The organism is Rhizobium sullae (assembly GCF_900169785.1).
Classification (GTDB): domain Bacteria; phylum Pseudomonadota; class Alphaproteobacteria; order Rhizobiales; family Rhizobiaceae; genus Rhizobium; species Rhizobium sullae.
The window spans coordinates 111,743-152,164 of record NZ_FWER01000016.1 but is presented as its reverse complement, the minus strand read 5'-3'; the positions used below and the strand labels follow the sequence as shown (position 1 = coordinate 152,164).

Sequence of the window (40,422 nt, the reverse complement as noted above, 5' to 3'; positions counted from 1 at the left end):
GGCGATCAAGAGCCTGGCGAAAAATCTCGACTCAGAGCTTTCACGCGTTCAGTTCACGCCCGACCTGCTGCCTGCGGATATCACTGGTTCCGAGATCTACTTTAGCGAGGGCGGAAAGGGCGAATTCAAGTTCCAGCAGGGACCGATCTTCGCCAACTTGATCCTTGCCGACGAAATCAACCGCGCGCCCGCCAAGGTACAGTCCGCACTCCTTGAAGCCATGGAGGAACGCCAGGTCACGGTCGGTGGCAAGAGCTATCCGCTGCCGCCACTCTTCATGGTGATGGCGACGCAAAATCCCATCGAGCAGGAAGGAACCTACCCTCTTCCGGAGGCCCAGCTCGACCGTTTCCTGATGCATGTCGAGGTCGGTTATCCCGACGAGACCTCGGAGGCAGCCATCATGCGGCTCAACCGCGACGAGGAAAACGAGGCGCATGGCGGCACGAAGTCGCTATCGCAGGAGAAGCTGAATCCTCAGGCAGTCTTCGACGCCCGCAAGGAAATAGGAACCGTCACCGTTTCCGAACCCGTCGAGAAGTACATGGTGGCACTCGTATTCGCCACGCGCTATCCCGCTCGCTACGACAAGGACCTCGCGCGGTTGCTGCAGGTTGGGGTCAGTCCCCGCGGCGTGATCGGGCTCGACAAGGTTTCGCGATCCTACGCCTGGCTGAAGGGCCGCGACTACGTCACGCCGGACGACGTGAAGGCCATCGTCAACGACGTCTTCCGCCACCGGCTGATCCTTTCCTATGAAGCGCACGCGGCGAACACGACGTCGGACCAGGTGATCGACCGGATCACTGAACTCGTCGCCGTATCGTGAAGGAGGATCCATGCCCGCGGGAAACGGCGTCTATGTTTCGACAGAACAGCTCGTTGCTCTCGAGGTAAGAGCCCGAGACCTGAGCTTCGTCCAGAAGGCACGCAGCCACCAGCAGCTTGCCGGCCGCATGACTTCGGCCATGCGGGGCCGTGGGCTGACTTTCGAGGAGCTTCGCAACTATCTGCCGGGCGACGACATCCGGTCCATCGACTGGCGTGTCACGGCGCGAACCACGAAGCCGGTCGTCCGCGTCTATTCCGAAGAGAAGGAACGCCCAGCGCTGGTTATCGTCGACCAACGCATCAACATGTTCTTCGGCAGCAGGCGATCGATGAAATCGGTGACAGCGGCGGAAGCCGCAATACTCTGCGCCTGGCGGATTCTTGGCTCCGGCGACCGCGTCGGCGGCTTCGTATTCGGCGATGGCGAGATCACCGAGGTGAAGCCGCATCGCAGTCGCAACGCCGTGATCGCCTTCGCGGACCGGATCGCCGAAAAGAACAAGGCACTGAGAGCCGATGCGGCCTCGGCGGCGGCGTCCGGACAGCTCGACGCCGTGCTCGAAACCGTCTCAAATATGGCGCATCATGACCATCTCGTGGTGGTGATCTCCGACTTCGACGGGCATACGGCGCGGACCCGAGACCTTCTCCTGCGCCTCTCCTCCCGGAACGACGTCGTCTGCATTCTCGTCTACGATCCCTTCCTGCTGGAGCTGCCGGCCTCCGGCGATATCGTCGTCAGCGGCGGCGGCCCGCAGGCGGAGCTGGCTCTGCGCACGGCAAGCGTCCGAACCTCGATAGACGCCTTCGCGCGGAACCGCGGACGGGAACTTCGTGCATGGCAGAGCGAACTTGGTCTTCCCATGCTTCCGATTTCGGCCGCCGAAGAGAGCGCGCCCCAGCTCCGGCGCCTGCTGGAGCAGTCCGCCTGGCGGCGGAGGAGGCGCTGATGGAACCGACGGCGAAACCCGATCCGACGACGGAGACGGCGCTACGATCCTTGCACGACATCGCGACGCCCGAGCCGGTTTCCTGGATGCCACAGACCTGGGGATGGGGCGTTCTTGCGGGTGCCTTGTTCGTCATGCTGGCTCTCGCCGGCGTTCGGTTGATGTTGCGGTATCGTGCGAACGCCTATCGACGAGAGGCTCTTTCACTTCTCAGGGGAATCGAGGAGCAGCTTCGAAATCCTGCGAGCCGCCGGGATGGCATTCGAAACCTTGGAGAAGTCCTGAAGCGCACGGCGCTGGCAGCATGGCCTCGTGCAGAAGTCGCCTCGCTTTCTGGCGACAACTGGGTCCGCTTCCTCCACGAGCATGAGGGCGCCGCCGCCGGGGACGCGCTCGCGCGACTTCTGGACGACTTCGAATATCATGGGGCGGAAGTCGTCGCCGACCTGCCTTCGAACGTCTGCGGCGATCTGGTGGTCGCCGCGCGAAACTGGATCGAGCGGCATCATGTACCAGCTTGATCTTCCCTGGCTTCTGCTGGCGCTCCCCATTCCGCTGCTGGTCTGGTGGCTGCTTCCGGCGCGCCGGGAGACTTCTGCCTCGATCAGGCTGCCGTTCTTCGCACAAGTCGCACAGGCAGCCGGCGTACGACCGACGGAGGGTTCGGTGATCGCCCGAAGGACATGGCCCCAGCTCCTGAGCGAGACGCTCGCTTGGTGCCTCGTCGTGCTGGCGCTCGCCCGTCCGCAGTTCGTCGAGCCGCCGATCGAGAAGGTCGAACCCCAGCGCGACATCCTGTTGGCGCTCGACCTGTCGCAGTCGATGGACGCGAAGGATTTTCCGAACGCCGACGGAAAGCCGCTCGCCCGTGTCGAAGCCGTCAAGCAGGTCGTGGCAAACTTCGTCAGCAAGAGGCCCGGCGACCGGATCGGCCTCGTCGCCTTCGGAGACGCGCCCTATCCGCTCGCGCCCTTCACCATGGATCACGCGCTGGTCGAGACGATGATCGCGGAGGCCGTGCCGGGTATGGCGGGGCCGCGCACCTCGCTCGGAGACGCGCTCGGGCTTGCCATCAGGATGTTCGAGAAGACGACCGTGCCGGAAAAGGTGCTCATCGTTCTGACCGACGGCAACGATACCGCGAGCCGGATGCCACCTCTTAAAGCCGCCGAGATCGCGAAGACCAAGGGCGTCGTCGTCCACACCGTCGGCATCGGCGACCCGGCGGCGACTGGCGAAGACAAGCTCGACACGGCGACGCTGCAGAAGATCGCGGCGGGCACGGGCGGCCGCTACTTCTTCGGCGGCGACCAGGCGCAGCTCGCATCGATTTACCAAGTGCTCGACCAGATCACGCCGGAGGATCAGAAGACCCTGTCCTGGCGGCCCCGCGTCGAGCTGTTCCAATGGCCGTTGCTGGCCGCCGTGCTGGTGCTCTCCGGATACCACGCGCTCGCTGGCGCGGTCGGGGTCATGCGCCGGAGGGCCGCCGCATGATCGCAGACTTCCATTTCATCCGCCCACGGCTTCTCGTCCTGCTGCTGCTGCCGGTCCTGATCCTCTGGCTGGCCTCCCGCTCGGGCGACGTCCGGTCGCAATGGAAGGGCATGATCGCGCCACACCTGCTCGACAGCCTAGTGGTTGTGGGGTCGCCAGGCTCGAAGCTCAGGCCGTCTTGGCTGCTGGCGGGTATCCTCGTCGCCGGGATTGTTGGCGCGGCGGGGCCGACATGGCAGCGCGAGCCGCCGCCCTTCGTCGAGGACGCCGCGCCTCTGGTCATCGCGGTCGATCTGTCGCAGACGATGGACGCCATTGACGTGACCCCGTCGCGGATCGAGCGCGCCAAGCTGAAGATCAAGGACGTGATCGATACGAGGCAAGGTGCTCGGACTGCGATCGTCGCCTATGCGGGGAGCGCCCATCTGGTACTGCCGCCGACAGAGGACGCCGCCTTGCTCGAAAGCTACTCCGACGCTCTGGCGACGCGGCTCATGCCGAGGCCTGGCAAGGATACGGCGGCCGCCCTGGAACTGGCGGACAACCTGCTCGAAAAGGAAAGGACGACGGGCACGATCCTGCTGCTGACCGACGGGGTCGAGGAAGCGGCCTCGAAGGCGATCGAATCCAATTCGAACGGCATCGTCATCCTTGGCGTCGGCACGTCGGCCGGCGGTCCGGTCAAGACGCCCGATGGCGGATTCGCTTCCGACCCTTCCGGATCACGCGTGTTCTCGAAGCTCGACCTAGCCAAGCTGGAGGAAATCGGAAAGGAGACCGGAGCCGACGTCGCGACTGTGACCGATGACGACACGGACGTGCGGTGGATAGCGCAGCGAGTGCGCTCGAACTTCGCCCAGAAGCAGGCCAAGGAAGGCGACCGCTGGCGCGACCTGGGCTGGTGGCTGGTCGTGCCGTTGTCGATCGCCATGGCCTTCTCCTTCCGCAGCGGGTGGGTGGTTCGAACCAGCGTCCTGCTGCTGGCGGTCCATCTGTACTTGCCAGGCAGCGCGCGCGCCGGGGGGCTTGCGGACATGTGGCTGACCCACGACCAGCAGGGTCGCATCGCGTTCGAACGAGGCGACTTTGACGCTGCGGCCGGCCGTTTCGCCGATCCGATGTGGAGGGGCGTTGCCCTCTATCGAGCCGGCAAGTTTCAGGAGGCGGTCGACGCTTTCGCCTCCGTCGATACCGCCGAGAGCTGGTACGACCAGGGCAACGCCCTTCTTCATCTCGGAAAATTCGACGAGGCCGTCGCCGCCTACGGCAAGGCGCTTGAGAAGCGGAAGGACTGGGCGGAAGCGATTGCGAACCTCGCCATCGCGCAGCAACTCCTCAAGGCCCAGAAGGAGAAGCAGGAAGAGCAGCCGGAGCAACCGAGCGAAAATCCCGACAGCGTGCAATTCGACGACAAGGGCAAAGAGGGCAAGGAGGGAATGATAAACATCGCCGAGCAGACCTCCGAGATGTGGATCAAGAACATCAAGGTCAGCCCGGCCGACCTGATGGCCCGCAAATTCTCGATCGAGGCCGGGAGGAAGTCGCAATGAGATTGCTCGCCGTCTTGATCGGCCTCCTTGCGTGCGGGCCGGGCTTCGCCGCCGAACCGTTCGGGCGTGCGTCGATCGGAAGCGCCGAAGGGATCGTTCCCGGCCAGCAGGTGCACGTCGTCGTCGACGTGTTCGCGCCGGAATTCTTCACGTCGCCGCCGCAGTTTCCGCTCTTCGACGTGCCGGATGCGCTTGTTACGCTGTCCGGCGACCGCGCTCAGAACCTGGTTCAGACGATCGACGGCGTGCAGTATTCCGGGATCCGTAGAAGCTACGCGGTCGTTCCGGAAAAGGCGGGATCCTTCCCGCTTCCAGTGATCGAGATCGATCTCGGCTACTCGTCCAATGGCAGTCCGGTGAAGGCGATGGTGAATGTCGCCCTTCCCTCCTTCGACGTCGGCCCTTCTTCCCACCAGTCCGCCACGCCCTTCGCCGCCCGCGGCCTGACGATGACACAGTCCTTCGACAGGGATCCGGCGAGCCTGAAGGCGGGCGACGCTCTGGTGAGGACGATCGTCGTCTTTGCCGAGGACACGCAGGCGATGCTGATACCGCCGGTCGAGGTTGGAACGACGGCGGGGGTGGCGCGGTACGAAAGGCCGGCGGCACTTGCAGACGGCGTCGAGCAGCGGGGGATCGGCCGCACCGTCGAAACTGGGAGCACGCGCACCGAGACGGTCGTCTACACGGCCTCCAGCGCGGGACGCTTTCCGCTTCCTGCGATTTCGTATCCGTGGTTCGACCTGGACGGGCACGTCCTGTCGGCCGCGACCCTCCCCGCCACGGACGTCGTAGTCGCGCAGGCCGCGGCGACCGAACGCATCCAGCCAGCGCTTCAAGGTGACGTGGATGGGCCTGCGAGCCGCACGTGGAGAGGCTGGCTTTTGGTCCTCTTGCTGTGCGCCATCGACTTGGCGGTCGCCGCTTTCGCCCGGCGGCGACTACCAGCCATCCGCACCTGGGTGACGCGTGTGCGCGCGCGGCGCCGGAATTCTCCGCGGCGCAGGCTGGGCCGGATGCGAACGGTCATTGGAGTAGGTGACGACCTCGCGGTCTACCGAGCGCTTCAGGACTGGAGCCGCAATCTGGGATATCGGACAGCTTCGGAGTGGGTGGAAGCGCAGGCCTGTCCGCGGCTCTCGGCCCAAGTCGCCATCCTCGAGCGGCGGCTCTTCAGGTCGCGCGACATGCAGTTGGACCGGGCGGCGCTGAAGTCGGCGATCGCCTTGCCGACGGCCGATCGTCGGCCACGGAAGCGCGCCTTGCCCGACCTCAATCCGACGGCTGAAGTCTCATTGTTACGCCTATTGTTACGGTAACAAGCTTCCCTCGCGGCACGCGGGAGCTAAGCTCGGCCCACCAGTTCTGGAGGCAGCGATGGCTTTGGCATTCGAGGACACGACCGCAGTCCGGCAGGACGGCTTGATCTGGATTCCCGGCCGCACGTTCGCGATGGGATCCGACAGCCATTATCCCGAAGAGGCTCCTGTCCATCCCGTGACAGTCGACGGCTACTGGATGGCCGAAACGCCGGTCACCAACAGGCAGTTCAAGGAGTTCGTGGAGGCGACCGGGCACGTCACCATTGCGGAGAAGACGCCCGATCCCAAGGACTATCCAGGCGCACAGCCGGAGATGCTGAGGGCCGGCTCTCTCGTCTTCACGCAGCCGAAGTCGGTCGACGGCCCGGACATCTCGCAATGGTGGACGTTCAAGTTCGGCGCGACGTGGCGGCGGCCGCTCGGCGGCCTGAGCGATCTGCGCGGCAAGCTGGACCATCCGGTCGTGCACGTCGCCTACGCCGACGCTCTGGCCTATGCGAAGTGGGCGGGCATGGACCTGCCGACCGAGGCGGAATGGGAGCTGGCCGCCCGAGGCGGCTTGGACGACGCCGAGTTCGCCTGGGGCGACGAGCTTGCGCCCGGAGGCGTCGCGATGGCCAACACGTGGAGCGGCACGTTCCCGACGCACTCGACAAAACCGAAGGGGCAGCAACGAACCTCGGCCGTCCGATCCTTTCCCTCCAACGGCTACGGCCTCTACGACATGATCGGCAATGTCTGGGAGTGGACGAGCGACTACTGGTCGATGCGTCATCCGGAACCGGCGAAGCACTCGTGCTGCATCCCGAGCAATCCGCGCGGCAGCGACGTCGAAGCGAGCTACGACCCCCGCCGGCCCGCGATCCGAATCGCTCGGCGCGTGCTGAAGGGCGGATCGCATCTCTGCGCCCCGAACTACTGCCGGCGCTATCGCCCCGCCGCGCGCCATGCGGAAGCCGAGGACACCTCCACCAGCCATGTCGGCTTCCGATGCGTCCGGCGCTCCAAAGGAGAATGATGATGAGAACAAGAATCCCGCGTCTGCAGGCATCTGAGGCCCTGCTTGCGTCTCTCGTGGTCGCCTTGCTTCTGATCGCCGGTGGTGCGATCTCGGCGACCGGCGCGCAGGAGGTCCTTTCATCTTGGAACGACACCGCCGCGAAGACGCGGATCATGGACTTCGTGAAGGCCACGACGACTGCGGGCGGCGAAGGATACGTCGCACCGGAAGACCGGATCGCCGTCTTCGACAACGACGGCACGCTCTGGTCGGAGCAGCCGATCTACTTCCAGTTCGCCTTCATGCTGGACCGGGTGAAGACGCTCGCTCCCCAGAACCCGGAATGGAAGGAAAAGGAGCCGTTCAAGTCGGTTCTCGCAGGCGATCCCTCGGGCGTCGTCGAAGGCGGTGAGAAGGGCGTCGTCGATCTCGCCATGACGACGCATGCGGGCATGACCACCGATGAGTTCTCGAAGATCGTCACCGACTGGTTTGCGAGCGCCAGGCATCCGAAGACCGGAAAGCCCTACGACGAGATGACTTATCTGCCGATGCGGGAGCTCCTCGACTATCTGCGCGCGAATGGCTTCAAGACCTACATCGTCTCCGGCGGCGGCGTGGAGTTCATGCGGCCGATGGCCGGGAAGATGTATGGCATCCCTCCGGAACAGGTGGTCGGCAGCATGATCACGACGGAATACGCCGTCGTCGGCGACGTTCCCGTCCTCAAGCGGCTCCCTAAGATCGACTTCGTCGACGACGGCCCCGGCAAACCGGCCGGCATCAACAAGTTCATCGGGCGCCGGCCGATCTTCGCCGCCGGCAATTCCGACGGCGATTACGAGATGCTGCGCTGGGTCACCGCCGCTAAGCCGCCCCGCTTCGCGATGATCGTCCATCATACCGACGCCGATCGCGAGGTCGCCTATGATCGGAAAAGCGAGATCGGCAAGCTCGACAAGGCTCTCGACGAGGCGGAGCGCCGCAACTGGCTGGTCGTCGATATGAAGGCGGATTGGAGACAAGTCTTCGCATTCGAAAAATAGGCGGAAGGATATCCGTATGAAGTGGATCGCCGGGCTGGCGATATGGGAGGCGGCCACACGGACCCGGATCGATGGCGTTGTCGCGGTGATCCCAAGGATTCCCGGCGAGGTTCTGGCCGCTGCTGCACGCACCAGGGCGGACGCCTTGTCCAACGGAAAGCTGCCGGTGTTCGTAGTCTTCCTCGGGCTGATGGCGATCGGGCTTTTCGCCGAGCGGATGTTCGCGCAGTCGAGACGACGCGCGGAGGGATTGCAGGAACGCCTGCTGGCGATCGGCGTGTTCACCGCGGCCATGGGCGCCGTCTTCTTCGCATTCGGCTGGCGCGCCCTTCCACGCATCGTCCTCCTCGTGTCGCTGCTGGCACTCGTGGCCTACCGAACGATCGCCGCGCTTCTCGATGCGGCGGTGCTGACGTCCTCCGTGCGCATGCGGGCTGAGGTCTTCGCCGCAGTCGCGGTGATCGCGGTCGCCGCCGCGAGCCTTGGTAGGCCGTTGTCGGTCGATCCGGCGACGACCCAGGCGATCTCGTTCTGCTTTTCGGTCGGCGACGACGACAGGGACGGCGCCGCGGCGGCCGCTGCCGCGATCCGAACGCAACAGGCCAAGGCGGTGGCGGCGGAGGGTTAGCATGACTGGTCTCGCGACCGAGGACGACCGCCTCCGGATCATGCATGGCGGGCCGTTCTATGAGCTGATGGCGCGGCTTGGCATGAGAAAGCGCGGACGGCGGGCTTTCGTTCTTGCATCCATTTGCTGGATGGTTCCAATCTTCATTTTGCTGGCGACGCGTGGCGGACCCGGCGCCGTTCCCTTCTTGCACGACTGGGGGGCATGGGCGAAGTTCCTGATCGCTCCCGCCCTGCTGACGCTCGCGGAAAAGCCCATCAGCTTCGCTATCGACGAATGCCTCGCCATGCTGTTCCGGGTGCCGCTGGTGACATCCCAGTCGACCCCTGATGCCAGACGCGCGCTTCGAGACGCTAAGGCGAGGACGGCGGCTGCCTTTCCGGAGCTTGTCTGCCTGCTCCTCGCCGTGACGGCGTCGGCCATCAACACCGCCAACTTCCTCGGCGGCGGCGCTCCGGCGTGGGCGGCCTACGATGGCGGTCTTTCGCTATCGGGATCATGGTGCCTGGCAGTCGGAAACACGATCTATTGGTTCCTGCTGACGCGCCTGATCTGGAAGCACATCGTCTGGTCGCGATTCCTGTCAAAGGTCGCGAGGTGCCATCTTCGTCTTGTCGTGACGCATCCGGATGGACACGGCGGGCTGGGGTTCATCGGGCTCTACCCGACCGGGTACGGTCTGTTCACCCTCGCCACGAGCTTTGCGGTCGCTGCCGGCGTCGGCCATATTTTGCAGCGCCAGACCGTGACGCCCGGACTATTCATGGCCGTCTGCGCCGTGTGGCTTGTCGTGGTCGCCATCTACTTTGCGCTTCCGCTCGTGCCCGTCGCTTCGCAGGTGTCGCGCCTGAAACGAAAGGCCATCCTGCTTTCATTGAAGAAGGTGACGGATTTCGAACGAGCGGGCGAGCGCAAAACCCTTGGGGAGAACGCGTTCGAAGACCAGGAAGAGATACAGGCCGGAGCAGGCGAATTCCATGATGTGAAGCCCATCTATCTCGCCTCGATGAAGATGTCGCCGCTGCTGCTCAACAAGAAGAACATCCTGCCGGTGCTCGCGCCCGCCCTGCTCCCGCTGCTCGTGGTCGGAGCTTTCTACCTGCCATACTCGGAGCTGGGGCCGATCGTGAAGCGGCTGCTCCTGCTTTGAGGGGCCGGGGCGGTGCATTGTTACTGTTGCTGTTACAGTAACGAACCTTCCTTCCGTTCCTCCTGAATGCAACGGTGCATCGGCATAAACCTGGAGCACGACATGCTGTCAATCTCCGCCGCTAGTCAGGACCCAATCAGTTGATGCAATTCCGTCCAATCCGAGCACTGGCACTTTTGTGGCTGATCTCCGCCACCTCCGCCGTCGCGCAGGGACAGGCGGCGCCGAAGTTCAAGGCCGAGGTGCCGAAGAGCATCCAGACGCCCGACACTGTCGACACCAGGATCGGAACACTGAAATTCTCCGATGGACTTCCCGACCAGCAGACCGTCCAGAAGGTCTACGACAACATCGATTTCTCCAGAGGCGTCGAAGCCTTCCTCTCGGCGATGCCGGCCGCCTCGGTCTACGCCTTGTGCAAAGGCTTGGAGGACGTTGGAGTTTCGAAGAACAAGGGCGTCGGAATAACCGAAGAGCTGATGGACGCGCGCTCGTTGTTCCTGACGGCGAACACGACCACGGTCTACGTCTTCTTCTGCGTCGATCTGACGGACGGTCCGGTGGTCGCGCAGGTGCCTGCGGGAGTCCTCGGCCCTGTCGACGACGCCTATTTCCGATACGTCACCGACGTCGGCTTCATCGGTCCGGACAAGGGCAAGGGCGGCAAATACTTGTTCGTGCCGCCGGGATACTCGGGAGAAGTGCCGTCCGACGGCTATTTCGTCACCAGGTCGCCGACCAACACCAATCTCGTTCTCTACCGTGCGTTCGTGAAGGACGGCAACATCGCTGAGGCGGTGAAAAACGTAAAGGAACACGCACGCGTCCACCCGCTTGCCGCCGACAAGGCGCCGCCGGAAACCACTTTCGTCAATATCTCCGGCAAGAAGTTCAACACCGTCCACGCCAACGACTTTCACTTCTATGAGGAACTGGACAGCGTCGTTCAATCGGAGCCCGGCGACGCCTTCGATCCGGAGATCGTCGGCCTTCTCTCCGCCATCGGGATCAAGAAGGGCAAGCCGTTCGCCCCCGATGCACGTATGAAGTCCATTCTCACCGACGCTGTTGCCGTCGGCAATGCCACGGCCCGCTCGATGGTGTTCGCGCCTCGGGACGAACGGGCCAAGTTCTATCCCGACCGTCAATGGAACAACGGCTTCATTGGAAACAGCTACCAATTCCTCAACGAAGGCGAGCGCATGCTCGACGCCCGAACCATGTTTCACTATGCGGCCACGGGGATCACGCCTGCCATGGCGGATGCCAAGCCCGGCACCGGCTCTGCGTATGCCTTCTCCGCGAGGGATGCCTCCGGGGCCTACCTCGACGGAAGCAAGACGTACAAGATCACGTTGCCGGCGCCTGTTCCCGTCGGACAGTTCTGGTCCTTCACGGTCTACGACAACCAGACCAGGTCCATGCTGGAAACCGATCAGAAGCTTGCGGGAATCGATAGCACGCAGGCGGGCATCAAGAAGAATGAAGATGGCTCCGTGACCGTATGGTTTGCCCCGAAGGCCCCGTCCGGTCACGAGGCGAACTGGGTGCAGACCATTCCAGGCAAGGGCTGGAACTCCCTGCTGCGACTTTACGCGCCTCTTGAACCGTGGTTCGACAAGAGCTGGAAGCCGGGTGACTTCGAGCACATCGATTGAGCTGACGGATGACGCCGCCGATCTCCATACGGATTGCAGGGCGTCGCAGTTGAAGCGAACACGTCGCAATGATTGGAAGGGACTTCCTATGAGCATGAAACGAGCCGCTGCAGCCGCCGTGTTGGGCGTCACCGCGTTCTACGCGCAATCCTATGGCGCCGCGGCTGCCGAGGCCGTCACCGTCGACAATTTCGTCCGCGCGGAAAGCGATCTCTATTTCAGCAACATCGTCAAGGACGGCGGTTTCGGCAAGTTCAACCATCGGCGCGAACCGGCGACAATCGAGAACCAGACCGTCATCCGCCTCAACCGTGACACGCTCTATTCGGCCGCCATCTTCGATCTCGATGCGGGACCGGTCACGGTCACGCTCCCGGACGCGCAGGGACGGTTCATGTCGCTCCTCGCAATCAACGAAGATCATTACGTTCCCGCCGTGTCGTATGGCGGAGCGACGACATTCACGAAGGACCAGGTCGGTACGCGCTATCTGGCCGTCGCCATCCGAACCTTCATCGACCCGGCAGATCCAAAGGACGCCGACCACGTCCACTCTCTCCAGGAGTCGATCAAGATCGATCAGCCGGGAGGGCCAGGCAAATTCGAGGTTCCACGATGGGACCAGGCCGCCCAGAAGAAGGTCCGCGACGCACTGCTGGTTCTCGCCACCACAATGCAGGACTTCAACAAAGCCTTCGGCACGAGAGCCGACGTCGATCCGGTGCGTCACCTGGTAGCGACCGCCGCGGCTTGGGGCGGCAATCCCGACAAGGACGCCACCTACCTCAACATCACGCCTGAAAAGAACGACGGAAACACCTCGTACAAGCTCGTCGTGAAAGATGTGCCGGTTGACGGATTCTGGTCCATCAGCCTGTACAACGCGCAAGGCTACTACGAGAAGAACCCCTATGACGCCTACTCGCTCAACAACGTGACGGCCAAGAAAAGCGCGGACGGATCGGTCGACATCCAGTTCGGTGGATGCGATGGCAAGATCCCTAACTGCCTGCCGACGTCGAAGGGTTGGAACTATACCGTGCGTCTCTATCGTCCACGCGAGGCGGTCCTGGACGGAAGCTGGAAATTCCCAAGTCCAGAGCCATTAAAATAACTAGACCTGACGCAGCGTCGACGCTGCAAAGGACCAAAAGGGCAACGAAGCATCTCCCAGGCGAGATCGCGCGCGTACTGGACTTGTCGACGCCGACGACGAAAGGGAGGCCGTTCTTGGCGAAGGTTCGCTGCTCGACCTGACCACGCCATCGTGAAGAGAGAAGCCCGGCGGTGGCGATATCAGGGAGGATGTGCTGGGAGCGGCGGGCGGCTTCAGGCGTCCGCCGCGACTCGGACGAGTAGCGTCTTATGATCGGTGCCCTACGACCATGATCCTTTCCTCCTTCATGATCGCTCCGATCACCTGGTCGCCTGCGAGGGCTTGCCATTCCGATGGCGTGTGAAGATTGAGGTCGACTGCGCGGCCCAGAACCTTCTGCAGCTTCTCGAGGGTCGGCCCCAGTTCGAAGACGTCAATATCGCCGACGACCATCAGATCGACATCGCTGTCCGGCCGCTCAAACCCGCGCGCGACCGACCCGAAGATAAAGGCCTGCTCGATACTGTCCTTGAAGGGCTGCAACTCCCGCGCGACCACGTCGGTCATGCCGAACGTCTTCATGCAGATCGACCGGAGGTCGGCGTAGCGTACGCTCGATACGCCGCGCAAAGGTCCGTCTTGTAGGATGTCTCCAATGGGGCCGCATCGAAAACCATGCTCGCGGCCGTTTTCAGCCAGTCGTATCGTTGCCAAGGAATTTCGTAGGTTAGCGACCTGACGAAGGATTCGCCGACGACGACCACGCGCGTTAGCGCGCGGTCGGTTCCTGTCGTTGTCAACCACAAACGCGCCGTCCGTAGCCAGAGGATTCAGCCGTGACCTGCCGGCGCCAGCTCTTCATGCTGGCGTCAGCGGCGGGCTTGCCGGCGGAACATGCCGCCAAGATTCGAGCGCGTGCTAAATTCTCCCTTTATGAAGGATTGAACTTTGCGCCTGTCGCATCGCCTGAGGGGCGGGCGATGCACCGGGCATAGGTTTTTCTCTCCGGAAATACGGTTCCGCGCCTCTGGTAGATTATTCCTATAAGTGCACGCTACTCGCAACGCGTGCAATTGTCAAGAAATATATTCACTAGGTGATCTCTGCGCTCACAACATAAGCATTTTTCGTATTCCAAGATTTCGGGCGCGCGCTGCAGCGCACCATTTCGGCCCTACGCCGCATGCTGCATCGCACGTTTCCTACAGCAGACGCCGGCGCAACCACGAGCCAGTTTGTCGATTTCCTTTTTAACGTCGAACGATTTCAAAATACCTTCAAAATCAACTATAGTAAAGGATTCGCACGGCTGCATAATTACATTCGACACAAAGGATTCACTATATTCTCACATCTTTCATTTAATATCCCATTTTTATACTGCAATGCGAAATACATAGAACGATTTTTCTCGATTTATTCTTATAGACTTCCAATCACGCTCATATTATACTTATAGGTGAAAGCAGACGCTGTAGAGAAAGGAGGAAGCGCCAAAACAGTCCGCGGCAAACCTCGGAGAGGAGCAAGCGATGGTCCGAATTATCGATGTCAAGGAAGTCATGCGCCGCACGGGTTTGGGGAGGACCACCATCTGGCGGAACCGGAAGGACAGGGACAGCGATTTCCCCCCGTGTCGAAAGTTGTCGAAGCGGCGCATCGGCTGGCCGGATGCCAGAATCGACCGGTGGATTCTGCGCAACGCCGTCCCCTCATCCACACACAGGCTACGGCGCCGGCGTCTCGTCGGCCGCCGCCGGTGGTGAGGTCGATGCTGATGAGCGCGTTGCCCAGTTTGTTGCCCCGGAAAGGGCGAAGCGGTTGGGCAACGCCCGGAACTGCTTGAAATGATTGGCGACCCCTGCAGGATTCGAACCTGCGACCACCTGCTTAGAAGGCAGGTGCTCTATCCAGCTGAGCTAAGGGGCCATCCGGCGCTACGTCTGGGCAGCGGCAAAGGCGGCATATCTGAGCGCTCAATGCGTCCAGGGCTGTGTGCGCGTATAGCGGAAATTATCAGGATAAGCCACCGTCTGGCGAGCCGGATCCTTCGGCGCGATCACGCGGTATTCGATGCCGTTGCGCTTGGCATAGGCTTCCGCCAGTTCCTGCGTCTCGAAGGTCAGCTTCACCTGCTGGCGCATATCGCCGGAGGACGTGTAGCCCATGATGGGGTCGATCTTGCGCGGCTGCTCCTGATCGAATTCGAGCACCCAAAGATGCGTCTTTGCCTTGCCGGACTGCATGGCGGTCTTTGCGGGACGGTAGATCTTGGCAGACATCAGCTGCAACGCCTCCGGATATGCGGGCCTGACCCGCTGTAACTTAGCCTTCCACCCCGTCTACGGAATGGTCTTCATCGCCTCTATAACGCGAAGAGATGAATTTTGCTTAGCCGCGAATCCCTCCACTTTCAAGAAAAAAGCCGATCGAGGAGAATGCCCGCCAGACAATGCAGTATTGAGAGTGGAAGACGCGAATTAGATATTGCGGGGCCGGGATGAAGCGTGTATTGCCCCCTCTCACGGAGTGTAGCGCAGCCTGGTAGCGCATCTGGTTTGGGACCAGAGGGTCGGGAGTTCGAATCTCTCCACTCCGACCATTTCTTAAAAATATCTGTCTTCGCAGGCGGCCAATGGCCTGCGCAGGAGCCGTAAATGCAAGTCGAAGTACCCTGCCCCAAGTGCGGCAAGACCCGAATGAACTTTCCGCGCCCGCAGCCGCTCGATAGCGACATCATCACCTGCTATCACTGCGACTTCGAACTCGGCACTTACGGCACGATCAAGCGCAAGATGGCGCTGTTCATGGAGCGGCTGATCCAAGCCAAGGCCAAACCGGTGAAAAAACACTAGTTCGCAGAGAACCGGCGGCGGACGCTTCGGCGCACCGCCTACTTTTTCTTCGTCACCGTGGCGCTCACGACCTTGTCGCCGACCGAGATGCCGGATTTCCTGACGACACCGGCATTCAGCTCGACGACGTATTTCACCTCGCCCATCGAATCGATGATCGCCCGAGAATAGGGAACGGCATTTTCCTTGATGTGGCGGATGGTGCCGCCGCTGTCGATGAAGAGCATGTCGAGCGGCAGAATGGTGTTCTCCATCCACATAGTCACCCGCCGTGGCTGGCCGAAGTCGAAGATCATTCCAGCATCCTCGGCCATTTCCTTACGGAACATCAGGCCGTACTGACGCTGATCATCGGTGGCGGCAATCTCCACTGTGAAATTCAGCATCTTGCCGGAGGCCGTCCGGATCACCAGCGGTTCCTTGTCGAAAGGCGGTTGCTGCTGGGCAAAGGCGGAAGCGGCCAGAATGAAAAAAAGCGCCAGGAAGGCGCCTTTGATGGCATGTATGGCCATGCCGCGAGGCATCAGTGCGACCGGCTTGCCGGGCTTGGCATATCCGGATGGATTTCGGCAGCCATCAGCCCCTTGTCGCCATCGCCGTAGCGCACGAGTACGACCTGGCCGGGGCGAAGCTCCGTCAAGCCAAAGCGGCGCAGCGTTTCCATATGCACGAAGATATCTTCCGTCCCCTCGCCGCGCGTCAGGAAGCCGAAGCCTTTCGTCCGGTTGAACCACTTCACCAGCGCGCGCTCAAGACCGCTCGTCGGCGTGACCTGCACGTGCGTGCGCACCGGCGGCAACTGCGACGGATGTACGGCGGTCGACTGGTCCATGGAGAGTATCTTGAAGGCCTGGTAGCCGCGCTCGCGGCGCTGGATCAACGCGACAATCCGCGTGCCCTCGAGGATCGTCTGGTAACCGTCGCGTCGAAGGCAGGTGACGTGCAGCAGGACGTCCTGCATGCCGTTGTCCGGAACGATGAAGCCGAAGCCCTTGGCGACATCGAACCACTTGACGACACCGGTGATTTCAACGAGGTCGACGGCTTCCCCGGACAGGTCGTCAATATCGGTGAATTCCTTCGATGAAATCCTGTCAGCCATGTCGCCAGCCCCTCAATACGCGTCACACTGTTACGGTTAACTGATTCTTGCAATCAAGATTAACATCTTGGTAACGGATAAGCGCAAGTCCTGTTTTCGGTTATTCCCAACTGCTCATTTTAGTCGCATGTCTTGCCCGAAGCTGACCTCCCGCCACATAACGAAGCAGCCCCCATATTTTAGAGAGGAAATAGAATGCGTTATCTCCACACTATGGTCCGCGTGAAGGATCTGGATGCCTCCCTGCATTTCTACGGCACGCTGTTCGGCCTGAAGGAAATCCGCAGATCCGAAAATGAAAGCGGCCGTTTCACGCTGGTTTTCCTCGCCGCAAACGAGGATATCACAAATGCAGAGAAAAATGGCGCCCCCTGCCTCGAACTTACTTACAATTGGGATCCCGAGGAATATACCGGCGGACGCAACTTCGGCCACCTCGCCTACGAGGTCGACGACATCTATGCGACCTGCCGGCATCTGATGGACAACGGAATTACCATCAACCGCCCGCCGCGCGACGGCCGCATGGCCTTCGTGCGCTCGCCGGACGGCATCTCCATCGAAATCCTGCAGAAGAGCGGCAGCCTTCCGGCGGCCGAGCCGTGGCTTTCGATGGGCAATACGGGCGCCTGGTAGACCGAGGCTTTTGCGAGGCTTGCGGCTTTTGCGATTTCGGATCGCAGCGCCCGCTTCGCGCTTGCCGTAAGCCCGCCCCGCAGGCACTCTCCGGCCGACTCGAAGCGGAAGACGACACGGTTGAGCCGTCCTCCGCACCAACGGAGACCGTCGCTTGCTCACTCTCGATAAGCGGATGCCCGCCGCGGGCGCGCTTCTCATCGCTGTTGCCGCCCTTGCGCTCTCGGGCTGCGTCTCGGACCAGAAGGATCTCGATTCCGCAGCCGGCGTGCCTGCCGATCCTGCGGCCGAGCAGCTTGCCGCGAATACGCCGGGCAAATCCGCCAAGGGCGCCTATCGTGATCCGATGGCCACAGATGTCTCGGGCGCGCCGCCGTCGGCGGCAGCGCAGGATCCGAACGCCGCCGCCATGCCCGCCGGCGCTGCTGCCGCCCAGCCCGCCAATATCGGCGGCTTGGCGATGCAGCCGACGCGCATCAATGCGAACACAATGAGCATCTTTTCCGCCCAGCCGGCGACGCCGCAGAACAACAGGACCTCGACGATCATTCAGCCGGCGGACACCAACGCCTATGCACCGGTTCAAGGCGTCAACGCAGCACGTAGCAGCGTTTTCAGCGCGCCGCCGCCCGTAGAGCCGGCGCAGCAGGGCGAGGTGCTTGTGCCACAACAGTCCTCCGAAAACACCGGCACACGGCTCGCACCCGCCTATCAGACGGCATCAATCGCGACCGGCAGCCTGCAAAGCGGATCGATGAACGCGCTCTACGCCGCTCCGAAGCAGAACCTCGTCGGCGGCCTTGCCGGGCTCCTTGAGAAGGCATCTCTGCAGGGCATGACGCGGGTGGCGCCGAATGGCCTGCACATCCAGAACGGCAGCGTCGAAGTCGGCTGCTTCAAGCCCGCTATGCTCAATGTCATCAAGGCGGTCGAAGCCCATTTCGGCAAGCCCGTCGTCGTCACCTCCGGATATCGCGATCCCGGTCATAACCGCATGGTCGGCGGCGCCGAAGAATCGATGCACAAGACCTGCGACGCCGCAGATATCAAGATCGACGGCATCTCCAAATGGGATATCGCCGGCTATATCCGCTCTCTGCCGGACCGCGGCGGTGTCGGCACCTACTGCCACACCGAATCCGTTCATCTCGACACCGGCAAAAGCCGCGACTGGAATTGGGGCTGCGGCGCCGGACGCGCGAGAACGCCGGGCGCAAGAGCCATCTGACGGCAGCGCAATTTCCTGCATCACGCTGCGGCAGCGTTAGGCTATCCCTCTAAAGAAACACCCGACAGCCTATTGATTCAGCTCGGATAATCGGCCTCTTACACAGCCTCGGATTCCCTGTCATTTTTTTGAAAGAAAAAGGCAATTCCCGCTTGCGGGATTCAAAACGCCTGACTATAAGGGCGCCACCACGAAGGAAGCGCCCTTCGTCTATCGGTTAGGACACCAGATTTTCATTCTGGGAAGAGGGGTTCGACTCCCCTAGGGCGTGCCACTTTCTCTTTTCATTTTTCCCGTTTGCCAGTACCCTTGCGAAAGCGGCTGCGCGTTCCCATTTGCAGTCGACGCAGCGCGCCCTTCGTCTATCGGTTAGGACGACAGATTCTCATTCTGTAAAGAGGGGTTCGATTCCCCTAGGGCGTACCACAATTCTCGACAATCGATCTTTGTCTTCAGTATTCGCCGCTTTTGTCGAAGTAGCGGAAATCAATCTTGCCATCCGCGCCTTTCCGGTCCACTACCGTCACTTCCGGCCCAAACAATCGGAGCGCCCTGCCCGCGGCAATACGCCGGGTAGCCGAGCGAACCCGGGGCATGAAGCACCATTGGAGTAACAGCTTATGAGCAAGGATGCCAAAGTCGCCCTGATTACTGGCGTAACAGGGCAAGATGGAGCCTATTTGGCCCAACTGCTTTTGGATAAAGGTTATATTGTTCATGGGATCAAACGCCGGTCTTCCTCCTTCAATACCGGCCGGATTGAGAACATCTATCAAGACCCGCACGAAACGAATGCGCGTTTTTTCCTGCACTACGGCGACATGACGGACGCCACGAACCTTATCCGTATCGTGCAGGAGACAAAGCCCGACGAGATCTATAACCTCGCCGCCCAGAGCCACGTCCAAGTCTCTTTTGAAACGCCGGAATATACCGCAAACGCCGATGGAATAGGCACTTTGCGGCTGCTCGAAGCTATCCGAATCTTGGGTCTGGACAAAACCACACGCTTCTATCAGGCCTCCACTTCCGAACTCTATGGCTTGGTTCAAGAAGTGCCTCAGCGGGAAACGACACCCTTTTATCCCCGGAGCCCTTACGCCGCCGCCAAGCTTTACGCTTATTGGATCGTCGTGAACTATCGTGAAGCTTACGGCATGCATGCATCCAACGGCATTCTGTTCAACCACGAAAGCCCCCTTCGTGGAGAAACCTTCGTGACCCGTAAGATCACCCGCGCTGCGGCTGCTATAAAGCTCGGACGGCAGGAAAGGCTTTATCTTGGCAATCTCGATGCCAAGCGGGACTGGGGGCATGCCCGCGAATACGTACGCGGCATGTGGCTGATGCTCCAGCAAGATCAGCCCGACGACTATGTTCTAGCCACCGGAGAAACGACACCAGTCCGAACCTTTGTCGAATGGGCATTTGCCGACATCGGTATTGATCTCGAATGGAAAGGACGCGGTGTTGAGGAAAAAGGTATCGACGCGGCGACGGGACAAGTTCTCGTTGAGGTCGATCCGCGCTATTTCCGGCCGACCGAGGTCGACTTGCTGATTGGAGATCCAACCAAGGCTCATGAAAAACTCGGTTGGCATCATGAGACCGGCGTGCGTGAACTGGCGCGTGAGATGGTGCAGGAAGACCTTCGCGTGATGCAATCCGATGTCGTTGCGAAGGGCGTGTAATATGACAGGCTATGCTCTTCGCGGGAAACGCATTTGGGTGGCTGGCCATCGGGGGATGGTAGGATCCGCTGTTGCCCGGCGCCTTCAGCAGGAAAGCTGCGAAGTCCTGACCGTTCGTCGTGATGAGGTCGACCTGCGCGATCAGGCCGCAACCATGTCATGGATGATGAGAGAAAGGCCACACGCAGTCATACTGGCGGCTGCCAAAGTCGGCGGCATTCTTGCCAACGACACGAGACCGGCGGAATTTCTTTATGACAACCTGATGATAGAGGCCAACATAGTCGAGGCTTCGCGTCAGGCCGGCGTTGAGAAGCTTCTCTTTCTTGGCTCGTCGTGCATCTATCCCAAGTTCGCCGAGCAGCCGATTGCCGAAGAGGCGCTGCTGACGGGCTCGCTTGAGCCGACCAATGAATGGTATGCGATCGCCAAGATTGCGGGCATCAAGCTGGCGCAGTCCTATCGCAAGCAATATGGCTGCGAGTTCATATCCGCCATGCCAACGAACCTTTACGGCCCCGGCGATAACTTCGATCTGAACTCCAGTCACGTGCTGCCCGCGCTTATTCGAAAAGCGCACGAGGCCAAGTTGCGCGGCGATAAGGACATGGTCCTCTGGGGCACTGGATCGCCGCGCCGGGAGTTTCTGCACGCCGATGATTGTGCCGATGCTCTCATCTTCCTCATGAAGAACTATTCGGGCGACAGTCATGTCAATGTCGGCAGCGGAACCGATCTTTCCATCCTGGAGCTCGCGCGGCTAGTGTGCAGGATTGTGGGCTTCGAGGGCCGGATCACCCACGACCTCTCCAAGCCCGACGGCACTCCTCGCAAACTAATGAGCGCGGAAAAGCTGCGCTCGATGGGATGGGTGCCCCGCATAGATCTGGAAGACGGAATACGGTCAACTTATGAGTGGTTCCTGGTGCACCGCGCAACTGAGGAAGCAAAAGCAAACCGGCAATAATTTCAAAATTGCTTCTTTGCGGCGGAATGCTAGCCGGAGGCGGCAGAACACTGCACTGGGATGGATTGACACGTCACGGAATTCCTAACAGAACCCTGCGACTTGAAGTGATCTCAGTGCCGGAGCTATGCCTATGCAGGGAAGCCAGCTAAAAGTGGTGGTCGTCAATCTGGCACGGTCTGCTGACCGGCGCCAGCAGATGGCTGCTATCCTGTCGCCGCTGGGCATTCGTTTTGAATTCTTCCAAGCAATAGATGGCAGGGCGGGGAAGCACGCGCTGTTTGACCGGGTAGATCAGCGTCTTGCTGAGGTCCGGCGAGGTTTTACCTTGAATGGAGGTGAGATGGGCTGTTTTGCCAGCCATTACCTTCTGTGGGAGCGTTGCGTTCGAGAAAATACGCCGCTTCTCATTTTCGAAGACGATGTTGCGATTGATGATAGCTTTATGAAAGCATACTCGGTCACGGGCGAGAGGATAAGCCGACTTGGCCTTATACGTTTTTCTGGCCACAAGGAGAGAGCTTTTACCGAGTACGAAAAAATCGATGATGGAGTGAAGATCGTCCGCTTCCTTAAGGGTCCAAATGGTACGTCCTGCTACGCCGTGTCGCCAAAGGCGGCAAAGAGACTGTTGGCTAAAGCCTCAACATGGTTCGAGCCGGTGGACCTGCATTTGGATCGGTTTTGGACCCATGGCGTAGATAGCCTGGGCCTCTTCCCTTACCCCGTTAGTCACATCGCAAACACCGCAGAACAATCTGAAATCTGGCAAGGAGCTCAACGAGCGCCAAAGTCCCGGAGATTCCGAAAGCTCCGGGCAATATATCGCGCCCGCGATGACGTCCTTCGCTTCCTCGCAAATTTGCCCTACCTGCTGGGCACGTCTAAATACCTCCCCGCCGAGGTCAGCCAACCAATTCCAGAGCGTCTCGAAGAAAACTCATAGCACCATGGTTGTCATAACGCATATCGTCGGCGGATTGGGTAACCAAATGTTCCAATATGCTGTCGGACGTTCGCTGTCTGTCAGTACCGGCCAGACATTGAAGCTGGACCTCGCGTCCATGAAGAAATACACCCGCCGGGAATTTTCACTGCAGCAGTTTAATATCCACGCAGACTTGGCTCGCCCCCACGAGACCCCTGTGACGCGTTCACGAGGCTTTCTCCGGCGAGCATTCCAGCTCATTCAAAGACAGAGCCCGTGCCAGCATATCATCGAGAAGGCACACACATTTGACCCAACCGTTATGAGCCTTGGCGGCTCATTGTACTTCGACGGTTACTGGCAGAGCGAAAAATACTTCGCATCGATCGCCAACACGATTCGGAGCGACTTCAGTCTCGCCGCACCCTTGAGTTCCGGAAGGGAAGCCATCTTGTCGCACATAAGAACAACAAATGCTGTTTCAGTACATGTTCGACGCGGCGACTACGTTACAAATCCCTCTGCAAACGCAACCCACGGAACCATAGAGCCTGGCTGGTATGAAGCTGCGATGCAGCGGATGGCGGAGCGGACGGATGATCCAAGCTTCTTCGTATTCTCGGATGACCCCGCTTGGGCGCAGCAGAATCTGAAATCGTCCTGGAAAATGACCTTCGTTGAGCCACAGCAGGACGGTCGAGATGGCGAGGACATGCACTTGATGGCCGCATGCCGCAACCATATTACGGCAAACAGCACTTTCAGTTGGTGGGGAGCTTGGCTAAACGCTAATCCAGCGAAACATGTGATAGCGCCTTTACACTGGTTCCGGTCGCCGTTGCACGACGACAAGGATCTCATCCCGGCGGCTTGGGAGCGGGTTTGACTTGCAAAGAGTGCCTGCCGCGCGCTAAGCGCTTTTCACACGACGGATAGGTGATGGCAAACAGCAGTACAACATTCAAGGTAATCAAGCGCGTCTTTGCGGAAAATGGACGCGAGTATGCATTGCAGTATTCGATTGCGATTGCATGCCTCGTTATCATCTCCCTGTCGACAGCGTTCACCGCTTGGGTCATGAAGTCCGTTATCAACGAGGCATTTGTTGAGCGCCGCGCCGATCTCGTCTGGGGCATCTGTGTGGCAATTTTTATCGCCTTCGTCTTGCGCGGGTTTGCGAGCTACGGTCAGGCGGTCATTCTCTCCAAGATCGGCAACAACATAGCAGCTCGATACCAAGTTCGCGCGTATTCCCATCTCCTCAAGCTTTCGGTCGGATTTTTTAATCAACTGCGATCTGGGCGGGTCGTCGCTCAATTGGGACAGAATATCAACGGCGTTCGTCAGGTGATGAACCTTACCATCACTTCGGCGGCACGAGATCTGCTTACGTTTGTGTCGCTGGTTGGCGTCATGTTTGTGCAAGAGCCTTGGCTGAGCCTTTTCGTCTTTCTTACGGCGCCGCCGCTGGGCTATGGACTGCGCAAACTGTCTAGGCGCCTTCGCGCTGTCACGCGAGAAACCGCTCATGCCGGTAGTCACGTGTTTGGTGCCATTCAGGAAACGATTCAGGGCGTTGCTATCATCAAAGCGTTCACGCTAGAGACAGAACTCGAGCGGAAGATGGACGGGCTGATTGGGTTCGCCGAACAGCGCGCGAATAAAGTTGTCCGTGTCTCCGAGCGGTCCGGACCACTGATCGAGATATTTGCAGGTTTCGCTGTTTCGACCATCATGGCCTACGCGGCCTACCGTTCGATCTATCAGGATGTTCCCCCAGGCGGATTTCTGTCATTTCTGACGGCCCTTTTGCTGGCCTATGATCCGGCCAGGCGCCTCGCACGCCTGCCAGTTCAACTGGCAGCCGCAGTTACCAACGCTGAAATGGTCTATGAGATTCTCGATACAAAGCCGCATCAGCGTGACCTGCCCGATGCGAAGCCGCTGGTCATCACCGATGCCCGCATTGAATTCCGCAACGTCTCCTTCGCCTACGGTCAGGACGAGATCCTTCGTGATATCAGTTTTGTCGCTGAAGGCGGAAAAACGACTGCACTTGTCGGTCCTTCTGGCGCCGGCAAGTCGACCATCATCACGCTTGTTCCGCGGTTCTATGATCCAAGGAAGGGACAAATTCTGATCGACGGTCAGGACATCGCCCATGTGACGAAGCAGTCGCTGCGCGAGCAACTGGCCTATGTCTCGCAGCAGCCCTATCTGTTTGAAGGCAATATCCGCGACAATATCCGCTACGGTCGTCCAGAGGCGACCGATGAGGAGGTCGAGCGCGCCGCGAGCCTCGCCTACGCCCATGAATTCATTCTGGCCCAACCCCGGGGCTATGACACGCCCGTCGGCGAAAACGGCGTGACGCTTTCGGGTGGCCAGCGCCAACGCCTTTCTATCGCGCGCGCGCTTGTCCGCAACGCACCGATCCTCCTCCTCGATGAGGCGACGTCGGCGCTCGATACCGAATCGGAAGCTGCGGTGCAGAAGGCGCTCGATGAAGCGATGGTTGGAAGGACCGTTGTTGTCATTGCCCATCGTCTCTCCACTGTCGTCCGTGCAAATAAGATCGTGGTCATGCAACAGGGCCGGGTCATGGAAGAAGGCAATCACGATAGCCTCACCCGGAAGGATAGCCTCTACGCACGGCTTGGGCGTCTTGATCATACATACAGGGTCGCAAGATGATCATTGCCGGCTTCGTTTCGACCTCGCCGACGTGGGACTGGAGTCGGCAGTTCCCAGATGGGATAGCCGAATGGGAGGGCGTTAAATTCCTCATTGGAAAGAACGTGCAAGCTTGCGATATCTTGTTCGTATACGATGGCTTTTCGGAGCCGCTCCTCGAAATTAACACTCGCTATCGAGCCTTTATCGCATCGGAGCCTGCGAGCGTTAAGACATACAATCCAAAGTTCCTCGAGCAATTCGACGCGGTCTTCACGACCGACAGGCGCACCGCCCATCCAAATGTAGTTTTCACGCAGGTTGGACTACCTTGGCACGTTGGTGCATGGGATGTTGATGGCAAGTTGCGTGCGAGAGCGCTGCCATTCGAGGAATTGGAAAACCTCCGCCCTCAAAAGACCAAGCAGGTTTCCATCGTGTCCTCTAACAAGGCGTTTACGGAAGGTCATCGCGAAAGGCTGGAATTTGTAGCGCGCGTCAAATCCTATTTCGGAGAGGAAGTCGATGTATACGGGAGAGGCATCAATAGTTTTGCCGATAAAGTCGAGGTGTTGTCCGACTACCGCTATCACATTGCGATCGAGAACTCGGTTTTCAAAGACTACTGGACCGAGAAGCTAGCCGATCCTTTGCTGACACTCACCTATCCGATTTATCATGGATGCCCAAATATCCTTGAGTACTTTCCTGAAGGCTCACTGACGCCGATCGATATTTCCGAGCCAGATGAGGCGATACGGACCATAGCAAAAATTGTAGGTTCAGACGCAGCTGAAAATGCAGCGTCACTACTTGGCGAGGCTCGGCGCCGCGTTCTCCACGAGCATAATCTTTTTGTTTTGCTGGCCGGAATTGCCAAAGCCTCATTGAATGAGACGTTGCCCTATACAAAATGCGTACTCCGCTCCGAGCACTCGAGCGAGTCGCGAACAAATAGGCTAAGAAAGTCTGTAGAGAGGCGTATTAACAAGCTGAGCAGGTTTTTTACGGGGCCGCAGCATCGGTAGCCCTACTCTCCATCCAATGAAATACCTGGCTAGGTGGGAGCAATGCAGCTGAAACTGAGGCGCCGAAAATAGGAACAAAAGGACCGCGCATGTCACAGCTCGAGTTTTTCATCAGCAAAGCAGTCCGATTCCCGCCAAAACTGGTGAAGCAAACTTTCCGCCGGATTAAACGCTTTTACAAGACACGTATTGTCCGAGACGAATTCACAGTAGAAATCCGCCGCTGGTTTAAGGACAACGGCGACGCAACCTTGCGTCTTGAGTACGATCTCTCAGAGGAATCAGTTGTTTTCGACCTCGGCGGTTACGTCGGTGACTTCGCAGAGGCGATGTCACAAAGATACAATTGCTATGTCTACGTTTTCGAGCCCAGCCGCGAGTTTCACGATAAGTGCCTAGAGCGATTCCGCGACAACCCGAAGGTTAGGTGCTTTAACTTCGGCCTGGGTGACGCCGATGGTCACTTCGTTCTCTCACAGGACCTAGACGGATCGTCAACGAAGCGCCACGAACAACCTGAAGGTGGAGAACTGGTAGAAATCAAAAATTTCTCGACTGTCTTCGCCAGTCTCGGGCTTGAAAGCATCGACCTAATGAAGATCAATATAGAAGGTGGAGAGTATGATATATTACCGCACCTGATTCAGACCGGCCTTGTTGAAAAGATCAATCATATTCAAGTTCAATTCCATAATTTCGTGCAGAACGCGAGGAAACTCCGCGAAAACATTATATCTGGATTAAAGAGAACACATGAAAGAGACTGGTGCTATACTTTCGTCTGGGAAAGCTGGTCACGTAGGAGATGATCCAAATCACCACCAACAAAAAGCGTCCTCAAGCCCGTGAGCGAAGTGCATTCCCAAAAGCGGCCAGAACCTAAGAACCAATTGATGAAAGTACCACGGAACATTTTTGAAAGCCTCGTCTCAAACGCGGGATTGCCAATGATCTTTGTTCACACTCCCAAGTGTGGAGGAAGCTTTGTCGGCCAGGCATTTGCTCAGCGGCTAACGCGTTGCCCGACCTTACGATGGCCAGAAGCAAAGGGGCATAAAACTTACCTGGAATATCGGGAAATCTTCGGCAAAAGAGGCGTGCATCTCTCGGACTTTGTCATTTTCACGGTGATCCGCAACCCATGGGACTGGCACCTATCCTGGTACAACTACGTATCAAAGGACACGAATGGAACGAAGTCGGGGATGCGACTGGAGCACGAGCAGATCAGGAACCTTACATTTTCAGAATATACCAAGTGGTTAGAAGACCAGCAGCAGCCAAGATCTCCGAACGACTACGCACGGCGGCAAGTCAGCGATTGGATCATTGACGAAAACGGAGATGTTGCGGTCAATGAAATTCTCCGTCAGGAGGCGTTGCAGGATGAATTGTCGGCACTTAAACGGAAGTACGGCTTATACATAAACATTCCAACGGGGAAGCGCGTCAACGCCTCGCGCCAGACCGATGATTATCGAAAAGCCTACACTACGGAAGATGCCGAACGAATAGCGCGCCGCCATTCACGCGATCTTACCCTCTTCGGCTATCGTTTTGAGTAGTTGCCCCCTGATACCGTCATTGGCGTAAGACACCCGTAGCGTCTTTTCTGTTTTTGCTCTATGTCGCCGCAGGCGACGGAACCCGCAAATCAAGACGTCACTAACCCCCTGTTTGCTTTGGCCCCTGCTCGACTGGAGCCGGCCAAGACTGAGGAACATAATGGGCATTCGATCAGGTATCGTAAACGCTCTTTTGAAGAGCGATCGAGTTGTAACAGATTGTTCTTCTCAGGAAGAGATCGCAGCCACATTGCGGCTGCTCCGCCCTGCCCTCACCGGATTGGATTTCGTTCGGATCGGAGGTTTTGGCGATGGGGGATATCTCGTGCCAAACGATCTTGCGGGCATAAAATATTGTTTTTCGCCCGGCGTATCGGAAGTAGCCGATTTCGAAGAACAGCTGGCCTCAGATTTTGGGATTTACTCGTTTCTCGCGGATGCGAGCGTGGACGCTCCGCCGGCCGACAACTCTTTCTTTGACTTTGAAAAGAAATTTCTAGGCTGCAGAGACCAAGCTGAGTTTATGAAGCTGTCCACTTGGATGGAAAAGAAGATCCCGGCTGGAGATGCCGGCGATCTGATTCTTCAAATGGATATCGAAGGCTCGGAGTACGATGTGTTTATCGATTCATCGATTGAAACACTGCGAAGGTTCCGGATTATGGTCGTGGAGTTTCATGGAATGGACATGATGTTTCAGGCCAAATCTCTCAAATTTCTCAAGGCAATATTTGAAAAACTGGCCGGCGAGTTCGTCGTTGCCCATATTCATCCCAACAACTGCAAGACGGCTGTGCAACGCTTCGGAATTAGCGTTCCTCCCGTCATGGAAGTCACGTTCTTGCGAAAAGATAGGGTGAAGCCCGTCCGCGATGGCGACGTCCTTCTATTCCCGCATGAACTCGACAGGAAGAACGTACCGTCCAAGGAGGACGTCATTCTCCCGGACATTTGGTGGAAGCAAGTGCCCTAAATTGATCTCATCCGTTTAGGAACCCCTAACATCACTAGGCCGTCTTTATGAAGGTATAGATGCCGCAGCCTTTGATGCGCTTTGCAACGGTAGACTTGATATCGGCGTTGACGACCAGGCCGCCGTCGGCATCATCGACATAATCGAAGCGCTGCAGCGTCATGTGAGACTTGATTGGTTCGAAGTTCACAACGCTTTCGGGGTGGAAAGCGCGTTCGCTATTGAAACGAACCTCATCCCGATCCGAAATCGGAACACCGAGATAAAATACGCCACCGGGCTTCACCATCCGAACAAGATTGGCAACGCCCTTGATATGACCGTTCACATCGATCGGATCGTTGTATCGGCCAAGGCCGAAGTGTTCCAGTGCGTGCAGGCATGATAGCGAGTCGGTGATTTCTGTCCCGGCATCGTTCATCAGGTCGGCTTGCGTAAAGACAATGTTCGGGTGCGCTTTGAGCGGCAGTGGCTGGAAGTCGAATACCTCGATCTCGCGGAACGACGCGACATGCGCCACGAACCCATCGATGCGGGATCCTACGTCAATGTGCCGTTCCGGCTTCCTCTCGTTCACGAACGACGCCACCAAAAGGTCCTGATGGAAGTAATGCCCGCTCGCCTTTCCAGCGGTGGACGTGTAGTTGCCGAGCACCATTGCGGATTTGGATATGACACCGCCCTGGGTAAGCCATTCTGACCGATGACGCAGATATCTCGGCAGATGACGATAGTTACCCCATGACCGATAATTGACGCCCGCCAAACTTAGAGCGGTTTTAATCGCCCGTCGCACTCCCATAAGATCCCCCTCAAGTGCAAAAACAACGAGAGCGTGTTATCTCAAAGATCGCGCGGCTGTAAAGCTATACCTCAAGGTGCAGGGGTTCCGTAAACAAGTACCTCTTCCAGCGTGGTGGTAATGGCCGCGATCACTACATTATTGACGTGGGGATCACTGGAACAACCGGCGCATTGGTGAAGTCGCAGGTGACAGCTGATCACTTGGGTACCTCCTGGTCTCGATGCCAATCCAAATTTTCGCAAGCATTGCAAAGTGTCACAAGCCAATGCATTCGGATTTATATCTGCTCAGAATTGTATGAAGGGCGGGATTATCAGCCGTTTCTTTCTTTAGCGGAAAGCGAACGCCACCGTTATGAGTTTCATCCCCCATACTAGTCACGCTTTCTCCAGCACAGGCTCCAATTTCCGCCTTCTCCACAAGCCTCGAAAAAATCTGCATTTTCGCATTTTGCCGCTTGCGGTGCACAATGGTGCTGACTATAAGGGCGCCACCACGAAGGAAGCGCCCTTCGTCTATCGGTTAGGACACCAGATTTTCATTCTGGGAAGAGGGGTTCGACTCCCCTAGGGCGTGCCATTTTCCCTTTAGAATTCAGGGCATTTTGCTAGACCCGCCGCGCGGTCCTCTCTGGCGTCTGTGCTTCTTTTCCTTGCCCGCAAGCCTCGCGTAACGTCCGGGCTTTATGAGCCTTGCAAGCGGTCTGCTTCGGTCCTTCGGAGCGCCGGCCACCGTCCTCGCTGTTGGAAGCGTGCCACGCGTCAAATGGCTTGAGAGAGGCGTCTGAAGGGGAGAAACATTTGCCGCGCGTGTCGATCTGCATCCCGGCCTACAAGCCTGATTTCTTTGAACTCGCCTTGAAGAGCGCCATCGCACAAAGCTTCGCTGATACGGAAATCATCGTGTCGGACGATTGCCCAACAGATGCAATCGAGAAAATCTGCGAGAGATACTCGGGCGTTGTCCACTACAGCCGCAATCCGAATCCTGCCGAATACAAAAACGTCATACGGCTCGCTGGGCTCGCCAACGGCGAGTACATCAAATATCTCTTCGACGACGATGTCCTTAATCCTTTCTGCATCCAATACCTGCTCCAGGCGCTCGAGGCGACGCGGGACAGAGGAACGAGACTCGCCTTCTCGCCGCGCTATTTCATCGACGAGAAAAACCAGGTGACGAATCTGGGCAACGGGTTGATGGTCGAAAGTTCCCTCAAGGTGATCGAGGGCCGAGATTTCATACGCATCACAGCCGTCAAACATCATAATCTGCTTGGCGAGTTCTCGTCGGTGCTGTTGAGAACAGCCGATTGCTTCGATGAAGCCGGCCGTTTCAGTCTATTCAAGGTCGTCGACGGCATCATTTCGGGGCCGCTCGATCTTTCGTCCTGGGTTGGGCTCTCCCTTAAGGGAGCGATCGTTGGTCATCCCATGCCCCTCTCCTACTTCCGCCAGCACTCCAATTCGCAATCCAATCCGGCGACCAACCGCTATTTCATCTATTCCATCATCTATTACGAGGAAGTGCTCGAGCTTGCGATCGCGAACGGCTTCCTGCAGCCCCCCGACCTGCCAATCGCCTATCGCAACCTCATTAATCACTACTCCTACTGGAGAGAATCGTTCCCGGAACTAGACGAACGGATCGCCCGCATCAGCACGTTTCTCTGAGTCCCAGGTAGGCGCAACCGACATCGCAAAGGACAGAACGACAATGGACGGAATCACAGGATCAGGGATGCAGAAGGTTATTGATAGCGCTGCGGCACTGAGATCGGCGGTTGCGGCGAAATCAGGCATTCACGAGCTGAAGCTGCGTGCGCTGCTGGAACGCGGCAACGAATTGAAGGTCGCGACGGAATACACCGCCAATTTGCCCCCGATCGAAATCGGCAGCATCACGCTTGTCGACCAGGTTGTCCTGGTGCTGCTCGCCAAGATCGTGAATCCCCGGAAGATCATCGAAATTGGCACCTATAAGGGGTTCACAACCCGGCTGTTCATCGAAAATACGCCGGAAGGCTGCGACGTGGTGTCCATCGATCTGCCCAAAGGCCTGACGGCGCATCTCGCCGAGACAGATGAACGCAGCGCCTTGTCGTCTGCCGAGCAGAATGACGATTATCTCCGCAAGCGCCAGGAGATCGACGGGGAAATCTACCTTGCATCGATCACCGAGGCGCAAAGAAAACGCCTGACGCTTGTCAAGGAAGACTCAACGAAGATCAATTTCAAGGAAGCCTTCCAGTCAGCCGAGATGATCTTCATCGATGGCGGCCATGAGCACCAGATCGTGCGGGCAGACACGGAAAATGCATTCGGCATTGTCAAGAGTGGCGTCATCGTCTGGCATGACTACAGTTCCAAGATCCACGGCGACGTCACCGAATACCTGGCGGAATTCTCAAAATCACAGGCAGTCTTCCATGTAGCAGACAGCCTTGTGGCTTTTGCGCTGGTCAATTTCGAGCTCTGATCATGAGTGTGACCGAGATCAAAATCGGCAGTCTGCTGACAAAGGACGAGTTCCGGGAGCTCACGGCGTCGGACGACCGGATCGCCTATACCCATCTCGTGCTCAGGCTCGGCATCCACGCGGGACTGCTCTTCGCGATGGTCCGCGCATGGGAAGGTGGCTATCCGGCGCTTGCTTTCGCAGCCTTTTATCTGAACGCCGTCCTGTGGCAGTTCGCCGGCTATGCCGGCATCGGCCATGAGCTGTTTCACAAGAAGGTCTTCAGCAGGAAATGGCTGAACACTCTGTTCTTCAAGCTGTTTTCCTATGTGACCTGGAACAATCCGAGCTACTTCGAAAAGAGCCATCAGTTCCACCACACTTCCACTTTCCATGAGGATGACAGCGAAATCTATCGCGATTTTCCGCTCGATTTATTGGGCGCAGCACGTCTGATCCTGCTTGATTATCAGAGCCTTTGCAGACGAATTGTCTATGCGCTCTGCAATGCCTTGGGCTACGAGGCCTATTTTGGCAGGGGCATCCGGTTGAAGGCAATGCCCGCCGAACGGGGCGGCGCCCAAACCGACGCAGTCTATATGGTTTTGCTCAACGTCGTCTGGCTTGGCCTGTTTCTCCTCATGACCCGCTCACCCGCTCTGACGCTCATGCTTTTCATTACGCCGTTCGTCGGACAACTCCCCAATCGCGTCCTGGCGCTTGCGCAGCACGTTGGTCTTGAGGACCACAAGGACGAAAGCGCGCTTCTCTTTTCAAGAACGGTCAATCTGCCGGCACCGGTTGCATTCTTCTATGCCAACATGAACTACCACGCCGAGCACCACCTGCTGCCGTCGGTGCCTTACTACAATCTGCCCAAGTTGCACGATATCCTGAACGCCAAGCTCAAAACGGAGCGTGAGGAAAAGGAATTCAGCTATCTATTCACTCGCGACTTTTGGAGCTCGGTGGGAACATCGGCAAGGCTGGAAGTCGACGCCGTGACGGAATGACGGGCTGGAGATTTTATACTCCAGTCCTCTCAACGAGATTATGCCTTGGGCGTCAAGACCATGAAGCGCATGACGTTCGGCCGCCCTTCGGAGCAAATGAGGTAGCGGTTGTCGTCGGTAAAATCGTTCAATTCCGGAAACTGCGTGAGGTCCCTGACCGCAGGCGCAATGAATTCGACATTGAACAAAGCTGAAGCCGAAGTGAGGAACCGCGTGTACTTCTCCCAGAAATCCTCGACCCAGTTGTGTATCTCTATGACGATCGTCGCCTCTCTCAGAGCCGCCAAAGAGCCGTCGTCGAAGATTTCGAATTCCGCACCCTCCGCGTCAACGAGGACGACTACTTTCGTCAGGTCAAGGTGGCTGAGCTTTTCGTAAAACAGCCTGTCTGCGGCGCCGAATATTTCGATCCTGTTGGAGACGAAATTCGCCTCGGCATTCGATGCAATGGTGCGCTGCCCTTCTTCGCTCAGCTCGAAGCAGATGGCGTTTTTCACTCGGCCCGATCGAAGCATGCCGATCGCGTAATATCCATCGGCGGCACCGATATCAACGAAGCTCTCGAAGCCGTCGGCTCTCGCCGAAAATAGGAAATCCAGCACTTCCTTTTCATAGAGGCCTAGCAGCATCGAGCCGAAGTCGCCGCCACCCCACCAGTTGTTCTTCGCCAGCGAAAGCCCCTTCAACGGGCCATATTTTACAACCCCGCCAAGCAGGTCGTAGATCTCCGACGACACGCGCCTTCTCCGCTGCAGAATCGTTTCCGCGCGCCATTGCTCCCGTATCTCCACTGTCGCGCGGGACTGCCTTTCGAACACCCTTTGGAAGAAGATACGCTCGCCTTCGATCAAGTCAGGCAGTTTTTCATTCATCGCGCGGTGTCTCTTTTCGCAGCTGCAGTCTGCATCTCTAGCCGATGCGGACGTTGGAATCACGCCAAAAGCCTATGAGATGACCATCAGCTTAACAAGGCGACCGGTCTGCTTCCCACAAGCAACACGGTGACTTCGGGATGGATTCGGGGGGCCAAACGCTTCCAGTGGCAAGCCTCGGGTAACGCCCGCGTCCTACGACTCTGGGTACCGCGTCCGGTTGAGTCTTCCTTGTATCGAAAACGGACGGCGGAGAGCTGGCATTTGCGGTTCCAGCAGTTTGATGCGCGACGCCCCGACCGGTCAGGGGCACGTGGAATGGATTTGAGAATGACCAAGAAAGCATTGCTCGTCGGCAGTAACTTCAGCGCAGTTCCCCTTCTCTTCGCTTTGAAACGGCGCGGCCTGCATATTTCCGTTTGCGGAAACCGGCCTGATGAGCCCTGCCATGCGCATGCGGATCAATCGCATTTCATCGACTACAGCGATCCGAACACGCTGCTCGCCCTCGTTGAGAGAGGCGATTTCGACTTCATCGTGCCGTCGGGCAATGATGTCGCCTACATGTCGACCACTTTCGTTGCCGGAAAACTCGGCTTCCCGCGCTTCGATTCGATGGAAACCGCGACCATCATTCACACGAAGCAGACGTTCCGCCGCTTTACCGAGCAATACGATATCCCTGCCCCGCGCTCGGTGCGCCTCCAGGGCGATGCCCCGATCGAAACCCGGGCGCTGCGTTATCCGCTGCTGGTGAAGCCGAGCGACAGCTTCAGCGGCCGCGGTGTCACGAAGGTTTTCGACCCGACGGAACTTGCCGCCGCCGTCGCCGATGCCCAGCGAAACTCGCGCTCGGCGGAGATTGTCATCGAGGAATTCATCGAAGGTAGCCTGCACAGCCATTCCGCCTTCATCAAGGATCAGGAGATCGTCTTCGACGTCTTCGTCGACGAATATTGCACGGTCTATCCCTACCAGGTCGATTCATCCAACCATCCCTCGCGCCTTGCCGAGACTGTCCGTTCGAAGACGCGGGCCATCATGGCGCGCGTCGTCAAGCTGCTCGGGCTGCAGGACGGCCTGCTCCACACGCAGTTCCTGTCGAACGGCCACGATGTCTGGGTCATCGAATGCATGCGACGCTGCCCGGGCGATCTTTTCGGCTCGCTCGTCGATCAGTCTCTCGGCATCGACTATGCCGACCTCGTCATAACACTGCTACTTGGCGAGGAATTTTCGGTCACGCCACGTTTCGATCCGCCGCTGTTCTTCGGGCGCCACACGATCACCTCGGACACGCCCTCGACGCCGTTTTCCTTCTCGCACTCCATTCCGTCATCCGATGTCCGCATCGCGCAGGTCAAGACCACCGGCAAGCCGATGAATTCGGCGCCGTTCGACAAGCTCGCCATTCTCTACGCGCGCTTCGAGACGCACGACGAGATGCTGAAAGTGGTGCCGGATTTCAAAACGTTCATTTCGCTCCAAACGATGCAAGGAGATCTCGCATGACCCGCTCGAGCCAGGGAGTACCGGAGAAGCTGCGTCTTGCTTTTCTAGGCGGTGCCGTCAATTCCGCCGTGGGCCGCGCTCATCGCGATGCGATCGAGCTTGATCAGAAATTTGACCTCGTCACCGGCTGCTTCAGCCGCCACGACGACATCAATCGCGAAACGGCACGGCAGTACCGCATATTGTCGGAACGCTGCCATGCCGATTTCGATACCCTGCTTGCAAGAGAAGCCGGCAATATCGACGCACTCGTCGTGCTCACGCCGACGCAGCAGCACACGAAGCAGGTTGTTGCTGCGCTCGAGGCAGGCATCGCGGTGATTTCGGAAAAGGCTCTTGCCGGTTCGAGCGCCGAGACGCGGATGATCGGTAGTGCGCGCAGGAACGGCGCGTTTCTGGCCGTAACCTACAACTACACAGGATACCCCATGCTCCGCGAAATCCGCAGCATGGTCGAGCACGGCATCTTCGGCGAGCTGCAGCAGATCCATATCGAAATGCCGCAGGAAACCTTTCTCCGCTTCCGCAGCGACGGGACACCGATGACGCCGCAGCAGTGGCGCCTGCACGATGGCATCGTGCCGACGGTTTCGCTCGATCTCGGTGTTCATGTGCACTCGCTGCTCCAGTTCCTCACCCAGCGCGAGCCGGAAGAAGTCTGCGCGACCAGCCAGAGCTTCGGCAACTTTCCGCAGGTGATCGACAATGTGCAGGCGTTGGTGCGCTGCGCCGGGGGCCTGCATTGCAGCATGTGGTACGGCAAGACCGCGCTCGGGCAACGCAACGGACTGCGTGTGCGGCTCTATGGTTCCAAGGCATCGATTGAATGGCACCAGGAGGCCCCAGAATTCGCGAATTTCTACGACCATAACGGCCGCAAGCAGATCCTCGATCGCGCCAGCCCGGACATCATGATCGCCAACGATGCACGCTATGAGCGCTTCAAGGCAGGCCATCCGTCGGGCTTCATCGAAGCCTTCGCCAATTATTATGCCGACCTTGCCGATGCTCTGCTGCAACGCAAGGCCAATGCTGCACGCCTGCCCCATCCCTATGTCCTTGGACTTGAGGAAGCCGAAGAGGGGCTGCGGCTACTGGAGGCGATCGAATGCTCGCGGCTTGAAAACCGCTGGGTCGAGGTCGAACCGCAAAACATGCACCGCCCCGTGAGGGAGCGGATCGAAATCCGAGCGCCGCAACTGGCGCTCTGACGCGGCTCCTATGAAACAAATGAAGGCGGCGCGATCAATGATCATGCCGCCTTCATATGACCAGCCGTCTACAAAACGCCGATCCGTGATTTCTTATCTGATAGGCAGAGCTGACGCTTAAAGTCTGAAGGCAAACGAGGCGGCCTGGCCGGCTATTGGCGCACAATCTCGCACCTCCGATATTTCGATCCGCAGCGCGCGATGGCAGTCGGAATACCGTATGTTTAAGCAGACACGATCAGCCCACAGACCTTGTCGACGATCTCTATCTCCATGTCCGGATAGATCGGCAGGCACAGCACCTGCTGGGCGGCTTCGGTTGCGACCGGCAGGTTCGACGGCTGAGCGGACGGCAGGCTGCGGTACATCGAGAAGCTGGAAATCAGCGGATAGAAATAGCGGCGCGGATGAATGCCGATTTCCTTCAGCCGCTCATAGAGCGCGTCGCGCGAGATGGGATAGCCGGGGCGTACCAGGATCGGAAAATAGGAGAAGTTGGAGACGGTCTCGCCGGAGCGGTCCAGGCATTCGATCCCCGAGACGCTACAAAGCCGCTCGCGATAAGCGCGATCGATGACCTCTCGCCTTTCGAGCGCGAAGTTGATGTATTTCAGCTGCAGCAGGCCGAGCGCGGCGTTGAATTCGCTCATCTTGCCGTTCGTGCCGGGTGCCACGACAGTCACTTCATCGACATAGCCGAAGTTCTTGAGTTGATCGATGCGGATCTTCGTCTTCGCGTCCGGGCAGATGATGGCCCCGCCTTCGAACGTGTTGAACACCTTCGTCGCATGGAAGCTCAGGATGGAAAGATCGCCATGATTGAGGATGCTTCCCCGCTCGTCCTCCACGGCGAAGGCATGGGCGGCATCATAGATGACCTTGAGATTATAAAGATCGGCGATCTTCTGGATCGCATCGACATCGCAAGGGTGGCCGTAGCAGTGCACCGGCATGATCGCCGTCGTCTGCTGCGTGATCGCAGCCTCGATTTTTGCTGGATCGAGATTGAGCGTCACTGGGTCGATGTCGACGAAGACAGGCTTCAAGCCGTTCCAGAGGAGCGAATGCGAGGTGGCCACGAAAGAATAGGGCGTGGTGATGACCTCGCCGGTGACGCGCAGCGCCTGAAGCGCGGTCAGCAGCGCCACAGTGGCGTTAGAAAAGAGGCTGATATGCTTCACGCCGAGATGGTTGCAGAGTTCCTGCTCCAGCTGCTGGTGAAATGGCCCGCCATTGGTCAGGATGCGGTTGTTCCAGATCGCTTCCAGTGAAGGAATGAATTCTTCGAGCGGCGGCAGGCTGGGCTTCGTTACATAGATCTTCTCGTTTTTCATGACGCCGTCCAAAGGTTGGGCATATCGCGCAAAATGGGCTTGATACAAACATCACGTCTTAACCTGTTCCCAGGCTGACCAGCGTAAAGTCCTGCGAACAGTGTGGCGCAAGCTTCACGTCCAATAGTCTGCACCAAACAAGCCCGAATGCCGTTTTGCGGGTCGCGATCCGAACGGCGGCCATGCGCGAAGGACGATGCCTTGACGATCAACCAACCCATTTCCGCTCTGCCGGCCGGTCTTCCTGATCTGGCGCTTTTGACGGAAAAAGCCGCCGGCATGGGGTCCGTCATCATCTATCAGCCTTATCTCGATCTTTCGCAGCGCAGCCAACTCGACGCCGCCGCGGTGCCGCTCGACATCTCGTTCAATACGCAGACTTCGACCCGCGAATATGAGCTCTTCCGCATCGTGCAGCAGCACCACGATGCGATTGGTCTCGGCGATGATATGTTCTGGGGGCTGCTCTCCAGCAAGTTCGAGATGAAGTCGGTGACGAGCTTCCCGTCCTTCGTCACCGAGGCGGAAAAGGCGAGAGCGGAAGGTGCCGATGCCTATGTCTATAATCCGCTGATCGGCCATGCTGCGATCTACAGCAACGTCTGGGAGCATTCGCTGCTGGGCGGTCATCCCGGCATGGAGCCGATCTTCCTGCATCTCCAGAAGCTCGGCTACCCGATCGCGCCGCCGCAGGACAAGACGGTCTTCGTGTTCTGCAACTATTTCTGCGGCAACCGGAAATTTTGGTCCGGATATTTCGCCTTCTGCGAACGCATTCTCGAATCACTGGAAGACGAGGCGCGTCTCGGCACGCCGGCAGGCACCGCGTATGCCGGCGTGGCACATTATTCACGCGACGCCAACGCGAAGATGCGCCCCTTCGTGATCGAGCGTCTGCTCGGGCTTTATGTCCAGCAGGCAGCCGCCTCCGGATTGAAAATCGCCGCCTTTGTGCCGACTGTTGCCGATTTCGAGTGGAAGTTCGGTGCCCGCCTCGGCCGCATGCTGCATGGCCTCTTCGCCGCCAAGGAAGCCTTTCTGCAAAGCCGCGACCAGGCTTTGCTGACCGCCTGGCAAGAGGGCCGCCAGCCGCTGATCAAGCAGCCGCATCTGATTTGGGGCGCCGACGATCCGCCGGCCTGGATGCCGCGCGGCCAGTTCGCCGTCGGCCGCGAACTGATGCGTTCCTATGCTCCGCAGGCTTTAAGCGCCATCCCGGAGCCGCAGCAGCCGGCACAGGCCGCGCCGAGGATCGAGCAGCCGCTCCGCACCGCATTGCAGCCCTTTGCCGGGGGATGGCCGGCCCACAAGGACCGTCATTGTATCTGGATCGTCACGCCGGACAGCTACAACCACAGCCACGCTTTCGATGAAGTCGCACTCGGTCTGCAGGGCGCCTTCGAGGAACTCGGCGGCTCGGCACCGATCGTCCGCGACATGAACGCATTCGCGGGCCGTGCGCCGATCATCTACGGCGGCAATCTTCTCCCCGCTGAAATCGTTGGGCATCTGCCGAAGGACAGCGTCGTCATCAATCTCGAGCAGGTGTCGGAAGAAAGCATTTGGATCAACTCGCGCTACACGTCCATCCTGAAGTCACTGCCGGTTCTCGACTACAGCCCGCGCAACCGTGAAAATCTCGCAACCAAGGGCATTGACCATGCCGGCGTGCTCGAAATCGGCTACAGCCGCTGCCTCAGCCAGATAGAGCACGCCCCCGTCAAGGATATCGACGTGCTCTTTTACGGTTCGTTGAACGAGCGCCGCCACCATATCCTGAAGACGCTGGAGCAAGGCGGGCTCAAGGTCGCGCACCTCTTCAACGTGTATGGTGCGGAGCGCGATGCAGCCATTGCCCGCGCCAAGATTGTCATCAATATCCATCATTATGCGAGCGGCGTCTTCGAGATCGTGCGCATTTCCTATCTGCTCGCCAACCGAGTCTGCGTTCTGACAGAAGGCGACATCCGCGACCCGGATATCCAGCCCTTCATCGGCGGCGTGGTGATCGAGCCCTATGACAAAATGATCGGGCGCTGCCATGGGCTGATCGCCGATGCGGCCGAGCGTGATTCCATCGCCGCTAACGGTTTTGCAGCCATGCAGAGCCGCTCACAGGCGGAGATGCTGATGAGCGTCATGAAGGCCGGCACTTGATGAAGTCCGCAGAAGGGGTGCGTCATGCGTCTTGAAACCACGGCCATTGACGGCATCGTCGCAATCACGCCGCCGCGCTTCGGAGATCACCGCGGCTATTTTTCCGAAGTGTTCAAGGATGCCTGGTTCCGCGAGCACGTGGCCGACGTCGCTTTCGTCCAGGACAATGAATCGATGTCGGCGCAACCCGGCACCGTCCGGGGTCTGCATTTTCAGATGCCGCCTTTCTCCCAGGGCAAGCTGGTGCGCTGCATTGCTGGCCGGATAATGGACGTCGTCGTCGATATCCGCACCGGCTCGCCGAGTTTTGGCAAATGGCTCTCCCAGGAGCTTTCGCCAGAGAACGGCATGCAGCTCTGGGTGCCGCCCGGCTTTGCGCACGGCTTTGCGACGCTCGAGCCCAACAGCGTCATCAGCTACAAGGTGACAGCTCCCTACAGCCCGCAGCACGACCGCGGCATCGCATGGAACGACCCTGCGATCGGCATCCGCTGGCCGGTCGAGGAGCAAGCAATGGTGCTGTCCGACAAGGACAAGGCGCTGCCGCGGCTCGCCGACGTGCCGAGCCATTTTTCCTACGAAGCAAAACAACCCAAGGATTGATCCGACGATGCGCATATTGGTCACGGGCGGAGCAGGCTTCATCGGATCGGCACTGGTGCGCCATCTCGTCGGCGAGGTCGGCGC

The 40,422-nt window shown here is 58.7% G+C and carries 40 protein-coding genes and 5 tRNA genes (1 of these 45 running past the window's edge); 37 read left to right on the top strand and 8 right to left on the bottom strand.

Going from position 1 to position 40,422, the window contains the following annotated elements:
- From BN1800_RS16760 to BN1800_RS16705, 12 genes are all read left to right on the top strand, one after another.
- A partial coding sequence (locus tag BN1800_RS16760; RefSeq protein WP_086999509.1) for an AAA family ATPase occupies positions 1 to 829 on the top strand: 829 nt, incomplete at its 5' end.
- Between the two features lie 10 nt (positions 830 to 839).
- On the top strand, positions 840 to 1,781 hold the full coding sequence (locus BN1800_RS16755; protein WP_086999507.1) for a DUF58 domain-containing protein: 942 nt from the start codon (positions 840 to 842) through the stop codon (positions 1,779 to 1,781).
- Positions 1,781 to 2,302, top strand: a complete 522-nt coding sequence (locus BN1800_RS16750; protein WP_086999505.1) for a DUF4381 domain-containing protein — start codon at positions 1,781 to 1,783, stop codon at positions 2,300 to 2,302. Before BN1800_RS16755 ends, BN1800_RS16750 begins: the two co-directional genes overlap by 1 nt.
- On the top strand, positions 2,289 to 3,278 hold the full coding sequence (locus BN1800_RS16745; RefSeq protein ID WP_086999503.1) for a vWA domain-containing protein: 990 nt from the start codon (positions 2,289 to 2,291) through the stop codon (positions 3,276 to 3,278). Before BN1800_RS16750 ends, BN1800_RS16745 begins: the two co-directional genes overlap by 14 nt.
- Entirely contained in the window at positions 3,275 to 4,828 is a 1,554-nt protein-coding gene (locus BN1800_RS16740; RefSeq protein WP_086999501.1) for a VWA domain-containing protein, read from the top strand. The genes BN1800_RS16745 and BN1800_RS16740 overlap by 4 nt, the downstream gene beginning before the upstream one ends.
- Positions 4,825 to 6,147, top strand: a complete 1,323-nt coding sequence (locus BN1800_RS16735; RefSeq protein WP_086999499.1) for a BatD family protein — start codon at positions 4,825 to 4,827, stop codon at positions 6,145 to 6,147. Before BN1800_RS16740 ends, BN1800_RS16735 begins: the two co-directional genes overlap by 4 nt.
- A 58-nt stretch (positions 6,148 to 6,205) precedes the next feature.
- On the top strand, positions 6,206 to 7,168 hold the full coding sequence (locus tag BN1800_RS16730) for a formylglycine-generating enzyme family protein (protein ID WP_086999497.1): 963 nt from the start codon (positions 6,206 to 6,208) through the stop codon (positions 7,166 to 7,168).
- Positions 7,169 to 7,170: 2 nt separating this feature from the next.
- The gene (locus BN1800_RS16725) at positions 7,171 to 8,196 is read left to right on the top strand and encodes an HAD family hydrolase (RefSeq protein WP_086999495.1); all 1,026 of its coding nucleotides are present in this window, start codon (positions 7,171 to 7,173) and stop codon (positions 8,194 to 8,196) included.
- Between the two features lie 16 nt (positions 8,197 to 8,212).
- Entirely contained in the window at positions 8,213 to 8,824 is a 612-nt protein-coding gene (locus BN1800_RS16720; RefSeq protein WP_244564532.1) for a hypothetical protein, read from the top strand.
- 1 nt (position 8,825) lies between these two features.
- Positions 8,826 to 9,974 carry a hypothetical protein gene (locus BN1800_RS16715; protein WP_244564531.1) on the top strand — a complete coding sequence of 383 codons (1,149 nt, stop codon included), beginning with the start codon at positions 8,826 to 8,828 and terminating at the stop codon, positions 9,972 to 9,974.
- Between the two features lie 143 nt (positions 9,975 to 10,117).
- Positions 10,118 to 11,632 (top strand): DUF1254 domain-containing protein, encoded by a 1,515-nt coding sequence (locus tag BN1800_RS16710; protein WP_086999493.1) that lies wholly within the window; start codon positions 10,118 to 10,120, stop codon positions 11,630 to 11,632.
- A gap of 94 nt (positions 11,633 to 11,726) precedes the next feature.
- On the top strand, positions 11,727 to 12,746 hold the full coding sequence (locus BN1800_RS16705; protein WP_086999524.1) for a DUF1214 domain-containing protein: 1,020 nt from the start codon (positions 11,727 to 11,729) through the stop codon (positions 12,744 to 12,746).
- 249 nt (positions 12,747 to 12,995) lie between these two features.
- Here the strand turns inward: BN1800_RS16705 and BN1800_RS16700 are convergent, their stop codons facing one another.
- Complete coding sequence (locus BN1800_RS16700) at positions 12,996 to 13,295, bottom strand: nucleotidyltransferase domain-containing protein (RefSeq protein ID WP_244564530.1); 300 nt, start codon at positions 13,293 to 13,295, stop codon at positions 12,996 to 12,998.
- A 965-nt stretch (positions 13,296 to 14,260) separates the two neighbouring features.
- Between BN1800_RS16700 and BN1800_RS43920 the strand changes: the two genes are divergently transcribed.
- Complete coding sequence (locus tag BN1800_RS43920) at positions 14,261 to 14,494, top strand: helix-turn-helix transcriptional regulator (protein ID WP_086999491.1); 234 nt, start codon at positions 14,261 to 14,263, stop codon at positions 14,492 to 14,494.
- Between the two features lie 86 nt (positions 14,495 to 14,580).
- On the opposite strand, the gene BN1800_RS16690 is transcribed toward BN1800_RS43920, so the two are convergent.
- Together BN1800_RS16690 and BN1800_RS16685 are read right to left on the bottom strand one after the other, a co-directional pair.
- Positions 14,581 to 14,657, bottom strand: a tRNA-Arg gene (locus BN1800_RS16690).
- A 47-nt stretch (positions 14,658 to 14,704) separates the two neighbouring features.
- A complete protein-coding gene (locus BN1800_RS16685; RefSeq protein ID WP_027509374.1) occupies positions 14,705 to 15,010 on the bottom strand; it encodes an ETC complex I subunit in 306 nt (101 codons plus the stop codon).
- Positions 15,011 to 15,253: 243 nt separating this feature from the next.
- Here BN1800_RS16685 and BN1800_RS16680 point away from each other — a divergent pair.
- Positions 15,254 to 15,330, top strand: a tRNA-Pro gene (locus BN1800_RS16680).
- A 55-nt stretch (positions 15,331 to 15,385) separates the two neighbouring features.
- Positions 15,386 to 15,583 carry a hypothetical protein gene (locus BN1800_RS16675; protein WP_086999489.1) on the top strand — a complete coding sequence of 66 codons (198 nt, stop codon included), beginning with the start codon at positions 15,386 to 15,388 and terminating at the stop codon, positions 15,581 to 15,583.
- A 38-nt stretch (positions 15,584 to 15,621) separates the two neighbouring features.
- Here BN1800_RS16675 and BN1800_RS16670 read toward each other — a convergent pair whose 3' ends face one another.
- Together BN1800_RS16670 and BN1800_RS16665 are read right to left on the bottom strand one after the other, a co-directional pair.
- Positions 15,622 to 16,095: a DUF192 domain-containing protein gene (locus BN1800_RS16670; protein ID WP_375714122.1), complete on the bottom strand. Its 474-nt coding sequence runs from the start codon at positions 16,093 to 16,095 to the stop codon at positions 15,622 to 15,624.
- Positions 16,096 to 16,106: 11 nt separating this feature from the next.
- On the bottom strand, positions 16,107 to 16,685 hold the full coding sequence (locus BN1800_RS16665) for a cold-shock protein (RefSeq protein WP_027509372.1): 579 nt from the start codon (positions 16,683 to 16,685) through the stop codon (positions 16,107 to 16,109).
- Between the two features lie 195 nt (positions 16,686 to 16,880).
- On the opposite strand from BN1800_RS16665, the gene BN1800_RS16660 reads away from it, so the two are divergent.
- The 13 genes from BN1800_RS16660 to BN1800_RS16600 all read left to right on the top strand — a co-directional run bounded on the left by BN1800_RS16660 (position 16,881) and on the right by BN1800_RS16600 (position 28,374).
- Positions 16,881 to 17,321 (top strand): VOC family protein, encoded by a 441-nt coding sequence (locus BN1800_RS16660; protein WP_027509371.1) that lies wholly within the window; start codon positions 16,881 to 16,883, stop codon positions 17,319 to 17,321.
- 154 nt (positions 17,322 to 17,475) lie between these two features.
- On the top strand, positions 17,476 to 18,549 hold the full coding sequence (locus BN1800_RS16655) for a YcbK family protein (RefSeq protein ID WP_086999487.1): 1,074 nt from the start codon (positions 17,476 to 17,478) through the stop codon (positions 18,547 to 18,549).
- Between the two features lie 199 nt (positions 18,550 to 18,748).
- A tRNA-Glu gene (locus BN1800_RS16650) sits at positions 18,749 to 18,823 on the top strand.
- A 77-nt stretch (positions 18,824 to 18,900) separates the two neighbouring features.
- Positions 18,901 to 18,975, top strand: a tRNA-Glu gene (locus BN1800_RS16645).
- A 194-nt stretch (positions 18,976 to 19,169) separates the two neighbouring features.
- A complete protein-coding gene (gene gmd, locus BN1800_RS16640) occupies positions 19,170 to 20,240 on the top strand; it encodes a GDP-mannose 4,6-dehydratase (protein WP_027509369.1) in 1,071 nt (356 codons plus the stop codon).
- 1 nt (position 20,241) lies between these two features.
- Positions 20,242 to 21,207 (top strand): GDP-L-fucose synthase, encoded by a 966-nt coding sequence (gene fcl / locus BN1800_RS16635; RefSeq protein WP_027509368.1) that lies wholly within the window; start codon positions 20,242 to 20,244, stop codon positions 21,205 to 21,207.
- Between the two features lie 133 nt (positions 21,208 to 21,340).
- A complete protein-coding gene (locus BN1800_RS16630) occupies positions 21,341 to 22,153 on the top strand; it encodes a glycosyltransferase family 25 protein (protein ID WP_027509367.1) in 813 nt (270 codons plus the stop codon).
- Positions 22,154 to 22,157: 4 nt separating this feature from the next.
- Complete coding sequence (locus BN1800_RS16625; protein WP_179213807.1) at positions 22,158 to 23,021, top strand: alpha-1,2-fucosyltransferase; 864 nt, start codon at positions 22,158 to 22,160, stop codon at positions 23,019 to 23,021.
- Positions 23,022 to 23,074: 53 nt separating this feature from the next.
- Entirely contained in the window at positions 23,075 to 24,829 is a 1,755-nt protein-coding gene (locus tag BN1800_RS16620; RefSeq protein WP_051336517.1) for an ABC transporter ATP-binding protein, read from the top strand.
- Complete coding sequence (locus BN1800_RS16615) at positions 24,826 to 25,836, top strand: glycosyltransferase family 10 domain-containing protein (RefSeq protein ID WP_027509365.1); 1,011 nt, start codon at positions 24,826 to 24,828, stop codon at positions 25,834 to 25,836. The genes BN1800_RS16620 and BN1800_RS16615 overlap by 4 nt, the downstream gene beginning before the upstream one ends.
- A gap of 89 nt (positions 25,837 to 25,925) precedes the next feature.
- A complete protein-coding gene (locus tag BN1800_RS16610) occupies positions 25,926 to 26,645 on the top strand; it encodes an FkbM family methyltransferase (RefSeq protein WP_027509364.1) in 720 nt (239 codons plus the stop codon).
- A gap of 84 nt (positions 26,646 to 26,729) precedes the next feature.
- Positions 26,730 to 27,401: a sulfotransferase family 2 domain-containing protein gene (locus BN1800_RS16605; RefSeq protein WP_086999483.1), complete on the top strand. Its 672-nt coding sequence runs from the start codon at positions 26,730 to 26,732 to the stop codon at positions 27,399 to 27,401.
- Positions 27,402 to 27,561: 160 nt separating this feature from the next.
- On the top strand, positions 27,562 to 28,374 hold the full coding sequence (locus BN1800_RS16600) for an FkbM family methyltransferase (RefSeq protein ID WP_086999481.1): 813 nt from the start codon (positions 27,562 to 27,564) through the stop codon (positions 28,372 to 28,374).
- A gap of 34 nt (positions 28,375 to 28,408) precedes the next feature.
- Here BN1800_RS16600 and BN1800_RS16595 read toward each other — a convergent pair whose 3' ends face one another.
- Positions 28,409 to 28,951 (bottom strand): DUF268 domain-containing protein, encoded by a 543-nt coding sequence (locus BN1800_RS16595; protein WP_244564529.1) that lies wholly within the window; start codon positions 28,949 to 28,951, stop codon positions 28,409 to 28,411.
- A gap of 732 nt (positions 28,952 to 29,683) precedes the next feature.
- Between BN1800_RS16595 and BN1800_RS16590 the strand changes: the two genes are divergently transcribed.
- The 4 genes from BN1800_RS16590 (at position 29,684) to BN1800_RS16575 (ending at position 32,649) form a co-directional block, all read left to right on the top strand.
- Positions 29,684 to 29,758, top strand: a tRNA-Glu gene (locus BN1800_RS16590).
- A 230-nt stretch (positions 29,759 to 29,988) separates the two neighbouring features.
- Complete coding sequence (locus tag BN1800_RS16585) at positions 29,989 to 30,852, top strand: glycosyltransferase family 2 protein (protein ID WP_244564533.1); 864 nt, start codon at positions 29,989 to 29,991, stop codon at positions 30,850 to 30,852.
- A gap of 67 nt (positions 30,853 to 30,919) precedes the next feature.
- Positions 30,920 to 31,657, top strand: a complete 738-nt coding sequence (locus BN1800_RS16580) for a class I SAM-dependent methyltransferase (protein WP_179213806.1) — start codon at positions 30,920 to 30,922, stop codon at positions 31,655 to 31,657.
- A 2-nt stretch (positions 31,658 to 31,659) separates the two neighbouring features.
- Positions 31,660 to 32,649 (top strand): fatty acid desaturase family protein, encoded by a 990-nt coding sequence (locus tag BN1800_RS16575; protein WP_086999475.1) that lies wholly within the window; start codon positions 31,660 to 31,662, stop codon positions 32,647 to 32,649.
- A gap of 38 nt (positions 32,650 to 32,687) precedes the next feature.
- Here BN1800_RS16575 and BN1800_RS16570 read toward each other — a convergent pair whose 3' ends face one another.
- Positions 32,688 to 33,521, bottom strand: a complete 834-nt coding sequence (locus tag BN1800_RS16570; protein WP_027509357.1) for a class I SAM-dependent methyltransferase — start codon at positions 33,519 to 33,521, stop codon at positions 32,688 to 32,690.
- A 330-nt stretch (positions 33,522 to 33,851) separates the two neighbouring features.
- On the opposite strand from BN1800_RS16570, the gene BN1800_RS16565 reads away from it, so the two are divergent.
- Both BN1800_RS16565 and BN1800_RS16560 read left to right on the top strand, forming a co-directional pair.
- Complete coding sequence (locus tag BN1800_RS16565; RefSeq protein WP_244564528.1) at positions 33,852 to 35,033, top strand: ATP-grasp domain-containing protein; 1,182 nt, start codon at positions 33,852 to 33,854, stop codon at positions 35,031 to 35,033.
- A complete protein-coding gene (locus BN1800_RS16560) occupies positions 35,030 to 36,244 on the top strand; it encodes a Gfo/Idh/MocA family protein (protein WP_086999470.1) in 1,215 nt (404 codons plus the stop codon). Before BN1800_RS16565 ends, BN1800_RS16560 begins: the two co-directional genes overlap by 4 nt.
- A 224-nt stretch (positions 36,245 to 36,468) precedes the next feature.
- On the opposite strand, the gene BN1800_RS16555 is transcribed toward BN1800_RS16560, so the two are convergent.
- Complete coding sequence (locus tag BN1800_RS16555) at positions 36,469 to 37,578, bottom strand: DegT/DnrJ/EryC1/StrS family aminotransferase (protein WP_027509354.1); 1,110 nt, start codon at positions 37,576 to 37,578, stop codon at positions 36,469 to 36,471.
- Between the two features lie 201 nt (positions 37,579 to 37,779).
- On the opposite strand from BN1800_RS16555, the gene BN1800_RS16550 reads away from it, so the two are divergent.
- The 3 genes in view from BN1800_RS16550 to rfbB are tightly spaced (at most 24 nt apart) and all read left to right on the top strand, a layout consistent with a single transcriptional unit that may run on beyond the window.
- Positions 37,780 to 39,735: a CgeB family protein gene (locus BN1800_RS16550; protein WP_086999468.1), complete on the top strand. Its 1,956-nt coding sequence runs from the start codon at positions 37,780 to 37,782 to the stop codon at positions 39,733 to 39,735.
- A gap of 24 nt (positions 39,736 to 39,759) precedes the next feature.
- Positions 39,760 to 40,338 carry a dTDP-4-dehydrorhamnose 3,5-epimerase gene (rfbC, locus tag BN1800_RS16545; RefSeq protein WP_027509352.1) on the top strand — a complete coding sequence of 193 codons (579 nt, stop codon included), beginning with the start codon at positions 39,760 to 39,762 and terminating at the stop codon, positions 40,336 to 40,338.
- 7 nt (positions 40,339 to 40,345) lie between these two features.
- A protein-coding gene (gene rfbB, locus BN1800_RS16540; RefSeq protein WP_086999466.1) for a dTDP-glucose 4,6-dehydratase crosses the window boundary here: on the top strand, positions 40,346 to 40,422 show its 5' portion. It continues 979 nt past the right edge of the window; only the first 77 of its 1,056 coding nucleotides appear in the window; it begins with the start codon at positions 40,346 to 40,348; its stop codon lies off the right edge, out of view.

Coding starts and splice junctions, on each gene's coding strand:
- BN1800_RS16755 (WP_086999507.1), top strand. CDS start 840: ATGCCCGCGGGAAACGGCGTCTATGTTTCGACAGAACAGCTCGTTGCT.
- BN1800_RS16750 (WP_086999505.1), top strand. CDS start 1,781: ATGGAACCGACGGCGAAACCCGATCCGACGACGGAGACGGCGCTACGA.
- BN1800_RS16745 (WP_086999503.1), top strand. CDS start 2,289: ATGTACCAGCTTGATCTTCCCTGGCTTCTGCTGGCGCTCCCCATTCCG.
- BN1800_RS16740 (WP_086999501.1), top strand. CDS start 3,275: ATGATCGCAGACTTCCATTTCATCCGCCCACGGCTTCTCGTCCTGCTG.
- BN1800_RS16735 (WP_086999499.1), top strand. CDS start 4,825: ATGAGATTGCTCGCCGTCTTGATCGGCCTCCTTGCGTGCGGGCCGGGC.
- BN1800_RS16730 (WP_086999497.1), top strand. CDS start 6,206: ATGGCTTTGGCATTCGAGGACACGACCGCAGTCCGGCAGGACGGCTTG.
- BN1800_RS16725 (WP_086999495.1), top strand. CDS start 7,171: ATGAGAACAAGAATCCCGCGTCTGCAGGCATCTGAGGCCCTGCTTGCG.
- BN1800_RS16720 (WP_244564532.1), top strand. CDS start 8,213: ATGAAGTGGATCGCCGGGCTGGCGATATGGGAGGCGGCCACACGGACC.
- BN1800_RS16715 (WP_244564531.1), top strand. CDS start 8,826: ATGACTGGTCTCGCGACCGAGGACGACCGCCTCCGGATCATGCATGGC.
- BN1800_RS16710 (WP_086999493.1), top strand. CDS start 10,118: ATGCAATTCCGTCCAATCCGAGCACTGGCACTTTTGTGGCTGATCTCC.
- BN1800_RS16705 (WP_086999524.1), top strand. CDS start 11,727: ATGAAACGAGCCGCTGCAGCCGCCGTGTTGGGCGTCACCGCGTTCTAC.
- BN1800_RS16700 (WP_244564530.1), bottom strand. CDS start 13,295: ATGACCGACGTGGTCGCGCGGGAGTTGCAGCCCTTCAAGGACAGTATC.
- BN1800_RS43920 (WP_086999491.1), top strand. CDS start 14,261: ATGGTCCGAATTATCGATGTCAAGGAAGTCATGCGCCGCACGGGTTTG.
- BN1800_RS16685 (WP_027509374.1), bottom strand. CDS start 15,010: ATGTCTGCCAAGATCTACCGTCCCGCAAAGACCGCCATGCAGTCCGGC.
- BN1800_RS16675 (WP_086999489.1), top strand. CDS start 15,386: ATGCAAGTCGAAGTACCCTGCCCCAAGTGCGGCAAGACCCGAATGAAC.
- BN1800_RS16670 (WP_375714122.1), bottom strand. CDS start 16,095: ATGGCCATACATGCCATCAAAGGCGCCTTCCTGGCGCTTTTTTTCATT.
- BN1800_RS16665 (WP_027509372.1), bottom strand. CDS start 16,685: ATGGCTGACAGGATTTCATCGAAGGAATTCACCGATATTGACGACCTG.
- BN1800_RS16660 (WP_027509371.1), top strand. CDS start 16,881: ATGCGTTATCTCCACACTATGGTCCGCGTGAAGGATCTGGATGCCTCC.
- gmd (WP_027509369.1), top strand. CDS start 19,170: ATGAGCAAGGATGCCAAAGTCGCCCTGATTACTGGCGTAACAGGGCAA.
- fcl (WP_027509368.1), top strand. CDS start 20,242: ATGACAGGCTATGCTCTTCGCGGGAAACGCATTTGGGTGGCTGGCCAT.
- BN1800_RS16630 (WP_027509367.1), top strand. CDS start 21,341: ATGCAGGGAAGCCAGCTAAAAGTGGTGGTCGTCAATCTGGCACGGTCT.
- BN1800_RS16625 (WP_179213807.1), top strand. CDS start 22,158: ATGGTTGTCATAACGCATATCGTCGGCGGATTGGGTAACCAAATGTTC.
- BN1800_RS16620 (WP_051336517.1), top strand. CDS start 23,075: ATGGCAAACAGCAGTACAACATTCAAGGTAATCAAGCGCGTCTTTGCG.
- BN1800_RS16615 (WP_027509365.1), top strand. CDS start 24,826: ATGATCATTGCCGGCTTCGTTTCGACCTCGCCGACGTGGGACTGGAGT.
- BN1800_RS16610 (WP_027509364.1), top strand. CDS start 25,926: ATGTCACAGCTCGAGTTTTTCATCAGCAAAGCAGTCCGATTCCCGCCA.
- BN1800_RS16605 (WP_086999483.1), top strand. CDS start 26,730: ATGAAAGTACCACGGAACATTTTTGAAAGCCTCGTCTCAAACGCGGGA.
- BN1800_RS16600 (WP_086999481.1), top strand. CDS start 27,562: ATGGGCATTCGATCAGGTATCGTAAACGCTCTTTTGAAGAGCGATCGA.
- BN1800_RS16580 (WP_179213806.1), top strand. CDS start 30,920: ATGCAGAAGGTTATTGATAGCGCTGCGGCACTGAGATCGGCGGTTGCG.
- BN1800_RS16575 (WP_086999475.1), top strand. CDS start 31,660: ATGAGTGTGACCGAGATCAAAATCGGCAGTCTGCTGACAAAGGACGAG.
- BN1800_RS16570 (WP_027509357.1), bottom strand. CDS start 33,521: ATGAATGAAAAACTGCCTGACTTGATCGAAGGCGAGCGTATCTTCTTC.
- BN1800_RS16565 (WP_244564528.1), top strand. CDS start 33,852: ATGACCAAGAAAGCATTGCTCGTCGGCAGTAACTTCAGCGCAGTTCCC.
- BN1800_RS16560 (WP_086999470.1), top strand. CDS start 35,030: ATGACCCGCTCGAGCCAGGGAGTACCGGAGAAGCTGCGTCTTGCTTTT.
- BN1800_RS16555 (WP_027509354.1), bottom strand. CDS start 37,578: ATGAAAAACGAGAAGATCTATGTAACGAAGCCCAGCCTGCCGCCGCTC.
- rfbC (WP_027509352.1), top strand. CDS start 39,760: ATGCGTCTTGAAACCACGGCCATTGACGGCATCGTCGCAATCACGCCG.